This window comes from Carboxydothermus pertinax (assembly GCF_001950255.1).
GTDB classification, from domain to species: domain Bacteria; phylum Bacillota; class Z-2901; order Carboxydothermales; family Carboxydothermaceae; genus Carboxydothermus; species Carboxydothermus pertinax.
Map to the genome: position 1 here is coordinate 1 of NZ_BDJK01000008.1, position 40,892 is coordinate 40,892.

Here is a 40,892-nt window from a genome sequence, read left to right on the forward strand (position 1 = left end):
TAATTTCCAGTTTTCAAAGAACAATTTTTATAAAATCGAAACGGTTTTTATTACCGTTTAAAGATTATTTCTAAAATCATTATACGAGGGGGAGAAAAAATGGCGAAAAAAAGCTGGATGGTGTTTTTAGCTATTGCCCTTATTATGCTGGTGGCGGTAACACCTTTATGGGCGGGGCAAAGTAAGGGTATTACGGTAAAAGACTCAAAAGGAAACGTTTTTACCTTTAAGAGCTATCCTAAGAGAATCGTGTCGCTTGCTCCAAGCAATACCGAGATTTTATTTGCCCTTGGATTGGATAAAAATATAGTTGGAGTTACTAACTTCTGTGATTATCCGGCGGCAGCAAAAAAGAAAGCTAAAGTTGGCGATGCATTTAATGTTAATGTAGAAAAGATCGTTAGTTTAAAACCTGATTTAGTGGTGGCTCAAGATACTATTTCCCCAGACGCGATTAAAAAGCTGCAGAATTTAAAGGTTAAAGTTTTTGTTTTAAAAGAGCCAAAGAACTTTAATGATATTTTAAATAACATTAAGCTGGTTGGCAAAGCTACTGGTAAATATTCAAAAGCTGTAAGTATTACTAATAACATGCAGTCGAGATTAAATAAACTCACTGCGAAGTTAAAGAAATACAATAAACCATCAGTCTTGGTAGAAATTGATTATACCTATGGCTTATATGTTGCCGGACCGAATACTTTTGTCAATGACATCCTTGTAAAAGCCGGAGGCAAAAACGTTATCACCAGTGGTAGTTGGGTTTCCCTTTCCGACGAAAAGCTTTTAACTTTAAATCCTGATTATATCTTGCTTGCGGATACTGCTTATTTAAAACCGGATCAACATCCATATAAACGGGAGCTCTGGCAGGGCTTGCGGGCTGTTCGGGAAAAGAGGGTGATTGACAGTATTGACCCCAATTTAATTGTCCGCCCAGGCCCGCGGAGTATTGATGGGGTTGAAAAGTTAGCCAAAGCCCTTCATCCCGGTCTAAAATAATTTTTATTGCTAATAAAAGGTGAGATAATGAAATCTTGGTGGGCAAAATTACTTTTAGGAGGAGTGCTATTACTCCTCCTCCTTATTTTTAGTGTTTTACTTGCGGCTAATTTAGGAGCTGTAAAAATTCCTCCGGCTAAAATTTTAATGGAACCTTATAAAACCATCTTTTTTAAAATTAGGCTTCCACGAATTGCCTTAGGTCTTGGAGTGGGATCAGCTCTTGGCTTGGCGGGGACGGTTTACCAGGGTGTATTAAAAACTCCTTTAGCCGATCCATACATTTTGGGAGTATCTTCCGGGGCTGCGGCGGCAGTAGCTTTACTAACTCTGCTAAAATCTTTTCCCTATTATGTTTTGCCCTTTGGGGCGTTTTTAGGAAGTATAATAGCATTGCTTTTAGTTTTTTTAATTGCCCGAAAGCCAGAACCTAATCGGTTAATCCTTGCGGGGATTATTGTGAATAGTTTTTTAGGAGCGGTGGTAACTTTTGTTTTAGCAGTAAGCCGGGAAAATATGCCCCGGATTATTTACTGGTTAATGGGGGGACTCAATAATAAAGGATTTAAAGAAGCTGGAGTGCTCGGCTTATATGTTTTTGCCGGGTTTATTTTACTCTTTGTCCTGGCTCGGGACTTAAATGCTATGAGTTTTGGAGATGACACTGCGGCTCAGCTGGGGGTTGAGGTTACAAAAAAGAGAGTTCTTTTTTTAATGCTGGCGAGTTTTTTAACTGCAGGAGCGGTTAGCTTTGCTGGAACTATAGGTTTTGTGGGCCTTATAGTACCGCAGGTGGTGGAACTTATTTTTGGCAAAGATTTTCGGGTTTTAATACCTCTGTCTACCTTAGCAGGAGGAGTCCTCTTGGTGATAGCCGACGCTTTAGCCCGGAGCATTTTGGCCCCTTCGGAGCTTCCGGTAGGAGTTATTACTGCCTTTATCGGCGCTCCTTTTTTTGCCTATCTTTTTATAAGGCGGGATCACCATGCTTAAAGGTATTAACCTGGTCTTTGGCTACGGCAGCGCAAAATTATTTGCTGGTATAAACATCGAAGTTTTACCGGGTACGTTTTCGGTAATCCTCGGGCCTAATGGAGCAGGTAAAACTACCTTACTTAAAATTTTGGCCGGTTTTTTAAAACCGAAGAATGGTACGGTGGAAATAAAAGGAAAAGAAATTTTAAAGCTACCAGCCAAAGCACGAGCTAAGCTACTGGCCTATGTGCCCCAGGAACCCGAAACCTTACGGGATTATACCGTCTGGGATACGGTAATGATGGGGAGGTATCCTTACCAGGGAGTTCTGGGGTTGGAGACTAAAGCGGATTTTAAAGCAGTAAAAAAAGCTATAGAAACTGTAGGTTTATCAGGTTATGAAGAGCGTACCCTTTTAACCCTTTCAGGAGGGGAGAGGCAGAGGGTTTATATAGCCCGGGCTTTGGCCCAGGAGGCCGATTACATCCTTTTAGATGAACCTACCAATCACCTGGATTTATTTTATCAGGTAAAAATATTATCTCTTTTAAAAAATTTAGCAGCTCAAGGAATCGCCGTTTTAGCTGTCCTGCATGACTTAAACTTAGCTTCCTTTTTTGCCGATAAACTTTACTTGTTTTCGGAAGGAAAACTTATTACCGGTGAGGCTAAAGAAGTTTTAACCTTTGAAAACATATATAAGGCCTATAGTGAGCCTGCTTTAGTGGTAAATCACCCGGTTTTAGGTATACCTCAAATACTGCCTTTAATTATTAATAAAGTTAATGGCGGTGAAAAGAAGGTACATATCATAGGCGGTGGTGGCATGGCGGGCAGGATTATGCTTTTAGAAAGAAAGCTTGGAGCCCAAATATCGACAGGCGTTTTAAACAAAAGCGACAGTGACTGGCAGACAGCAAAAGCTTTGGGTGCGGAAATTGTAGAAGAAGAACCCTTTTCGCCCATCTCCCTGGAAAGCTATCAGCGGCTTTTAGAGGTGTTACAAAAAGCGGATAAGGTAGTGGTGGCTCCGGTACCAATAGGTCCGGGAAATCTAAAAAATATTGAGGCTCTTTTAGAAGTTTGCCCGGAGAAAATTTATATTGTAAAGCCGAAAGAAATGGATAAAAGGGATTATACCGGTGGGAGAGCTACTTTTATAGTTAATAGCCTTTTAAAGGCCGGCGCGAAAGAGTATCCTTTGGCTTAAAACTGTGACTAAAGTCATAGCTTTAAAAGAAAGCTAAAGCTAAAATAAAGAAAAAACGGTAAGGGGAAGAGAGCATGCGCTGGACCAAAGAAGCCCTGGAATATATGAACAATGTTCCCTTTTTTGTTCGGGAAAAGGCCAAAAAGAAGGTAGAGGAGTGGGCGCGGCAAAAAGGAGTAGAAGAAATTACGATGAATGAAGTGATGGAAGCCCGGGGGAAAATGACCGCCCGGGATGTGAGGGATTCTAAGCCGCAAAAGCCGAAAATTGCGGTAGTACGCTGCGATATTGTCTCCGAGGTCTGCCCGGGAATTGGTTGTTTTAATAGCTTTAATAAGCGGGAGCAGCAGTTTGCCCGCTATGGACCGGAGGCGGAAATGATTGGCTTTTTCACTTGCGGAGGCTGTTCCGGTCGCAGAGTTTCACGGCTTATTGAAAAGTTGCTTCCTTACGAGTTAACCCATGTCCATTTAAGTTCCTGCATGTTGCTGGAAGGAGATTACCCTAAATGTCCTTTTAAAGAGCAAATTAAAAAGACAATTTTAGCCAAAGGGGTGGAAGTAATTGAGGGCACCCACCATTAACCCTGCTGCAATGCAGGGTTTTTGATTTATTTTTTCTATATAAATATTAAATAGTATAATTAGAAGATTAATTATTAAAAAAACAAACAAAAATAATAGATAAAATAACTCCTAAATACCTTAAATTAAAGAAAATATGACAATCTTCGACAAAATATATTTATATTGAAAAAATATAAAATATATTGTAAAATACCCTAGAAAGCTTGTTTTCTCAGGGGGAGAATTCATGCAGTTAACCAAACAAGGGGAGTATGCTTTAATTGCTATGATGGATCTGGCAAAACTGCCCAAGGGTCAGGTAGTACCAGTTAAAACCCTGGCGGAAAGGCTTATGTTGCCAGAAGCTTTTTTAGCAAAAATAGTTCAGTCACTGGTTAAAGCTGGACTTGTATATACGGTAAAAGGGCCTCAGGGGGGTGTTGCTCTTCTAAAAGATCCTGAAAAAATTACCGTGCTGGAAGTGGTAGAAGCGGTGGAGGGGCCGGTAGTTTTAAGCCAATGTATAAACCATCCGGATATTTGTGAGAAAGTAGAAATTTGTCCTTTACATGATATTTGGTCAAAAATTCAGCAAAAGTTAATCGAGGAATTTTCCTCGCATAATCTTTTAGTTCTTTCCAAAAAAGGCCAGAAAAGTGGCTTTTTAGCGGAGTAACTATGAAGCCCTTAGAAGACCGTTCCAAGATTCCGCTTTATGGAATAATAATTCTTCTTTTAGGAGTAATCTTTTATTTTTGGGGGACAAAGCCTGAAGAGGCGCCAGTTAAAGAAGCTTCAGGGGAAGAGGTTGTGGTTCTTAATACCGAAAAAAGCAGTAGCAAGGTAGTAGTCCAGGTAGCCGGGGCGGTTTATAAGCCGGGGGTATATTCTTTAGAGGAGGGCTCTAGGGTAAAAGATGCCCTAGAAAAAGCTCAAGGAATGCTGCCTTCTGCCGATGATAGCAGTATTAACCTTGCGGCCAAAGTGACCGATGGGCAAAAAATTTACATCCCTTTTAGAGGCGAAAATCAAGCTCCCAGTGCTCCGGTAAACAATGCTTTTGGTAAACCAAGTCCGATGCCAAACCAAAGCAATAAAGTAAATATTAATACGGCAACCCTTGAAGAATTGGATAAGCTTCCCGGGGTTGGACCGGCAACGGCAGCAAAAATTATTGAATACCGGGAACAAAACGGACCCTTTACTACTATTGAGGACATCAAAAAAGTTAAGGGTATTGGAGATAAAAAATTTGAAAGTTTAAAAGATTATATAACTATTAATTAGAGGTTGCTATGGAATTTTATCTTGCTTTAATTTTTTACCTTTTGGGAATTGTACTAGCCGATCAGGGAGTTATCCCTTTTCGGCTATTTCTGTATTTGACGGTTTTTTTGCTGTTTTTGGGTTATATCTTTTTACCCCGGGACCGCAAAAGTTGGGCGGTTCTTTTGGTGGCTTTTTTGTTACTTGGAGGGATAAACCTAAAGTTTCATGTAAGTTCAGATTTTTCTCAAGGAGAGTATCAAGGTCTTTGCCAAGTAGTGGAAGGGTCTACGGTAAAAAATGAACAAAATACTTTTAAAGTGATTGATGTAAAAACAAAAAAGACTTATTTAGTTCGGGAAAAAGAAACAGTTTTAAGACTTCCGGGAGATATTTTAAAAATTTCCGGTACTTTTAAAAAACCAATTCCCCCGCAAAATCCCGGCGAGTTTAACTATCCAAATTATTTAAAACGGCAAGGGATTTATGGGGTATTATACGCCCAAAAAACGGAAAAAGTTGGGGTTAAAATTACTTTTCTTCGCCCCTTGGCAGCAATTAAAAATTATCTTAAAGATAAGTTAAATACTTATTCGCCCCAAACAGCGGCTTTGTTAAAAGGTTTATATCTGGGGGATGATGAAGAAATTTCTCCGGAAGTTTACGATAGTTTTGCCAAAACCGGGGTAGTCCATATCTTAAGCGTAAGTGGTCTGCATTTAGGGTTAGTGGCGGGGGCAGTTTATTTTTTGGGAAGACAAGTAAAGCTTTCCCGGAGAAAGCAAAATTTTACCACTTTAATCCTTTGCTTTTTATATACCGCTTTAACCGGCTTTAATCCTGCAACGGTGCGGGCTTTTTTAATGCTGCTGTTTTTAGTTGGCGCTTTTTTCCTGGGCCGAGATTATCAGCCGGTTTATCATCTTCTTTTAAGTGCCTTTTTTTATCTTTTACTAAAACCCCAGGACCTTTTTTCTACGGGTTTTCTCTTATCGTATTTAGCCACCCTGGGGATATTTTTGCTGGGCTTACCTTTAGCGGAAAAATTAAAAAGCTATTTACCTTCTTTTCTATCCGATACCATCGGGGTTACTGTTGGGGCGCAGATTTTAACCGAGCCTCTAGTGTATTATAATTATTCCCTTTTTGCGTCTGCCTCAATTTTAGCAAACCTAATAATTGTCCCGCTCACCAGTATTATCATGGCTACAGGAGTTTTGGGTTTATTTTTACCACTATTAAAACAAATTACCGAAATATTAACAGCTTTAACTTTAAAAATAAACAGTCAAATGGCTTTAATTCCAGGGGCGGCAATAGCAGTAAAAAAGCCTTTAATTTTAGTAATTTTTCTTTTTTATGGTGGATTATTTCTGGGATACCTTTTGCTTGTAAAAAAAGAAAGATTGGATATAGTAAAATACTGCCTAATTGCCTTTTTAATTTTAGGATTATTTTTAATTCCCAAAGAACACGGCAAAACTGTCTTTCTTGCCGTCGGCCAAGGGGATGCAGCGGTGATCCATACTTGGCGAGGACGTACAGTTGTGGTAGATACTGGGCCCAAAAACGAAAATTATGATGCTGGTAAAAAGATTTTAGCATATCTTCGGCAAAGCGGAACGGGGGTCATCGACCTTTTAGTGTTGACCCATCCCCATAATGACCATTACGGTGGCGCCCAAACGCTTATCAAAAGCGCTAGAGTAAAGGCGCTCCTAATTTCTCCTTATTTAGGAGAGGAGCCGGAATACCGGGAACTTTTAAATTTTCTCCAACTACGAAAAATAAAGATTTATTATGCTAAAACCACCGAAATAGTAAAAATCGATGATGTTACTTTACAGATATTAGGGCCAGAAAAGATCTATTCCGGTACCCGTTCTGATCCCAACAATAACAGTATTGTGCTGGCGGGTAAAATTGGGAGGAAAACTTACTTTTTTGGAGCGGATATCGAGAAGGAAGCGGAGGAAGACTTAGAAAGTAAGCTTTTGGCCCATTATGACGTGGTAAAAATACCCCATCACGGTAGTAACTTTTTTTCGCCGGGTTTTATGAAAAAATTAAAGTTTAACTATGGAGTCATTTCTGTTGGTCGAAATAATATTTATGGCTTTCCCGGGAACAGACTGATGGCAGTTTTAAAGGGTAAAGGAAAACTTTGGCGCACAGACCTTGAGGGGGCCCTGGTTGTCGAAAATTACTAATTTATATTAAAATTAAAGAAAAAAGTTACGGGGTGGAAGGATGATCGATTTAACACCTCTTTTGACTTACTACTATTTTACGTTGCTTTCCCAAATATTAGAAAATATTGCATCCCTGCAGTCGGTAAGTCCTGTATCGGCTTCTAAAAGCTTAAATTTTGCCGACTTAATTTCTGTAAAAGAAGCACCAGCGTTCTCATCTTCGGAAAAGATGATATCAGATATTGTAAAGGAGCTTTCGCAAAAATATGATATACCTTACTCCCTGGTCATGGCGGTAGTAAAACAGGAGTCAAACTTTAACCCTAAGGCTACTTCGCCCCGGGGGGCTATGGGGCTAATGCAGTTAATGCCGGGAACGGCTCGGATGCTGGGAGTTCAAAATCCCTACGATCCAAGAGAGAACTTAGAGGGCGGTATTAAATATTTAAAATCCCTTTTAGATCGCTTTGGTGAGGTGGAGCTGGCCCTGGCGGCTTATAATGCCGGCCCGGGTAATGTAAGAAAGTATAACGGAATTCCACCTTTTGCCGAAACCAGGGAATATGTCCAGAAGGTGCTAAATTGGCAAAGGATTTATCAAGGAGACGATAATGGCGATGCTAGCTTACGAACGGTTTAAAAACGCTTTAAGCCGCGGGGTGTTAAAACCCCTTTACCTTTTTTCCGGGGAAGAACGGTATTTTAAAGAGCGGCTTTTTGGGGAAATTAAAGAATACTTAGGAAATAATCGGGATTTTAATTATGAAGAGCTAGACGGTCAAGAAATTTTAACCGAAGATATAGTGGCCAAGGCGGAAACGGTATCTTTTTTTGGCCAAAAGTTTCTTATTGTGAAAAATTGCCGCTTTTTTTCCGGTAAAAGTGAGGACGAACTTTTGATAAATTATTTTCAAAATCCTTCCCTGCAAGCGATAATAATATTTTCTACCGAGCATCCTGTAGATAAAAAGAAAAAAGTATACCAGGAATTACTAAAAGTGGGGGAAGAGTTAGAGTTTGCACCGTTAAAAGAAGAAGAGGTGCAGGAAATTATCACGAACTGGGCTTTAACAGAGGGCTTTACGATAGAAAAGGAAGCGGTATTGGTATTGGCTCAAAGCTTTGGCCGGAGCTTGATAGAATTAAAAGGAGAGTTTAATAAATTAATACTTTATAAACTTTTAGAAAAAAAAATCACCTTGCAAGACGTTTTAGAGGTTTGCGGCCAGGACAAAGAGATTTCAGTTTTTTATCTAGTTGAAGAGCTTTTATCCGGGAAAATAAACCGGCGAAAATTAAAAGAACAGCTTTTAAATCAAGAGGAAGCAATTAAATTTACCGGTCTTATTGCTAAAAATCTGCGGCAGATTTATTCCGTAAAATATCTGCAGCAAAAAGGGAAGCCTTTTACAGAAATTGCTAAAACTTTAGGGATTCCAGAATGGCTTGTAAAAAAAAGTCTGCGGACAATGTCCCCCTTAACCCTGGATCAGTTAAAAACAAGGCTTCTAGGATTAGTTGAGCTGGATGAAAAAATTAAAACCGGTGAAAAAGATTTCCCCGGTTTATTTGAAAAGTATTTTTTAGTTTGGAAAAAATAAAAACCCGGAATTCCCACCGGGTATTTTTTATGAGGCTTTATAGACAGAGTTAAATTTCCGGGTGAGCCGGGATTTTTTCCTGGAGGCGGTATTTTTATGAAGTACGCCTTTGGTCACCGCTTTATCTAAAGCCCGAACAGCTTGGCGCAAAAGCTCTTGAGCTTCTTCTGCTGGTTTTACTTTAAGGGCTAGCTCAAACTTTTTAATTGCGGTTTTTACAGCTGAACGGATGGCTTTATTCCGCATGGTTCTTTTCCGGATGAGTAAAATCCGTTTCTTCGCAGACTTGATGTTTGCCACCGATCTCACCTCCTAACAGCAAGTATTCTACCAGAGATATCAAAAAAATGCAAGAACACCTTTTTGTTTTTTAATCAAACAAAACACAAATTGTATAATATTTAAAATTTTGGGCAAAGCTTTAGAAGGAGGTGAGAATGAGTGGCAACAGTTGTAAAAACCCTTATATCAGCAATAACATTGATTGGAGTGAGCATTTTAACCCCGGGGTTTACCGTGAAAGGAGGAATTGTTGGAGCATTAATTGCGGCTATTGTTATTTCCCTGCTGAATTACCTTGCAGGGCAAATCATAGGAGAAAAGGGAAGAGGCTTTACGGGTTTTATAGTGGCGGTTTTAGTGCTGCTTCTTGCTCGCTACCTCGTTCCTAAATATTTAGTTGTTACCGTTCCGGGAGCCATAATTGCTGCTTTAATTATTGGTCTGGTGGATAAATTTATTCCAACAACTTTGAGGTGACTCATAATTTGGTTTAAAAAAACATATATATTTTGTACCAAAAAAAGCGGGAGAATAGAAATAATGGAGTATCGGGCTAAGGTTTTACGTCCAAGCTCATTAGGGTTATATTTGTTAATTTATACAATAGCACTGGGTATCATTGCTACCTTGATTCCCAATAATGCACCGATGCTGGTGGTCAAAGGCATAAAAAATAGCGCTCTGGTGGAAGTATTAAAAGTTAGTCTTTGGGGGGAAAGCCGGGGGGCATATTTACAAAAGACCCTGGGGTTTAGAATTGCAAACGACGAAGAAGAGAGTTCTGGAAGTCAATATATTCTCTGGTTATTAACTGGCGCGAAAATAAATGACCCCTATTCGCTTCTGTTAGCTGGTTATCCAGTTTTGAACGGCGAAGGGGAAAAAATGGTTGCCTTTGAAGAAGGAGAAGACCCAGTCATAGCTGCTGGAGAGCCTCTAGTTGGGATTTATTGCACTCATACTGGAGAAAGCTATGAAGGAGACGGTGGAGGAGAGCGGGCTTTAAAGGGGCAACCGGGGGAAGTGCTCGATGTTGCCCGGGAACTGGCAAGAAGGCTTGAGGAAAAAGGAATAAAAACGATTTTAATTGATAAAGTTCATGATAATGATTACAATAGTTCTTATGGAGAATCCAAAAAAACAGTATTAGAACTTTTAAAAATAAAAAGTTTAAAGCTCATCATTGATGTTCACCGGGATTCCCAGGCGGCGAAAAACTACCGCACGGTTTTGGTAATGGGTGAGGAAATAGCACCGGTAATGTTTGTGGTGGGCAAGGGGGAGAGACTTCCCCAGCCTCACTGGCAGGAAAATGAATTTATAGCTAAGAAAATAATTTCCAAAACTGAAGAGCTGTATCCTGGATTAATCCGGGGAATACGCTACAAAGGAGGGAGGTTTAATCAGCACCTCTCGAGCAGTATGGTTTTAGTGGAGATTGGCAATGTCAATAATACTTTAACTCAGGCTAAAAAGTCAGCAAGTCTTTTAGCTGATGGCATAGCTAATTACCTCCAACATTAAAGCCAGTAGTGCTGGCTTTATTTTTTTTTTCTTTCCCAAATTAAGAAAAAGTGATATATTTTTTAAAGGATTTAAAATTAAGGGAAGGGACAGATAATGAGCACAAGAAAAAACGTTGCCAAGGCTGCAGGGATTATCTTAGTTATGGGTATTCTTTCCCGGATCTTGGGTTTTGTGCGGGAACAACTTTTGGCGGTCAAATTTGGGGCAACAGGTATCAGTGATGCTTATGTTGCGGCTTTTACGATACCGGATTTTCTTTATAACCTCTTGGTAGGTGGGGCTTTAAGTGCGGCTTTTATTCCGGTTTTTTCTTCTTACTTAGCAAAAAATGAGGAAGATGAAGCCTGGAAAATGGCCAGTACGGTTATAAATCTTGTAATTATAATCATGCTTGTTTGTATTGGCCTCGGGTTTTTATTTACTCCTGAACTGGTAAAATTAGTTGCCCATAAGTTTACCGGTGAGCGACTTAATACGACTATTAAACTTACCCGGATTATGTTGCCAGCAGTTTTATTTACCGGGTTAAACGGGTTTTTAATGGGGATGTTAAATTCTTATAAGCATTTTTTAACTCCAGCTTTAGGTAGTGTTATTTATAATATTGTAATTATTCTTTCAGGGTATTTTTTAGCAGGAAAGCTGGGGATTACCTCCTTTGCCCTTGGGGTAGTTGCCGGGATGATCTTAAATTTTACAGTGCAGGTACCTAGTCTTGCCCGGTATGGACTTAAATACCGGCCAGTAATTGATATTTCCCACCCTGGGGTGGTAAAAATGGCCAAACTAATGGTACCGACCCTTTTAGGCTTGGCTGTAAGCCAGATTAATCTCATCGTCAACCAGAACTTGGCTTCCGGCTTATCTGAAGGAAGCATCATGGCCTTACGGCTTGCTAACCGTTTAATGTATCTACCTTTAGGCCTTTTTGCAGCGGCTATCAGTATGGCCATTTTTCCAACGATGACCAGTTTCGCTGCCCGGGGAGAAATGGAGAATTTTAAAAAAAGTGTTGCTATGGGTATTAAATCTATTTGGTTTATAATTTTGCCTGCAGAAGTAGGATTAATAGTTTTAAGCGTACCAATTGTCCGGCTTTTATTTGAAATGGGAGCTTTTACTCCAGAAATGACCAGAGCTACTGCAGGGGCTTTGGTATTTTACAGCCTTGGTTTATTTGCTCACTCTGCTTTGCAGATAATTCTACGGGGCTTTTATTCGTTGCACGATACTTTAACTCCAGTTACTACTAGCCTAATAACAATCTTTTTAAATTATATTTTAAATGTGACTTTTATCAGCTACCTGGGACACCGGGGACTTGCTTTGGGATTTTCTATTACAGGTTTATTTGACTTTTCTATTCTTTTATGGCTATTTAGGAGAAAAGTTGGCAAAATTTACGGTAAAGATATTCTTGTTTCGGGTTTAAAGTCACTTATGGCTTCCCTTTTAATGGGAGTAGTTGCTTATTCGATAGCCCATTATTTATCCGGTATTGCGGTAACCAAACACGGCCAATTAATTCAGGTAGGAGCAGCAATAGCAGGGGGAGCTTTAGTTTATGCTGCAACTACTCTTTTCTTAAAGATGGAGGAAGCAATGTTTTTCTTAAATCTTATTCGAAGAAAAGTTTAACGGAGGTTTACTATGGCCAAAAGGCAGGAGTATATAAGGAATTTTTGCATAATTGCTCATATTGACCACGGGAAATCAACTTTGGCGGACCGGCTTTTAGAGTACACCGGTGCTTTATCGGAACGGGAGTTAAAAGACCAGGTTTTAGACCAGATGGAGCTGGAACGGGAACGGGGTATTACTATTAAAGCCCAGGCAGTTAAGCTTACTTATAAAGCTAAAGATGGAAATACTTATTATTTAAACTTAATTGATACTCCGGGCCACGTCGATTTTACTTACGAAGTTTCCAGAAGTTTAGCAGCTTGTGAAGGGGCACTTTTAGTGGTTGATGCCTCCCAGGGGATTGAAGCGCAAACTTTAGCTAATGTTTACCTGGCAATGGAACATGATTTAGAGCTTATACCGGTGGTAAATAAAATAGACCTTCCGAACGCTGAGCCGGAAAGGGTTTTAAAGGAAATAGAAGAGGTAATTGGCCTTGATACCAGTGAGGCAATTTTAGCTTCGGCAAAAACCGGCCAGGGGATAGAAGAAGTTTTAGAAGCAATTGTTAAAAGAATACCGCCTCCTAAAGGGGATGAAGAGCAGCCGTTAAAAGCTCTTATCTTTGATTCTCATTATGACCCCTATAAAGGAGTAATAGCTTATATCCGCCTGGTTGAGGGCTATATTAAACCGGGGATGAAAATAAAAATGATGAGTAATGATAAAGAGTTTGAAGTTACTGAAGTAGGTATCTTTAAGCCTTATCTTACCCCGGTGGAAGGGCTATGGGCAGGAGAAGTCGGATTTATTGCGGCAGGGATAAAAAATGTTCGTGACTGCCGGGTAGGGGATACCATTACCAGTGCTGTAAATCCTGCTAAAGAGCCACTTCCGGGCTATAAACAGGCCAAGCCTATGGTTTTTTGCGGTCTTTACCCGGTGGAGTCGAATCAGTATGAAGATTTAAGGGATGCCTTAGAAAAACTAAAATTAAACGATGCCTCCCTTTCCTTTGAACCGGAAACGTCCGTGGCTCTTGGTTTTGGTTTTCGCTGCGGTTTTTTAGGCCTATTGCACATGGAGATTATTCAGGAACGTTTAGAACGGGAATATGGCTTAAATTTAATTACCACCGCCCCTAACGTTATTTATCGGGTAGTACAAACCAACGGTGAAGTTTTGGAAATTGATAATCCTGCTAAATTACCGCCGGCTGGAAAAATCGACCATATCGAAGAACCATATGTTAAGGCAACCATTATGGTACCTAAAGAATTTGTGGGTAATATCATGGATTTATGTATTGAACGCCGGGGTATCTTCTTAAATATGGAGTATCTTTCGGAAAGTCGGGTAATGCTTACTTACGATTTGCCGTTGGCGGAGATTATTTATGATTTTTTTGATCAGTTAAAATCCCGCTCTAAAGGTTATGCCTCTTTAGATTACGAATTTATCGGTTATCGGCCGGGAGATTTAGTAAAAATGGATATTTTAATTGCGGGAGAACCGGTAGACGCCCTTTCGGTAATTGTTCACGAAGATAAAGCTTATTACCGGGGACGGCAACTGGTAGAAAAACTTAAGGAGTTAATCCCGCGGCATCTTTTTGAGATTCCCATTCAAGCGGCGATTGGGTCTAGAATTATTGCCCGCGAGACGGTAAAAGCTTTAAGAAAAGATGTTTTAGCTAAGTGTTATGGTGGCGATATTACCCGGAAGAAAAAACTTTTAGAAAAGCAAAAAGAGGGTAAAAAACGGATGAAACAAGTAGGGCGGGTAGAAATACCCCAGGAAGCTTTTATGGCGGTGTTGAAAATTGATACGGACAAATAAAGCTAGAGCTTTGTATATTCATCTACCCTTTTGTCTTAAAAAATGTAACTACTGTGCTTTTACCTCTTTTCCCGGAGCTACGGGTGAAGAGGTATTTTCGTATTTAAACCTGCTGGCAGAAGAGTTAAAACAAAGAGAACATTTGTTAAAAAAGCCTAAAACAATTTATGTAGGGGGGGGAACTCCTACTTATCTTTTACCCCAGGCTTTAGAAAAACTGGGAGAAATTTTAGCTTCTTTTATTACTGAAGAACTTTTGGAATTTACTTTTGAAGCAAATCCTGGAATAATAAATAAAGAAAAAATCCGTGTCTTAAAAGAAATGGGAGTAAACCGGATAAGTCTGGGAGCCCAATCTTTTAACGATGCTGTTTTAAGAAAAATGGGAAGAGCTCATACGGCCATCCAGCTAATTGAGGCATATAATTTATTAAGGGAAGAGGGGTTTAATAATATAAATTTAGACTTAATTACAGGTTACCCCGGTGATAGTAGGAAAAGCTTTTTAGCATCCCTGATGACGGCAATCAATCTAAAACCAGAACATCTATCCCTTTATGACTTAAAAGTGGAGGAAAATACCCGGCTTTATGAGGAGGTTTTAGCCGGTAAGGTAATTTTGCCGGTTGAAGATGAAGTGGCCCAAAGCTGGGAAGAGGCTATTATTCTTTTAGAACAAAATGGTTATGAGCGGTACGAAATTGCTAATTTTGCTAAAAACCAGAACTATTCTCGCCACAACCTTACTTACTGGGAAAACCAACCTTATCTTGGGCTTGGACTTTCGGCTCATAGCAAAGTGGGATTTCTAAGATTTTGGAATCCGGATAATCTAAAGGATTATCAGTATATGCTTAAAACGGGAAAATTTTTTGATTTTGAGAAGTTAACTTTAGAGGAAGATGCCAAGGAGGAGATTATCTTAAAGTTACGGCTTAAAGCTGGATTAAACCTTAAGGAATTTCGGGAAAAATATCACTGGGACTTTTTAGAACAGTATGGGGAAAAAGTGCAAAATTTTGTTAACCTTGGGTTAATGGCTCTTGAAGGCGAAAGACTTTTTTTAACCCGCAAGGGAAGTTTTGTGGCCAATACCCTTTTAATTGAGTTTATCTAAGCTTGACAAAAAATGCTGGGCAGTGCTATTTTTAAGTTGAAAGTTAGCACTCAATTAATGCGAGTGCTAACAAAAGGGGTGAGGCGGTATGATTGATGAGCGCAAAAGAAAAATTTTAATGGCAATAGTTCAGGATTACATCTCTACCGCTGAACCGGTAGGGTCACGAACTATTGCTAAAAAGTATGACCTTGGCATAAGCCCGGCAACTATTCGGAATGAAATGGCCGATTTAGAAGAAATGGGCTATTTAGAGCAGCCCCATACCAGTGCCGGAAGAATCCCTTCAGTTTTGGGATACCGGTATTATGTTGATTACTTAATGGAAAAACCTACTCTAAGCAAAGAAGAGGAAAACTTTATCCGGAAAGTTTATGAAGATAAAATAAACAGCATAGGAGAATTATTGGAGAAAACCGGGAAAGTTTTATCAAGTCTTACCCGCTACACTGCGGTAGTTATTTCGCCCGAAGCTGGAAAAGTACCATTAAAGCATCTTCAACTACTCCTTTTGCAACCGGGCAAAGTGTTATTAATAGTAGTATTGGAAGATAGTTCCTTACACCACCGGGTTTTTGAAGTTCCCGGGAACATTACTACCCAGGATTTGGAAAAGGTTTCTGCAATTTTAAATGCCAAGCTTTTAGGTGTAAATCCGGAAAAGATACGTACTTCCCTCCTCCGGGAAATATATTATGAATTGGCTCAGCACCAAAATTTAATCAATATTACTTTAGAGCTTATAAGTAGTTTAAACCAGGACGATCAGGAAAATAGAGTTATTTTAGGGGGGTTAATAAACCTTTTTAACCAACCGGAATTTAGAAATGTAGAAAAGGTAAAGACCCTTTTAAGTCTTCTGGAACAGGAAGAAAAAATAAAGGAAATCTTTTCCCAGGTAAATTTAGGGGTAAATGTAAAAATTGGAAGGGAATTAAATATTAAGGAAATTGAGGATTGCAGCATGATTGCCGCAGGTTATTTCTCCTATGGAAATAGCCGGGGGTTTATTGGGGTTTTAGGCCCCACTCGGATGGAGTACGCTAAAACTGTGGCTACAGTGGAGTTTTTAAGCAAATATTTATCGGAAATCTTTGGCAATAAAAACTATTAGCAGGAGGATTGGGTTTTTGAAAAAAGAAAGCCACACCCAGGAAATAGAAGAACGGTATCAAGCGCTTTTTTCCAATGCAGCGGCGGTAAAGGCTTTGACCCAGGCAGTAGCCAGTAGCCTGGGGCCAAAAGGCTTGGATACTATGCTGGTAGATAGATTCGGGGAAGTGGTAGTTACCAATGATGGGGTAACTATTTTAACCCTGATGGAAGCCCAGCATCCGGCAGCCCGGATGGTGGTCAACATGGCCCGGGCCCAGGAACGGGAAGTAGGTGATGGCACTACCACCGCTGCGGTTTTAGCGGGGGCTTTAGTTTCCGAAGGAGTTAACCAAATTTTAAAGGGTGTTCCTGTTTCTAAAGTTTTAGGGGGTATGACTAAAGCTTTAAATCATGCCCTTTCTCTTATTAAGAAACGTTCCCTTAAAGTTAAAAGTATTAGGGACGAAAAACTTTTGGCTGCTGCAAAGATTGCCGGCAGGGGTGATGAAAGGGTAGCGGTGATAATAAGAGAGGCTGCTGCTCTTTTAGAAGAAAAACTTCTTGACCCAGGGTTTAAACTTGCGGATTTAGTACTTGCCAAAGTAGGAGCTACCACATCCTTAATTCCCGGAGTAGTTATAAATAAAGCTCCCCTGTGGGAGGATGGTTCTAGGAAAATTGCTGGAGTTCACCTTTTGGTTTTAGATGATGGTTTATATCCGGAAGAAGTGGAAGGGGAAGCTTTGTCTTCCGAAGCTGGGTTTGCCCAGTATCTAAATAACCAAAAGATTTTTCAGGAAAATCTTTATAAACTGAAAGAATTAGGGGTAAACCTGGTGGTTTTAACCCGAGGTATTAGCGATACCGCCGAAGAGTTTTGTTACGAAAACGATATAATGGTGATAACCAGGATTACCCAAAAAGAGTTAAAACGACTTTTGGAGTTTACCGGAGCTCGGGCAGCTAAAAGGAGTTCTTTAAATAAACCGGCTGCGGAGCTCAAAAAAGTCTTGGGTTATGCCCAAACCGCTCTTTACGATGCCAAGCTTTCATTAACAGTTATCGAAGGGGGTGCTGGAAAACCTACCGCTACCATTTTAGTCGGGGCTGCTACCGATGAAGTGGTGGATGAGCAAGAGAGGATTGCTAAAGATGCGGCGGGAAGTTTTGAGGCAGCGTATCGGTTTGGCGTTTTACCAGGAGGGGGTTCTTTTCTGCTTTACTTAAGCCGGGAAGTTGAAAGCCTAAAAAATCAGCTAGCGGGTATGGAAAGTTACGGCGTCATGGCTTTTGCCGAAGCGCTCAAAGTGCCTTTTAGGGTGATGGCTGAAAATGCTGGTTTTAACGGGCTGGAAAAATTGGGTGATTTAATGACCCTTCAGGTCCAAAAAAATAATTATGCTTTAGGTTTGGATTTTGAAACCGGTGAATTTATTGATATGCTGGCCAAAGACGTGGTTGACCCTGCTGAAGTGGTTTATCAGGCGGTAAAAAATGCCAGCGAGGTGGCTATTTCGTTATTGAAAATTAATACCATTATAAAAATGAAAGATTATGAAGTTTTAAAGGAAGGTGAGCAGGAAGATGGAGGAAAAAGATAAAGAGGAAAAAATAACTGAAGAGAAGTTGGAACAGGAAGATAAAGAAGAGATTGCTGTGTCTCAAGAAGAGGATGGGAAAAAGTTGGAAGAAGAATACAAAAAATTAGAAGAAGAATACAATAAGCTTTTAGATGAACATAATCGCTTAAAGAATCAGTATTTAAGGTTGTATGCGGATTTTGATAATTACCGCAAAAGAGCCCAAAAAGAAAAAGAAGAGCTTTTAAAGTATGAGGGCTTTGAGTTGTTACGTAAGCTTCTCTCAGTGCTTGACAATTTTGAAAGAGCTTTAAAAGAAAAAGATAGCGAACCCAATAAGGTAATTGAAGGGGTTTTACTCACTCACCGGCAGTTATTAGAAATTTTGAATCAACAAGAGGTAAAGGTTATTGAGGCCCAAGGCCAACCCTTTAATCCTGAACTCCACGAGGCCTTAATGGTGGAGGTGCGAGAAGATTTGGAAGAAAATACAGTTATTGAAGAACTAGTGAAAGGGTATTTTTATAAAGATAAAATTTTACGTCCAGCTTTAGTGAAAGTTTCGAAAAAACAATAACATTTAAGGGGGTAGAGAAAAATGGGTAGAATTGTTGGGATTGACCTTGGAACTACCAACTCTTGCATTGCCGTAATGGAAGGTGGGGAAGTGACCGTTATTCCTAATGCCGAGGGTGGTCGCACTACCCCATCGGTAGTATCCTTTGGTAAAAATGGCGAACGGGTAGTAGGACAGGTGGCCAAACGTCAGGCTATTACCAATCCTGAGCGCACTGTCATTTCTATTAAAAGGCATATGGGAACCAACTATCGGGTGAAAATTGACGATAAAGAGTATACCCCGCAGGAAATTTCGGCGATGATCCTGCAAAAATTAAAGCAAGATGCGGAAGCGTACTTAGGGGAAAAAATTGATAAAGCGGTTATTACTGTACCGGCCTACTTTACCGATGCCCAGCGGCAAGCCACTAAAGATGCCGGGAGAATTGCTGGCCTAGAGGTACTAAGAATTATTAACGAGCCCACCGCTGCAGCTTTAGCTTACGGCCTTGATAAAGAAGGAGAACAAACCATTTTGGTTTATGACTTAGGCGGTGGAACTTTTGACGTTTCCATCTTGGAAATTGGTGATGGGGTATTTGAAGTTAAAGCAACCTCTGGTAACAACCGGCTGGGTGGGGATGATTTTGACCAGAGAATTATTGATTGGCTTGTGGAAAACTTTAAAAGAGAGCACGGTATTGATTTAAGGAATGATAAAATGGCTATGCAGCGGTTAAAAGAAGCTGCCGAAAAAGCCAAAATTGAACTTTCCGGAGTCTTAGAAACCCAAATCAATCTTCCCTTTATTTCCGCTAACCAAAATGGTCCATTGCATATAGATGTTACGCTTACCCGGGCCAAATTTAACGAATTAACCGCCGATTTAGTGGAAGCCACTATGGGACCAACCCGGCGGGCCTTAGAAGATGCCGGACTTAAGCCCGAGGATATTGATAAAATCCTTTTAGTGGGTGGTTCAACCCGGATACCGGCGGTTCAAGAGGCAATCCGCAAATTCTTTAACAAAGAGCCTCATAAAGGGATTAACCCCGACGAGTGTGTGGCCATTGGGGCGGCAATTCAAGCGGCGGTACTAGCCGGAGAAGTAAAAGACGTGGTACTTTTGGACGTAACACCCCTGTCCCTGGGGATTGAAACTTTAGGTGGGGTTTTTACCAAGTTAATAGAACGAAATACTACAATCCCTACCTCTAAGAGTCAAATCTTTACCACTGCGGCCGATAACCAAACCTCGGTGGAAATTCATGTTTTACAGGGCGAGCGGCCAATGGCTATTGATAACGTAACCCTAGGTCGATTTACCTTAACCGGTATTCCACCTGCCCCTCGGGGGGTGCCGCAAATTGAGGTCCGCTTTGATATAGACGTCAACGGCATTGTTCATGTTTCGGCCAAAGATTTAGGAACCGGGCGGGAGCAAAGCATTACTATTTCCAACACCAGCAATTTAACCGAAGCGGAAATAAAACGGATGGTGGAAGAGGCCGAACGGTATGCCGAAGAAGACAAAAAGCGTAAAGAAGAAGTCGAAGTTCGAAATCAAGCGGATAGTTTAATTTATCAAGCAGAGAAAACTATCAGGGAATTGAAAGATAAAGCAAATCCGGATTCAGTAGCAAAGGTTGAAAAAGCTGTTTCGGAATTAAAAGATGCCCTGAATGGAAAAGATGTCAATCAAATAAAAGCCAAAATTGAGGAACTAACTAAACCACTGTATGAATTAACCTCGAGCATTTACCAGCAGGCATCCAACCAGGGTCAGGCTGGAACTAACTCCCAAGGCAATGTTTATGATGCCGATTACAAGGTAAATGATGAGAAATAACTACCCGCAAAAGGCGGTGAGGTAATTGAAGCGGGATTATTACGAAGTATTAGGGGTAGCAAAAAACGCTACCCCTGAAGAAATAAAAAAGGCTTACCGAAAATTGGCGCGCAAGTATCACCCGGATGTTAATAAAGACGATCCCAATGCTGCAGAAAAATTTAAGGAAATTAACGAAGCTTATGAAGTTTTATCCGATCCGGAAAAAAGGGCCCGCTATGACCAATTTGGCCATGCGGGAGTAGATGGGAATTTTGCCGGCCAAGGAGGTTTTAGTGGCGGGGCCGGCATTAATTTTGAAGATATTTTTGGCAGTTTTGGCGGTTTTGGTGACCTTTTTGATATGGTTTTTGGTGGTGGGAGAAAATCCCGCCCGGGCCCTGTTCCCGGCGATGACTTAGAGGCGGTTTTAGAGCTTACTTTAGAGGAAGCGGTTTTTGGCGGGGAAAAAGAAATTAAAGTGACCCGGACCGAAACCTGCAGCCATTGCCACGGCAATGGAGCAGAACCGGGGACTCCCATCATCACCTGTCCAACCTGTCAGGGACGGGGACAGATTCACCAGGAAGTTAAAACTCTGTTTGGCCGGATGGTGAGAAGCCAGGTTTGTTCCACGTGCCGGGGGGAAGGTAAAATTCCGAAAACCCCTTGCCGGGAGTGTGGGGGAAGCGGTCTTGTGCGGAAGAGCCGTTCTCTTACTGTGAAAATTCCCCCGGGGATTGACCACGGGCATAGACTTAGAATTGCTGGAGGTGGGGAAGCGGGACGTTACGGTGGCCCTCCAGGAGATTTGTTTGTATATATAAAAATTAAGCCCCACAAGCTCTTTAAACGGGAAGACATTCACCTAAAACTGGAAAAAGAAATTACTTTTGTTCAGGCAGCTTTAGGAGCAAAGGTAGAAATACCGACTATCGACGGCGGAACAGAAATTTTAGAAATTCCCGAAGGAACCCAAACCGGTACGGTTTTTACGCTAAAAGGTAAGGGAGTTCCCGTGGTAAATGGCTCAGGCCGGGGAAATCTTTATGTAGCGGTAAAAGTAGTGACCCCGACCAAACTTACCGAACGACAAAAACAGCTTTTGCGCGAGTTTGAGGAAATATCGAAGCAAAAAAAAGAGGAAACCCTAAAAGAAAAATTTAATAAATTTAAAAATAAATTTGCGTTATAATTTATAAAAAAAGACAGGTGAGGCCGGTGAAATATCTTGAAGTTGCGGTGGAAGTGGAAAGCGGTTTTACGGAAACGGTAGCGGATCTTTTTTGGGAATTCAACACCGGGGGGGTAAGCATAGAAGACCCCCTTTTACTTTGGCAGTACATTAATGCCCAAATGTGGGATGCTTATGAATTCCCGGAAAAGGTTTTACAGGCCGAAAGAGCAACGGTCCGGGCTTATTTTCCTTTAACGGCAGATATTCATACCTTATTAGGGCAGATTAATGAAAAGTTAAAAGCTCTAGCTATCCCTTTTAACCTTTATTTCCAGGAAATAGATGACGAAGCCTGGGCTAATAGCTGGAAAAAATATTTTAAACCAATTGCAGTGGGGGAATTTTTAATAAAACCCACCTGGGAAAAGTTACCTTCCGGAGAAGAAAATAAAAAAGTTATTGAAATCGATCCGGGAATGGCTTTTGGTACTGGAACCCACGATACCACCGCCTTGGTTTTAGAAGCCTTGCCTAAGTATATCGCTCCGGGTAAAGTAGTGGCCGATGTGGGTACCGGTTCAGGGATTTTAGCCATAGCTTCTGCCCTTTTAGGAGCAGAGCATGTTTATGCTGTAGATATTGACCCGGTGGCGGTAAAAGTTGCCCGGGAAAATGTTATTTTAAATCGGCTTTCTGGTAAAGTTTCTGTAATTGAAAATGATCTTTTACACGGTTTTGCTACCCAGGTAAATGTAATTATTGCCAATATTATTGCAGCTGTAATTAAAGAGTTGGCCCCGGACGCTTTTAAAAAGCTTACTCCTGGAGGGATTTTCATTGGTTCCGGGATAATTTTGGAACGAGAACAAGAGGTTTTAGATAAACTTTTGGAATCGGGCTTTACTTTTGTGGAAAGGCAAAACCGTGGTGGTTGGTCCCTTTTGGTTGTACGAAAGGAGTAGGTTTGACGTGCCTTATTTTTTTCTACCCCCTGGTCAAATCCAGGGGGATTATGCTTATCTTACCGGTGAAGATGCCCGGCATGTGACAAAAGTTTTAAGAATAAAGCCCGGGGAAAAACTAACTTTGCAGGATGAACAAGATTTTCGCTATTACTGCCAGGTCGTAGCGGTACGCAAAGATCTGGTTCAATTGAAGATTCTTGCTAAAAAATATGTAAAAACAGTCCCACCGGTAGAAGTTACTTTAGTTCAGGGAGTAGCTAAAGGTGAAAAAATGGATTTTATTATCCAAAAGGCTACGGAAATAGGAGTATTTCGCGTTATTCCCGTGGAAACCCAGCGAACGGTTGTAATTTTTGATGAGCGAAAGAAAAAAGAACGTCGGGAAAGGTGGCAAAAAATAGCTTATGAAGCAGCAAAACAAGCGGGAGTTAGCCGGGTTCCAAAAATTTTGCCGGTTATTGATTTAAAAGCCCTTCCAGAATTTCTGGGAAATACTCTTCTTTTAGTTCCTTATGAAGGGGAAGAACAAATTTCGTTAAAAAAAGTTTTAAAAGAAACGCCGGTTAAGAAAGTAACGGTGGTCATTGGACCGGAAGGGGGATTTGCCCCTGGGGAAATTGAATACTTAAAAACTCTTGGATCAAAGACAGTAAGCTTAGGACCGAGAATATTGCGAACCGAAACAGCGGCCATAGCAACTCTATCCCTGGTTTTATATCAATGGGGTGACCTTGGAGGAGATTTTACGTGAAAAAGGTAGCTTTTTACACCTTAGGATGTAAAGTAAACCAGTACGAAACCGAAGCGTTAAAAGGGGCTTTTCAGGAAAAAGGATATGAGGTCGTGGATTTTAATGATTACGCCGATGCTTATATAATTAATACCTGTACTGTTACCCATTTAAGTGACCGGAAATCCCGACAGATGATTAGAAAAGCAGCCCAAAAAAATCCCGAGGCGGTGATTGCAGCGGTGGGCTGTTATGCCCAGGTAGCTCCGGAAGAAGTTTTAAAGATACCCGAAGTAAATCTGGTCTTGGGAACCGTTCATAAAAATCGTCTGGTAGAACTGGTGGAAAAAGTTTTTGCTGACCGAAAAAAAATTAATGCCGTGGCTAGTTTTGAAGAACTTGCCGAATTTGAGGAAATGCCTTTAAAACTTACCCCGGGGAAAGCCCGGGCGTTTGTTAAGATTCAAGAAGGGTGTAATAGTTACTGTGCTTACTGCATTATACCGTATGCCCGGGGGCCCCTTAGAAGCCGTAAGCTTACGGAAGTAGTGGCGGAGGTGAAAAGCCTTACCCAAAAGGGCTTTTCGGAAATAGTGCTTACGGGCATTCATACGGGAGCTTACGGCCAGGAGAAAAAAGAGCTTCCCAAGCTTGCTGATTTAGTAGAAGAATTATTTAAAATTCCAGAACTTAAAAGACTGCGCTTAAGTTCCATTGAACCCCAGGACTTTACCCTAGATTTACTAGAAGTACTGGCAAATAGCCCAAAATTTTGCCGCCATCTCCATCTTCCCTTACAAAGCGGTGATGACGAGATCTTAAAAGCTATGCGGCGAAAATATACCGCTTCTGAGTATTTAAGATTAATTGAAACTATAAAAGAACGTATTCCTGATATTGCTTTAACATCCGATGTTATTGTTGGTTTTCCCCGGGAAACCGAACAGCAGTTTTTAAACAGCTATAATTTAATTAAAAAAGCTGGTTTTATGGATGTTCACGTTTTTAAATTTTCTCCTAGGTACGGTACTCTGGCAGCTAAAATGCCTGGACAGGTACCAGAGCGGGAAAAAGAGCGGCGAAGTTTGTTGTTAATTAATTTAAAAGGTGAACTTTTTACCAACTATGCGTCGAAATTTATTGGTAAAACCTTAGAGGTTGTGCCGGAAGAATTGGGAAATGAAGGCCTTTGGGAAGGGCATAGCGATAATTATTTAAAAGTTAAATTTTCCGGCAATAATATTAAAAGAGGGAAAATTTATCCGGTAAAAATTACGGAAGTAAAAGAGGGATACGTTTTAGGGGAAATGCTAAATAACTAAAATTTTTCTTGCCAGCAGGAATTTAATAGTGTATTGTAGAATTATCTCCTCTTGTAAGGATTGGATTATACCTTTCTCCCGGGGGGAGGTGAAGGTATTATGGACTGTCTCTTCTGCAAAATTGCCCGGAAAGAAATTCCCTCGGCGCTAGTTTATGAAGACGACTTAATGGTAGCTTTTCGTGACATCAATCCGGTAGCACCGGTGCATATACTAATTGTACCTAAAGAGCACGTGGAAAGCCTTGCGGATTTAGGAGAACAACACCGGGAGCTTGCTGGACACTTGCTACTAAAAGCCCGGGAAATTGCCGAAAGGGAAGGAATCAGTGAGTCGGGATATCGCCTGGTGTCCAATTGCAGAAAAGATGGCGGTCAAGAGATTTACCACCTCCATTTCCACTTAATTGGCGGTAAACGGCTGGGAAAGTTTGCCTGATTAAGGCGGTAAAAGGGGTGGTATGGAGGGAGGGATAGAAAGTGGCAGAAGTTAGAGTTGGCAAAAATGAAACTTTAGATAGCGCGCTCAAACGCTTTAAAAGATCGTGCCAGAAAGCCGGCTTAATGGCTGAAATGCGCAAAAGGGAACATTACGAAAAACCGAGCGTGAGAAGGAAAAAGAAGGCTCAAGCCAAAAATAAGAAAAAGCGTTATGCCTAAGGTGATTGTATGTTAAACCGTATTGAACACGATTTAAAAGAAAGCATGAAACAAAGGGCAGCAGGAAAAGTAAGGCTTAATGTTTTAAGGATGGTAAAAGCAGCTATAAAAAATGCTGAAATAGAACGGGGAAGAAGTTTAACCGACGAAGAAATCCTTGGAATAATCCAAAAAGAAATCAAATCCCGCAAAGAAGTCCTACCCAACTATGAAAAGGCCGGACGAACCGAGGAAATTGCCAAAATAAATGAGGAAGTAAAAATCCTTAAAAGTTACCTTCCAGCTCAGTTAAAGGAGGCAGAGCTAGAAGAAATTATAAGGCAAACCATGGTGGAAGTTGGAGCTACAAAACTTTCGGACATTGGAAAAGTAATGCCAGCGGTAATGGCTAAAGTAAAAGGTCGGGCTGATGGGCGGGTAGTATCGGAGTTAGTAAAAAAGCTTTTAACAAATTAACATGAAAACCCTTCCGGCTGCATATTGATGTAGCAGGGAGGGTTTTTTTATGCCTAAAAAGTGGACAATTTCTCCGGGAGAAATTTTTGCCGATTTACCACGGGTAGTTTTTTTAGGCAGTGAAATGGTGATAGTAGAAGGCCACAAAGGGATTTTAGCATATTCACCGGAAGTAATAAAAATAAGCCGGCTTAAAGAAAAAATAATCCTTAAAGGAAAAAACTTAGAAATATTTTTAATTACTCCTGATGAACTGCAAATTACCGGACAGATTGAACGGGTATGCTTTGAAAGGGGGTAATTTTTTTGTTCAGGTGGTTCTTTGGGGAAATACGCTTTAAACTTCAGGGAACTGATATCGAGCGCTTTTTAAACCTAGCCTTTAGCCGACAAATTGACTTAAGGGAAGTAAAATATAACAAAAATGGACTTACTTTTAAAACAACTCTGAAAAATTTTCGAAAAGTAAAAGCGTTAGGGAAACAGGTAGGGGCCAAAACTCAAGTAATTTCTAAAGAGGGATTGCCTTTTTGGGGGAAAAAGATTTTAAAAAGGCCAGGGATAATAGCCGGGCTTTTTTTACTTTTAGGTATAATTTATACCTTAACTGGATTTATCTGGTTTATTGATGTAAAGGGGTTTGGTCAGGAAAAGGAAAAAGTCTATAAAATTTTAAGGGATAAGGGAATTAAACCCTGGACCGAGAAAAGAAAGATCGACGAAAAATATTTACAGCGGGAAATTATGGCCCAAATGCTCAATGTTTCCTGGGTGAGCATTGAAAAAAAGGGAGTCTGGCTTATTGTTAGCGGTAAAAGGCAAAAAGGAAATATTGGGCAAAAATATAAAAAGGCCGATATTGTCGCTAAGCGAGATGGCATAATAAAAGAGATCCTGGTGTTTCGCGGAAGCTTAAGAGTACGGATGGGACAAAAGGTTACTGCTGGCGAGGTGCTTATTTCCGGAGTAGATGAGTGGGGCAATGCCATTGTTGCCGATGGGACGATCAAAGCAGTTACCTGGTATAAAAAACAGGTATCGGTTCCTTTAAAAGAAGAACGGCTTGTTCCTACCGGACGTGAAAGTGAATTAATTAAACTTTATTTTGGCAGACACGAGATAACGATAAAAAAACCTAAAGAAAAATTTTCAATGGCGATTTTGGTAGAAAAACGTTATAGATTGCCAGGGTGGAGGAATATAATCATTCCTATCGAACTATATAGAGTAACTTATAAACAAGTAAAAAAGAATGTGAATTACCTAACCCTTGAGGAAGGAGCTCAAAAGGCGTATAATTTAGCATTAGAAGAGCTTAAAAAAGAAGTGGATGCGAGGCTTATTACCTATTTAGAAAAAAGCGTTTCTGGTATGGGGGATTCGGTAACGGTAACGGTAAAAGCTCAGGCCTTTGAAAATATTGGGCGACTTTCGGGAATACAGGAGGAGTGAATTTGGCTAAAAAAGAACAGCATGTGGTCGTAGCCGATCAAGAGTTTTTTCGGGCTTTATTTGGTAAATACGATGAAAATTTAAAGCTCATTGAAGAACTTTTGCCGGTAACTATAAATTTAAGAGAAGGAGAAATCCTGGTATCCGGGGAAGAAGAGGCGGTTAATAAAGCGGTTGGGCTTCTAGAAGACCTTTATAATTATTACCTTGCCGGAAATCCTATAACTACCCGGGAAATTCGCTACGCTTTTGCCGCAGAAAAAAGTGGAGTTTTAGGTCTTTTAGGGGATGAAACGGTTTACATTACTCCACGGGGTAAAAAAATAAAGCCGAAAAGCCTTGGACAAAAAAAGTATTTAGAAGCTATTAAAAAACATGATATTGTGTTTGCGATTGGCCCTGCAGGAACCGGGAAAACTTATTTGGCTGTAGTTATGGCGGTTTTAGCTTTAAAGCAAAAGGAAGTGGCCCGGATCATTTTAACTCGGCCGGCAGTGGAAGCAGGGGAGAAGTTAGGCTTTTTACCCGGAGATTTACAGGAAAAAGTGAATCCTTATTTAAGGCCGTTGTACGATAGTTTATATGATATTTTGGGGCTGGAGACAACTCAAAGATATTTAGAAAAACAAATCATTGAAGTTGCTCCTCTTGCGTATATGCGGGGCCGCACCTTGGATGATGCTTTTATTATTTTAGATGAAGCGCAAAATACCACTCCCGAGCAAATGAAAATGTTTTTAACCCGTTTGGGTTTTGGTTCTAAAGCGGTAATTACTGGGGATACAACGCAGGTAGACTTACCCCGGGGTCAGGAATCGGGACTGGTTGAAGCAGAACAAATCTTAAAGCCGATTAAAGGCATTAGTTTTTCTTATTTTTCCCGGGAAGATGTGGTTAGACATCCCTTAGTCCAGGAAATAATTGAGCAGTACGAAAAAGCCCGGAAAATCAAGGACAGGGAGGGAACGGGTCATTCTTAATTTTAAAATAAAGGTATGGTTGGAGCGGCTAAAAAATAATCAAAGGCTAATCCGGGGATTAGTGTTTACTGGTTTTTTCGTTTCCTATCTTTTTTTAATGTTTTTGGAGTTTTTTCCGCACCAAATAAGCCTTCAGGTAGGACAAGTTTCTCCAGAAACTATCAAAGCTCCTCGGAGTATAGTTTTTGAAGATAAGGCCAAAACCGAAGAAGCCCGGGAAAAAGCCCGCAGTCAAGTACCAAAAGTTTACTTAATTAACCCAGAAACCAATGGGGCTATTTTGGGGGAAGTAAACAACTTTTTCTTAAATATTGAAAAAATTCTCAAGCAAAGTCTTCCTCAAAAACAAAAAGAAAAACTAATTACCGCAGAAGTGCCTTTTACCTTGCCCGCGGGGATGGCTTATGACTTAGCTGGCATTACAGTAGAACGCTGGAAAGCTTGCGGGCGAGCTGCAACGGAAATTTTGGGGGAACTTTTAAAAAAAGAAATAACTCCAGAAAATTTTACCGAAATTAAGGCAACCCTTCCGGACAAGGTTAGCCGGTATAATTTAAGTTACCCGGAAAAAGAGGTTTTACTTTTAAGCTTAAATTATTATTTACGGCCCAATGCAGTATATGATCCGGAAGCTACCGAAAAGCTTCGGGATCGAGCGGCGCAAGCGGTGCCCAAAGTCTGGGTATCGGTAAAGCAAAATCAAAAAATAATAGGAGAAGGGGAAATAGTAACTCCGGAACATTTAGCAAAATTAGAGGCTTTGGGGCTTTTAAAGCCAAAGCCTTCCTTTAGAAATTTTATTGGAGCAGTTTTTATTATTTTATTTACAATGTTAACGCCGCTTTTTTATCTCTACCAGCAGCGGCGAGAGGTGTTTAATAATTTAAATTTATTAGTGTTATTGGGGATAATTTCCTTTTTTATTCTGGCTCTTGCAAAAAGCATTTTAGCCATAAATGTAGGGGCTTTTCCCGAGATGACACCCCTTGTTGGCTATGCGGTACCTTTAGGTGCTGCCACTATGTTAATAGCGATCTTAATTGACTTTAATCTTTCCCTTTTAATGACAGCAATTCTAGCTCTTTTAATTGGAATTGGGACGGAGTTAAATCTTAAAATGTCGGTAGTGGCCTTTTTTTCAGGCCTTGCCGGTGGTTTTGGTGTTTCCCACCTAAGCCAGCGTAAAGATTTAGCTCGAGCTGGGTTAAATATAGGAATTGTAGCAACAATAGCGATTCTTGCTTTAGAGCTAATTGATAAAACTTCATTGAGTACAGCTTTTTTAGCAGCTTTAGTTTTAGGTCCGATAAATGGAATTTTAGCTGCAGTTTTTACCAACGGCTTTTTACCCTATTTAGAAACGACCTTTAAAGTTACCTCGGCGGTTACTTTATTAGAACTAGCTACTCCTTCCCATCCCCTTTTAAAGAAGCTTTTAATGGAAGCTCCAGGAACTTACCATCATAGCTTACTGGTAGGGAATTTAGCGGAAGCAGCAGCGGAAAAAGTAAATGCTGATAGCCTTTTAGCCCGGGTGGGGGCATTTTACCACGACATTGGTAAATTAAAACGGCCTTACTTTTTTGTGGAAAATCAGTTTGGCAGCACCAATCCTCATGAAAAGCTAACTCCTAATTTAAGTACTTTAATTGTAACCTCCCATATCAAAGACGGGGTAGAGCTGGCCCGGGAGTATAAGCTCCCGGCGGTGGTGGTGGATATTATTGAACAGCACCATGGTACCAGCATCTTAAAATTCTTTTTCCAAAAGGCAATAGAAATAAACGGGTCGGAGGTAAAGGATGAAGATTTTCGCTATCCAGGACCTAAGCCCAAAACTAAAGAAGCAGCTTTAGTAATGCTGGCTGACTCGGTGGAAGCGGCGGTACGTTCGTTAAAATCCCCAACCCCCGGGCGGATAGAAGGCTTGGTACGAAAAGTAATAAAGGACAAGCTTTTAGATGGGCAGTTGGATGAATCTAATTTAACCTTTCAGGATTTACACAATATTGCTCAAGCTTTTGATAAGGTATTATCGGGAATTTTCCATAACCGGGTGGAGTATCCGGACATAAATCCGGAAGCTCTAAGAAAGGAGAAAAAATCTTGACGGAAATTAATAATCTTCAAGATAAAGTGCTGGTAGATGATATTTTACTTCAGGCAATAGAGAAAGCTGTAAGTTTTACTTTAAACGAGGAAGGATGCGAAGGGGTAGTAAGTGTTGCGCTGGTAGATAATAATTACATTCAGTCTTTAAACCGGGATTACCGCCAAAAAGATACTCCAACCGATGTTTTATCTTTTCCCTTAGCCGATGATGAAGACGATGTATTAGGAGATGTAGTGATTTCTTTAGAAAAAGCATTAGAACAGGCCAAAGAGTATGGTCATAGTTTTTTAAGGGAAGTTTCCTTTTTAACAGTGCATGGAGTTTTACATTTGCTTGGGCACGATCATTATACAGAGGAAGAAACCCGTATTATGCGGGAAAAGGAAGAAAAAATCTTAAAAGCTCTGGGATTGGAGCGTTAATATGCGCCGAAGCTTAAAAGAAAGCTTTAGCTATGCCTTTTGGGGATTAATTTATAGTTTACGTACCCAGAGAAATATGAAAATTCACTTTTTAGCGGGTATTGGAGTTTTAACCCTTTCTTTATTTTTGCCTTTTAACGGATATGACTACTTATTTGTTTTTTTTGCCGTAGCTCTGGTAATTATAACGGAAATGATAAATACGGCTATTGAAGCCACGGTAGATTTGTTTACAAAAGATTATCACCGCCTTGCCAAAATTGCCAAGGATGTTGCAGCAGGAGCAGTGCTCCTGGCGGCAATAAACAGTATTGGAGTATTTTTTCTTGTGATTATACCAAAAATAAAGGGCTTATCTTATTTAAATCTCTACCGAATCAGGCTTTATCCTTTTCATATTTTACTTTTGTTAATAGGGCTTTTGTTTCTTCTATATACTTTCCTAAGTTATGGCAGGTCGCGAGGGGGGAGAGGGCATTTTTAAGAAACTTGGCAACTATTTTTTAACCGGTCTCGTAGTAATAACACCTGCGGCTATAACTATCTACATCTTATATACCTTATTTTCCTTTTTTGACCGGCCCCTGAGAGGTTTTTTTGCAAAGATTTTTGGTCTTGACATTCCTGGGCTTGGGTTTTTAACAGTAGCCCTCTTGATACCTACCGTTGGCATGCTGGCTACCAATTTTATCGGCGGAAAAATCCTTAAAAAATTTGAGCAACTTTTTATAAAGCTTCCGGTGACTCGTACCCTTTATAAGACATCTAAGCAATTAATTGAAACTTTTTTGCATCCCGAAAGGGATGCTTTTAAAAGTGTGGTATTGGTAAGGTATCCCAATGAAAATAGTTATGCGTTAGGCTTTATAACCGGTTCTGGACTTAATGAAATAAATGAAAAAACCGAGGAAAAGCTTTTACCGGTCTTTCTACCTACTACTCCCAACCCAACTTCGGGCTGGCTTTTATACTTGCCCGAAAGGGATGTAATACCATTAAATCTTTCGGTAGAAGATGCTTTAAAAATTATTGTTTCCGGTGGTATTGTCCAGCCGGAAAGGGAGGTATGGGATGAGTTATAAATCGGGTTTTGTTTCTATTATTGGGCGGCCCAATGTGGGAAAATCCACTCTTTTAAACCAGATGGTCGGGACTAAAATTGCTATTATGTCGGATAAACCCCAGACTACCCGAAATAAAATCCGGGCAGTTTTAACCAGCGCTATGGGGCAAATTATTTTTATTGATACTCCGGGGGTCCAAAAGCCCCGCAATAAACTTGGCGAATTTATGTTAAAACAAGCGCTTACTAGTTTAAACGAGGTAGATGTTTTATTATACGTGGTAGAAGCTAATTCCCCCATTGGGCCCCAGGAAAACTATCTCCTAAAGACTTTAGCGGAAGTAAAAACTCCAATTATCCTTGCGGTTAATAAAATTGATATGGTTAAGATGAGTGAGGCACAAAATATTGCCAGTCAAATTAAAAGCAAAATACAAGTTGCTAAAACTTATTTTTTATCTGCTTTAAACGGAGTAGGTGTTGCCGAATTGTTGACGGGAATTTTTGAATTATTACCCGAAGGGCCTCCTTATTACCCGGAAGGTCAGGTAACCGATTATCCGGAACGATTTATCATAGCGGAATACATTCGGGAGCAAATATTACACTTAACCCGGGAAGAAATTCCCCATTCGGTAGCGGTAGTGGTGGAAGAGGTAAAACCCCGGGAAAATAGCAATACTGTATATGTGTCAGCGATAATTTATGTAGAAAGAGATAGTCAAAAGGGAATAATAATTGGTAAAAACGGCCAGATGTTGAAAGAGATTGGTCAAAGGGCAAGGTTAGAAATTGAGCGGCTATTAGGAAGCAATATTTACCTTGATTTATGGGTAAAAGTAAAAGAAGACTGGCGAAATAAAGACGTCTGGATTCGTAATTTTGGCTTTACCGAGTTTGAATAACCTTTAGTAAAAGAGCGGGCTTAGGCCCGCTTTAGTTTCAGGGTGTAGTAATATAAAAATTTTTTATAGGAGGGCTATTATAAAACAAAAACGTGAAATATAGAACAAATTTAGGTCTTTGATAATACTGCATTTTTGTCATAAGCAATTAAGCAATAACGCCTTTAATACCTCTTTTTCCGGGCGAAATGTGAAAATTATAACATTGAGAATATATTGAAAATTTAAATTTGTATGGTAAACTAATAATCGAATGGTCAGACCATCATACGGCCGTATGGTATGGTAAGTGACAAAATTTTTCAGGAGGGGTATGAGGTGAGCTGGACGCAAAATTATGATCCCCTTGGCAACATTGCGTTGTCGGCATTGTTGGCGGCGCTTCCGATTTTTTTCCTGTTCTGGGCGTTGGCCATCAAAAAAATGAAAGGATATATGGCGGGTCTTTTGACGTTGCTTTTGGCCATTATTGTTGTGGTTTTTGAGTACAAAATGCCCGTAAATCTTGCTTTGATGTCAGCGGTAAACGGCGCTTTATACGGACTTTTCCCTATTGGCTGGATTGTGTTTACGGCGATTTATCTTTATAATCTCACCGTTAAAGCTGGGCAATTTGAGATTATCAAAGATTCCATTGCATCCATTACCGAAGACCGCCGGCTGCAGGCCTTATTAATTGCTTTTGCCTTTGGGGCGTTTTTAGAAGGTGCTGCTGGTTTTGGGACTCCGGTAGCAATTACAGCAGCGATGTTAATGGGGCTTGGTTTTGAACCACTGTATGCAGCTGGGATTTGTTTAATTGCCAACACCGCTCCGGTAGCCTTCGGGGGCATTGGCATTCCGGTTATTGTGGCGGGACAGGTAACGGGAATTGACGCCATGGCGATTAGTAAGATGATAGGTCGCCAGGTACCGCTTTTATCGGCAGTTATACCGGCCTGGATGGTCTTTATTATGTCCGGCTGGAAGGGACTTGTCGAAGTACTGCCGGCGGCGCTGGTAACTGGTGTTGTCTTTGCGGGAGCTCAATGGTTTTCGGCAAACTATCTTTCACCGATGCTTCCGGATATTATAGCTTCCCTGGTTACGATTATAGCTTTAGTCTTATTCTTGAAGGTCTGGAAGCCGAAAAATATCTGGCGGTTTGCCAATGAGCCTCCGGCAACATTACAGGTGAAGAAACACTCTGCCGGAGTTATTTTAAAAGCCTGGTCGCCGTTTATTGTATTAACGATTTTAGTTGGCGACTGGGGGTTAAATCAGGTAAAAAATGTTCTGGAGCTTGTTACCCTTAAGTTACCTATTCCTGGGTTAGATGGTTTAATTTACAAACCGGGGGCTGATAAAGCAATGGAAGCGGTCTTTAAATTTAACTGGCTGTCAGCTGCCGGTACAGCAATCCTTATTGCTGCAATAATTACAATTTTAATTTTACGAATTAGCTTTAAAGATGCGGTTAATGTGTTTGTTGAGACTCTTAAGAGTTTAAAATATCCGCTTATTAACATCGCGGCAGTATTAGGCTTTGCATATGTTGCTAATTTCTCCGGGATGAGCCAAACGTTGGGCTTATCGCTAACCGTTACAGGAAAAGCTTTTGCCTTTCTTTCACCAATGCTTGGCTGGCTCGGGGTGTTTATAACCGGTTCGGATACTTCGGCTAATGCTCTCTTTGCTAAACTCCAGGCAGCTTCTGCAGAAAAGCTGGGAATACCTTTGGTTTTAACAGTGGCAGCCAATACCTCGGGTGGATTTACCGGAAAAATGATATCACCTCAAAGTATAGCGGTAGCAACTGCTTCGGTGGGGTTGGTAGGCAAAGAAGCAGAGCTTTTCCGGCTCACTGTTCTGCAGAGCTTTTTGTTTGCCATCGTAGTAGGGATAATCACATATCTTCAGGCGTACTACCTTAAAAGCTGGATTCCGGCTTATAAAATGATTGAAAACGCAGTAGCCGCTGCTCAAGCTCCGGTACATACCGGCCCGGGACTTACCATTCTTGGGATTACCGCAGTGGTAATTTTAGCCCTCTGGGGTTTAGTTGCAGCCTTTAATAAAAAATAAACTAAAATAAAACTAATCGGGGGGAACCATTCCCCCCGGATAGTTTTGGGGAGGTTTTTTTAAGTGGAAGCACTGGCCAAGTTAGAAAAAATTCTTGGTTCCGCGAAGATTAAAACGCAAACGGAGGAGCTTTTTGTTTACGGTTATGACGCCACGGCAGGGTTAAAAAACCAAATGCCTTTAGCGGTGGTATTTCCTGAGAGCACCGAGGAGGTAGTCGAGATTGTTAAATGGGCCAACGAATATAAAATTCCCCTTTATCCGCGGGGTTCAGGGACTAATTTAAGCGGTGGAACTATTCCGGCGGCAAAAGGGGTAGTGGTAGAGTTGAATCGCCTCAATAAAATCTTAGAGATTGATCTTGATAACCTTACGGCTACCGTGGAGCCGGGGGTAATTATCAACGATTTAAACGAAGCGGTGAAACCCTACGGCTTGATTTATCCGCCGGACCCGGGAACGGTTACTACTGCTACTATGGGCGGTTCAGTGGCCGAGTGTTCCGGTGGGCTTCGGGGTTTAAAATACGGGGTAACCAAGCATTACATTATGGGAATTGAGGCGGTAATTGGTACCGGGGAACTTTTAAAATTTGGCGGCAAGACCGTTAAAAATGTTACCGGCTACGATTTGCCTGCGTTAATGGTGGGTAGTGAAGGTACCCTGGGAATTATTACGAAAATTATTGTAAAGCTTATTCCCGCACCGGTAGCCAAAAAAAGCTTCTTAGCTGTATTTAACAGTATTGACGATGCTGGGAACGCTATTGCCGAAATTATTAAAAATCGGGTTATTCCGGCAACTTTAGAAATTATGGACCAAACAACTATCCGGACGGTGGAAAAATTTAAAAACATTGGTTTACCGGTAAATGCCCAGGCCATTTTACTGGTGGAATCCGATGGCTATCCGGAACAGGTGGAAATGGAAGCTAAGATTATTCGGCAGGTCCTGGAAAAGAATCGGGGAGAAGTATCTGAAGCCAAAAATGATGAAGAGCGAGAAAAACTCTGGGAAGCTCGGAGGGCGGCATTACCGGCTTTAGCCCAGGTAAGTCCTACAACTGTTTTGGAAGATGCCACAGTTCCCCGGAGTCAAGTTCCTGCTATGTTAAAGAAGTTAAAAGAAATTAGTGAAAAATATAATTTAATTATTGGTACTTTTGGCCATGCTGGCGATGGGAATCTTCATCCTACAATCCTAACCGACGAAACTAACCGGGAAGAATGGCAGCGCGTGGAAAAAGCTGTGGAAGAAATCTTTAAAGCAGCTTTAGAACTTGGAGGAACGCTTTCCGGGGAACACGGCATTGGCATGGCGAAAAACCGTTTTCTCCTCTGGGAAATGGGGGAAGCGGGGGTTAATCTTTTAAAACGCTTAAAACTTGCTTTTGATCCCAATAATATCTTAAACCCCGGGAAAATGGCGTAGGGGGGGAAGGTTTGTGATTGAGATTCAACAAGAGTTTTTAAAGTGTATGCGCTGCGGTAACTGCCAGGCGGTTTGCCCCATATATAAGGAAACTAAAATGGAAGCGGAAGTAGCCCGGGGAAAGATTCAGCTTATCAAAGGGGTTACCGAAGGGGTATTAAAGCCTACCGAATACCTGGCGGAAAAAATTGCTACCTGTCTTACCTGCCTTGCCTGCCAGGAAAACTGCCCCAGCGGGGTTAATTATGAGAAAATTCTCTTATATGGCAGGGATTATTTGGCCAAAGAAAATGGCTTACCGCCAGTGAAAAAAGCAATCTTTAAAGTTTTACGCAAACCCAGACTTTTTAATTTTGGCCTGAAAATGGCTTCCCGTTTTCAGGGTCTTGCCATGAAAAAGGTTAAAGGTCGATCGGGAAGAAAACTTCGGTTTGGCCTCCTCGAAGACCATGAAAACCGGCTGTTACCCGAGTTTTCTAAGGAAACTCTGGTGGAAAAGGCCAGGTCTAAACAAACTTCTGGGAAAGAAAAGCTTTTGTATTTCCCCGGCTGTATGATCAATAACGTTTATGTTAACGTTGGGGAAGCGGTAATTGATGTTTTAAAACACAACGGAGCACAGGTGGTAGTACCGGAAAAGCAAAGCTGCTGTGGGACTCCCGCCCGGGTGCATGGGGATATAGAGTCGGCCAAGAGCTTAGGACGTTATGTGATAGACACTTATCTTGCGACGGATGCCGATTACGTTATAACCAGCTGTTCTACCTGCGGGGTAACTTTACGACAGGGGTATGTTGAACTTTTTACCGATGAGCCGGAATACCTTGAAAAAGCCAAAAAGCTTGCCGAAAAGACCCGGGACATCAATGAATATCTAGTGGAAAAAGGCTTTATAAGACCCAAAAAACTAAATTTAAAAGTAACTTACCATGATCCCTGCCATTTAAACCGGAAGCTTAAAGTAAATAAGCAACCCCGTGAAATATTAAAAGCAGTTTTAGGGGGAAACTTTAGGGAAATGAAAAAGCCTGCTACCTGCTGCGGCGGGGCCGGTTCTTTTTCCCTGACCCATTATCCCCTCTCGAAAGCTATTGGTAGGAAAAAAGCTTTAGATATCATTGAAACCGGCGCGGAAGTAGTGGCTACTTCCTGCCCGGGATGCATGCTCCAGTTAAATGATGCCTTAGCCAAACAAGGTTCGAATATTAGGGTTTTCCATGTGGCAGAACTTCTAGCAGAGGGGTATAAGGAAAAATAATATTAATCATTGCAGGAATTAGCGGGAAAATAGAGAAAATAAATATAAAACAAAGAAGTTTTGCCGGAGGTTTTCTATGAATTTTCAGCAGATAAGAACCAAGAAAATTTACGAAGAAATAATCGAGCAGATTAGGTCGTTAATTGCCCGGCGGGAATTAAAGCCAGGAGATAAACTTCCGTCCGAAAGAGAACTGGCCGAAAGCCTTGGGGTCAGTAGAGCATCGGTTAGAGAGGCATTAAGTGCTTTAGAAGTATTGGGAGTATTAGAAGTAAGACCTGGGGAGGGCACTTTTGTCCGGGAAGTGGCAGCGGATAAATCCTTTCAGTCCCTAACTCTGTTGTTGCTGTTAGATACAACTTTGGAAGTTTTAGAAGTGAGAAAAATTTTAGAATCCGGGGCGATAGTACTGGCTACCGAACGGGCTACCGATGAAGATATAGAACGCTTAGAAGAGGCCGTTTTAATAATGGAAAAAGACTTAAAGCAGGGTGATTTAGGGGATGAAGCAGATTTTATGTTTCATTATGGCTTGGCACTAGCCACCCATAATTCCCTCTTGGTGCGCCTTATGAATTCCATTGCCGACACTATGCGCCAGTCTCTAAAAATAAACCGTGAGCGGCTTTTTAGAACTCCGGGGATGCCTGAAATTTTTTATAAATACCACAAAGAAATTTTAGAAGCAATAAAAGATCGAGATAAAATTAGAGCTCAAAAGGTTTTAGAGGAACATTTAACGGTGGCTGAAGAAAAATTGTTAGAAGAGTAAGGGAATGAAAATATTTTAGTTTTGAAAAGAGGAAATTATGAAATCTGAGGTCAGACCATCAGGACATAATACCAAAGGTGGTGATTGGGTGTTAAAGGAAAAGTTTATTACGGAACTTACTGCTGTGGGTGGCGAAGTTATTTGCTGTACAACCAATGAACAGTTAATTGATAGTTTGGCTGGGGTGTTAACCGGTCTTGGTGTCCGGAAAGTGATGTACTATCCCCATCCGCAAATTGAGGGGCTTTTAGAAAAGTTAAGGGAAAAAGTGGCGGTAGAACTTCCTAAGGAAGATTACCGACCGAGCGAAGAAGTTGAAGTAGGACTTACCGGTGCGGATTTAGCTGTAGCCGAGTCGGGTTCCCTGGTGCTGGTGGCGGAGGACCTGAAGCTTAGAAAAATAACCACTCTACCTTCGGTGCACATTGTAGTTCTGGAAGAAAGCCAGATTGTGGAAAAATATGAAGATGTATTTAAACATTATGCTGGAAAGTTACCGGGATACTTAAACTTTATCACCGGTCCCTCACGAACTGCTGATATTGAAAGGGTTTTAACCATCGGAGTTCACGGACCGGGGCGACTCATTGTATTTTTAAAAGAGGGTGAGGCGTAATGGCTAATAAAGAAAAAATAAAAAAAGCCCTTGGGAATCCCACCTTACGTCGGGCATTAACCAACTTTGGCAACAATTATGTTTTAGCCCGGGAAAAAGCTTTTGGCGATGTTGATTTTGAAGAGCTGCGCCGGGAGATAAAGGCGGCTAGGACCGAGGTCAGGCAAAAGCTCGATCTTTACGTGGAAGAATTTCGGACCAATGCCGAGAAAAATGGTGCCCGGGTTATAATTGCCCACTCGGCTAATGATGCAAGACAAGCAATAGTAGAAATATTAAAGGCGAAAAACGCCAAAATTGTGGTAAAATCAAAATCCATGGCTTCCGAAGAAATTCACCTGAATGAAGAGCTTATTAAACACGGCATTGAGGTAGTGGAAACCGACCTTGGGGAGTGGATTCTACAGCTTGACGGGCAAAAGCCCTCCCACATGGTAATGCCGGCAATTCACCTTACCCGTGAAGAAGTGGCTGCTATTTTTTCCAAGGCACTGGACCGGGAAGTAGCTCCGGATATTGCCCAAATGGTTAAGCTTGCCCGACAGGAATTAAGGGATAAGTTTTTAAAAGCCGATGCCGGGATTACCGGTGGCAACATTGCGGTAGCTGAAACCGGCTCAATTTTTCTCTTTACCAATGAGGGAAATGCCCGGCTAACCACTACGTTGCCCAAGGTACGGATAAGTTTAGTGGGGGTTGAAAAATTAGTTCCTAAGTTAAAGGATGCCATCCCAATCATGCGGGCCCTTCCCCGAAACGCTACTGCCCAGAAAATTACCAGCTATATGACCGTGATGACTGCGGGGGCCGGCCAGGAGCATTATATAATTTTACTGGATAGCGGACGGATTGAGCTAAAAGATGACCCGGTGTTTGCAGAACTTTTCCAGTGTATCCGCTGTGCCGGTTGCTTGAACGTTTGCCCTGTTTACCAGCAGGTTGGGGGCCATGTCTTTGGGCATGTTTATACCGGACCTATCGGTACCCTTTTAACCGCTTTCTTTCATGGCTTGGAAGCGGCTAAAGATCCACAAGCCATCTGCGGCAGTTGCCTTAAATGTGCTACCGTTTGCCCTGCGGGCATAAATTTACCGGAATTGTTGTTAAAATTACGTCAAAGGGTTGTTGAAACTTATGGACAACCGTTTGTGCAAAAATTTATCTTTGAAAGAATCTTGGCCAATCCCAAGCTTTTCAACTCTCTTTTAGGTCTTGGTCGAAAATTTCAGGGGATTGTGGCGGAAAACGGCGAGATTAAATCTTTACCCTTTGGTTTTGATAATCTTACTTCTTTTAGAGTGTTTCCAACCTTGGCTAGGGAGCGGCTTTACAAAAAATATCGGGTTCGGCCAAGGGAAAAAGGAAATAAAGGCAAAGTGCTGTTTTACAGCGGTTGCTTAATTGAACACATGTATCCCGATATTGGTGAAGATGTTTTCTTGGTTTTAGAGAAAAACGGTTATGAAGTGGTTTTACCGGAAAACCAGGGATGTTGCGGGGCTCCCGCATATTACTCCGGAGATTTACAGGCTGCCGTGAGGATGGCTAAAAACAACATTGAGGCATTTTTAAAGCACGATTATGATTATATAGTCACTGCCTGCCCTACGTGCAGCGAAACCCTAATGCATTATGAAAAATATTTAGAGGATGACGAAGAGTACCGGGAAAAAGCCAGGGAAGTATCAAGGAAGGTAATTGATTTTACCGATTTTGCCTTTAAGTATTTGGCGGTTGGTGAAGGGAAAGTATCCGGGACCTTTACCCTGCACGATTCCTGTCACGCCCGTCGGGGCCTGGGGCAGGTAAAAGAGCCCCGGGAGCTAATTGTTAAAACCGGGGCAAACTTAGTGGAGATGGCTAACTCTGACCAGTGCTGCGGCTTTGGGGGATCTTTCTCCATCAAATATCCGGAAATTTCCGAGAAAGTGTTCCAAAACAAATACCAAAACATTATGGAAACCGGGGCCGAAAAAGTAGCGGTTACCTGTCCGGGATGTCTTATGCAAATTGATGGCGGTCTTAAAAAACAAGGAGCTCAAGTAAAAGTCGAGCACTTGGCATCAATTCTTGCTAAAACCTATAAATAGTACTAAAGGGACGGTTCTGGCAGCGAACTATTTCTAAACAGTATTGAAAAAATGCTCGCTCGTTGAACCGTCCGAGACCCCTGAAAAAAGTATTATAAAAAATAGAAAATGTAGAATAAAATAACAATAGCCCCTAAATTTATGATATAATTTATG

40 protein-coding genes are annotated in these 40,892 nt (G+C 41.0%); 39 read left to right on the forward strand and 1 reads right to left on the reverse strand.

Features of this window, described 5'->3' with window-relative positions; all coding sequences use genetic code 11:
- Positions 1 to 99 precede the first annotated feature (99 nt).
- The 9 genes from cpu_RS02735 (at position 100) to holA (ending at position 8,812) form a co-directional block, all read left to right on the forward strand.
- The gene (locus cpu_RS02735) at positions 100 to 1,002 is read left to right on the forward strand and encodes an ABC transporter substrate-binding protein (protein WP_075858467.1); all 903 of its coding nucleotides are present in this window, start codon (positions 100 to 102) and stop codon (positions 1,000 to 1,002) included.
- Positions 1,003 to 1,029: 27 nt separating this feature from the next.
- Positions 1,030 to 1,995, forward strand: a complete 966-nt coding sequence (locus cpu_RS02740; RefSeq protein WP_075858468.1) for a FecCD family ABC transporter permease — start codon at positions 1,030 to 1,032, stop codon at positions 1,993 to 1,995.
- On the forward strand, positions 1,988 to 3,187 hold the full coding sequence (locus tag cpu_RS02745; protein WP_075858469.1) for an ATP-binding cassette domain-containing protein: 1,200 nt from the start codon (positions 1,988 to 1,990) through the stop codon (positions 3,185 to 3,187). Before cpu_RS02740 ends, cpu_RS02745 begins: the two co-directional genes overlap by 8 nt.
- Before the next feature lie 74 nt (positions 3,188 to 3,261).
- Entirely contained in the window at positions 3,262 to 3,771 is a 510-nt protein-coding gene (locus cpu_RS02750; RefSeq protein ID WP_075858470.1) for a CGGC domain-containing protein, read from the forward strand.
- Between the two features lie 229 nt (positions 3,772 to 4,000).
- Positions 4,001 to 4,429 carry an RrF2 family transcriptional regulator gene (locus tag cpu_RS02755; protein WP_075858471.1) on the forward strand — a complete coding sequence of 143 codons (429 nt, stop codon included), beginning with the start codon at positions 4,001 to 4,003 and terminating at the stop codon, positions 4,427 to 4,429.
- 2 nt (positions 4,430 to 4,431) lie between these two features.
- The gene (locus cpu_RS02760; protein ID WP_075858472.1) at positions 4,432 to 5,040 is read left to right on the forward strand and encodes a helix-hairpin-helix domain-containing protein; all 609 of its coding nucleotides are present in this window, start codon (positions 4,432 to 4,434) and stop codon (positions 5,038 to 5,040) included.
- Between the two features lie 8 nt (positions 5,041 to 5,048).
- Positions 5,049 to 7,229 carry a DNA internalization-related competence protein ComEC/Rec2 gene (locus cpu_RS02765; protein ID WP_075858473.1) on the forward strand — a complete coding sequence of 727 codons (2,181 nt, stop codon included), beginning with the start codon at positions 5,049 to 5,051 and terminating at the stop codon, positions 7,227 to 7,229.
- A gap of 40 nt (positions 7,230 to 7,269) precedes the next feature.
- Positions 7,270 to 7,851, forward strand: coding sequence for a lytic transglycosylase domain-containing protein (locus cpu_RS14115; RefSeq protein WP_075858474.1), 582 nt, complete (start codon positions 7,270 to 7,272; stop codon positions 7,849 to 7,851).
- Positions 7,823 to 8,812, forward strand: a complete 990-nt coding sequence (holA, locus tag cpu_RS02775; RefSeq protein ID WP_075858475.1) for a DNA polymerase III subunit delta — start codon at positions 7,823 to 7,825, stop codon at positions 8,810 to 8,812. The genes cpu_RS14115 and holA overlap by 29 nt, the downstream gene beginning before the upstream one ends.
- Before the next feature lie 27 nt (positions 8,813 to 8,839).
- On the opposite strand, the gene rpsT is transcribed toward holA, so the two are convergent.
- Positions 8,840 to 9,112: a 30S ribosomal protein S20 gene (rpsT, locus tag cpu_RS02780; protein WP_075858476.1), complete on the reverse strand. Its 273-nt coding sequence runs from the start codon at positions 9,110 to 9,112 to the stop codon at positions 8,840 to 8,842.
- Positions 9,113 to 9,253: 141 nt separating this feature from the next.
- On the opposite strand from rpsT, the gene cpu_RS02785 reads away from it, so the two are divergent.
- The 30 genes from cpu_RS02785 to ldhH all read left to right on the forward strand — a co-directional run bounded on the left by cpu_RS02785 (position 9,254) and on the right by ldhH (position 40,736).
- Positions 9,254 to 9,571, forward strand: a complete 318-nt coding sequence (locus cpu_RS02785; protein ID WP_075858477.1) for a phage holin family protein — start codon at positions 9,254 to 9,256, stop codon at positions 9,569 to 9,571.
- Between the two features lie 63 nt (positions 9,572 to 9,634).
- Positions 9,635 to 10,618, forward strand: a complete 984-nt coding sequence (gene spoIIP, locus cpu_RS02790; protein ID WP_075858478.1) for a stage II sporulation protein P — start codon at positions 9,635 to 9,637, stop codon at positions 10,616 to 10,618.
- Positions 10,619 to 10,714: 96 nt separating this feature from the next.
- Entirely contained in the window at positions 10,715 to 12,259 is a 1,545-nt protein-coding gene (gene murJ / locus cpu_RS02795; RefSeq protein ID WP_075858479.1) for a murein biosynthesis integral membrane protein MurJ, read from the forward strand.
- Between the two features lie 12 nt (positions 12,260 to 12,271).
- Positions 12,272 to 14,083 (forward strand): translation elongation factor 4, encoded by a 1,812-nt coding sequence (gene lepA, locus cpu_RS02800; RefSeq protein ID WP_075858480.1) that lies wholly within the window; start codon positions 12,272 to 12,274, stop codon positions 14,081 to 14,083.
- Positions 14,067 to 15,200: a radical SAM family heme chaperone HemW gene (gene hemW / locus cpu_RS02805; RefSeq protein WP_075858481.1), complete on the forward strand. Its 1,134-nt coding sequence runs from the start codon at positions 14,067 to 14,069 to the stop codon at positions 15,198 to 15,200. Before lepA ends, hemW begins: the two co-directional genes overlap by 17 nt.
- Before the next feature lie 88 nt (positions 15,201 to 15,288).
- Entirely contained in the window at positions 15,289 to 16,314 is a 1,026-nt protein-coding gene (gene hrcA / locus cpu_RS02810; RefSeq protein ID WP_075858482.1) for a heat-inducible transcriptional repressor HrcA, read from the forward strand.
- A 16-nt stretch (positions 16,315 to 16,330) separates the two neighbouring features.
- A complete protein-coding gene (locus tag cpu_RS02815) occupies positions 16,331 to 17,896 on the forward strand; it encodes a TCP-1/cpn60 chaperonin family protein (protein ID WP_075858483.1) in 1,566 nt (521 codons plus the stop codon).
- Positions 17,880 to 18,452, forward strand: a complete 573-nt coding sequence (gene grpE / locus cpu_RS02820; RefSeq protein ID WP_075858484.1) for a nucleotide exchange factor GrpE — start codon at positions 17,880 to 17,882, stop codon at positions 18,450 to 18,452. Before cpu_RS02815 ends, grpE begins: the two co-directional genes overlap by 17 nt.
- Before the next feature lie 21 nt (positions 18,453 to 18,473).
- Complete coding sequence (dnaK, locus tag cpu_RS02825) at positions 18,474 to 20,282, forward strand: molecular chaperone DnaK (RefSeq protein ID WP_075858485.1); 1,809 nt, start codon at positions 18,474 to 18,476, stop codon at positions 20,280 to 20,282.
- A gap of 25 nt (positions 20,283 to 20,307) precedes the next feature.
- Positions 20,308 to 21,456: a molecular chaperone DnaJ gene (dnaJ, locus tag cpu_RS02830; protein ID WP_075858486.1), complete on the forward strand. Its 1,149-nt coding sequence runs from the start codon at positions 20,308 to 20,310 to the stop codon at positions 21,454 to 21,456.
- Between the two features lie 26 nt (positions 21,457 to 21,482).
- Positions 21,483 to 22,400: a 50S ribosomal protein L11 methyltransferase gene (gene prmA / locus cpu_RS02835; protein WP_075858487.1), complete on the forward strand. Its 918-nt coding sequence runs from the start codon at positions 21,483 to 21,485 to the stop codon at positions 22,398 to 22,400.
- Between the two features lie 7 nt (positions 22,401 to 22,407).
- Entirely contained in the window at positions 22,408 to 23,154 is a 747-nt protein-coding gene (locus cpu_RS02840; protein ID WP_075858488.1) for a 16S rRNA (uracil(1498)-N(3))-methyltransferase, read from the forward strand.
- Positions 23,151 to 24,455 (forward strand): tRNA (N(6)-L-threonylcarbamoyladenosine(37)-C(2))-methylthiotransferase MtaB, encoded by a 1,305-nt coding sequence (gene mtaB, locus cpu_RS02845; RefSeq protein WP_075858489.1) that lies wholly within the window; start codon positions 23,151 to 23,153, stop codon positions 24,453 to 24,455. The genes cpu_RS02840 and mtaB overlap by 4 nt, the downstream gene beginning before the upstream one ends.
- A gap of 96 nt (positions 24,456 to 24,551) precedes the next feature.
- Positions 24,552 to 24,893, forward strand: coding sequence for a histidine triad nucleotide-binding protein (locus cpu_RS02850; RefSeq protein ID WP_075858504.1), 342 nt, complete (start codon positions 24,552 to 24,554; stop codon positions 24,891 to 24,893).
- A gap of 41 nt (positions 24,894 to 24,934) precedes the next feature.
- A complete protein-coding gene (rpsU, locus tag cpu_RS02855; protein ID WP_075858490.1) occupies positions 24,935 to 25,114 on the forward strand; it encodes a 30S ribosomal protein S21 in 180 nt (59 codons plus the stop codon).
- Positions 25,115 to 25,123: 9 nt separating this feature from the next.
- On the forward strand, positions 25,124 to 25,570 hold the full coding sequence (locus tag cpu_RS02860) for a GatB/YqeY domain-containing protein (protein ID WP_075858491.1): 447 nt from the start codon (positions 25,124 to 25,126) through the stop codon (positions 25,568 to 25,570).
- A gap of 49 nt (positions 25,571 to 25,619) precedes the next feature.
- Complete coding sequence (gene yqfC, locus cpu_RS02865) at positions 25,620 to 25,871, forward strand: sporulation protein YqfC (protein WP_075858492.1); 252 nt, start codon at positions 25,620 to 25,622, stop codon at positions 25,869 to 25,871.
- Positions 25,872 to 25,876: 5 nt separating this feature from the next.
- Positions 25,877 to 27,022, forward strand: a complete 1,146-nt coding sequence (yqfD, locus tag cpu_RS02870; RefSeq protein WP_075858493.1) for a sporulation protein YqfD — start codon at positions 25,877 to 25,879, stop codon at positions 27,020 to 27,022.
- A 2-nt stretch (positions 27,023 to 27,024) separates the two neighbouring features.
- On the forward strand, positions 27,025 to 28,002 hold the full coding sequence (locus cpu_RS02875) for a PhoH family protein (protein WP_075858494.1): 978 nt from the start codon (positions 27,025 to 27,027) through the stop codon (positions 28,000 to 28,002).
- Between the two features lie 19 nt (positions 28,003 to 28,021).
- On the forward strand, positions 28,022 to 30,112 hold the full coding sequence (locus cpu_RS02880; protein WP_077177140.1) for an HD family phosphohydrolase: 2,091 nt from the start codon (positions 28,022 to 28,024) through the stop codon (positions 30,110 to 30,112).
- On the forward strand, positions 30,109 to 30,537 hold the full coding sequence (ybeY, locus tag cpu_RS02885; protein WP_075858495.1) for an rRNA maturation RNase YbeY: 429 nt from the start codon (positions 30,109 to 30,111) through the stop codon (positions 30,535 to 30,537). The genes cpu_RS02880 and ybeY overlap by 4 nt, the downstream gene beginning before the upstream one ends.
- Position 30,538: 1 nt before the next feature.
- Positions 30,539 to 31,021, forward strand: a complete 483-nt coding sequence (locus cpu_RS02890) for a diacylglycerol kinase family protein (RefSeq protein ID WP_075858496.1) — start codon at positions 30,539 to 30,541, stop codon at positions 31,019 to 31,021.
- Entirely contained in the window at positions 30,987 to 31,619 is a 633-nt protein-coding gene (locus cpu_RS02895) for a DUF502 domain-containing protein (protein ID WP_075858497.1), read from the forward strand. The genes cpu_RS02890 and cpu_RS02895 overlap by 35 nt, the downstream gene beginning before the upstream one ends.
- Complete coding sequence (gene era / locus cpu_RS02900; protein WP_075858498.1) at positions 31,609 to 32,505, forward strand: GTPase Era; 897 nt, start codon at positions 31,609 to 31,611, stop codon at positions 32,503 to 32,505. The genes cpu_RS02895 and era overlap by 11 nt, the downstream gene beginning before the upstream one ends.
- 318 nt (positions 32,506 to 32,823) lie before the next feature.
- On the forward strand, positions 32,824 to 34,569 hold the full coding sequence (locus tag cpu_RS02905) for an L-lactate permease (protein WP_075858499.1): 1,746 nt from the start codon (positions 32,824 to 32,826) through the stop codon (positions 34,567 to 34,569).
- Positions 34,570 to 34,632: 63 nt separating this feature from the next.
- Positions 34,633 to 36,000 carry an FAD-binding oxidoreductase gene (locus cpu_RS02910; protein WP_075858500.1) on the forward strand — a complete coding sequence of 456 codons (1,368 nt, stop codon included), beginning with the start codon at positions 34,633 to 34,635 and terminating at the stop codon, positions 35,998 to 36,000.
- 13 nt (positions 36,001 to 36,013) lie between these two features.
- A complete protein-coding gene (locus cpu_RS02915; protein WP_077177142.1) occupies positions 36,014 to 37,258 on the forward strand; it encodes a (Fe-S)-binding protein in 1,245 nt (414 codons plus the stop codon).
- Positions 37,259 to 37,334: 76 nt separating this feature from the next.
- The gene (locus tag cpu_RS14175; protein ID WP_075858501.1) at positions 37,335 to 38,030 is read left to right on the forward strand and encodes a FadR/GntR family transcriptional regulator; all 696 of its coding nucleotides are present in this window, start codon (positions 37,335 to 37,337) and stop codon (positions 38,028 to 38,030) included.
- A 37-nt stretch (positions 38,031 to 38,067) separates the two neighbouring features.
- Complete coding sequence (locus cpu_RS02925) at positions 38,068 to 38,646, forward strand: LutC/YkgG family protein (RefSeq protein WP_077177143.1); 579 nt, start codon at positions 38,068 to 38,070, stop codon at positions 38,644 to 38,646.
- Entirely contained in the window at positions 38,646 to 40,736 is a 2,091-nt protein-coding gene (gene ldhH / locus cpu_RS02930; RefSeq protein ID WP_075858503.1) for an L-lactate dehydrogenase (quinone) large subunit LdhH, read from the forward strand. The genes cpu_RS02925 and ldhH overlap by 1 nt, the downstream gene beginning before the upstream one ends.
- The last annotated feature ends 156 nt before the right edge of the window (positions 40,737 to 40,892 follow it).

Coding starts and splice junctions, on each gene's coding strand:
- cpu_RS02735 (WP_075858467.1), top strand. CDS start 100: ATGGCGAAAAAAAGCTGGATGGTGTTTTTAGCTATTGCCCTTATTATG.
- cpu_RS02740 (WP_075858468.1), top strand. CDS start 1,030: ATGAAATCTTGGTGGGCAAAATTACTTTTAGGAGGAGTGCTATTACTC.
- cpu_RS02745 (WP_075858469.1), top strand. CDS start 1,988: ATGCTTAAAGGTATTAACCTGGTCTTTGGCTACGGCAGCGCAAAATTA.
- cpu_RS02750 (WP_075858470.1), top strand. CDS start 3,262: ATGCGCTGGACCAAAGAAGCCCTGGAATATATGAACAATGTTCCCTTT.
- cpu_RS02755 (WP_075858471.1), top strand. CDS start 4,001: ATGCAGTTAACCAAACAAGGGGAGTATGCTTTAATTGCTATGATGGAT.
- cpu_RS02760 (WP_075858472.1), top strand. CDS start 4,432: ATGAAGCCCTTAGAAGACCGTTCCAAGATTCCGCTTTATGGAATAATA.
- cpu_RS02765 (WP_075858473.1), top strand. CDS start 5,049: ATGGAATTTTATCTTGCTTTAATTTTTTACCTTTTGGGAATTGTACTA.
- cpu_RS14115 (WP_075858474.1), top strand. CDS start 7,270: ATGATCGATTTAACACCTCTTTTGACTTACTACTATTTTACGTTGCTT.
- holA (WP_075858475.1), top strand. CDS start 7,823: ATGGCGATGCTAGCTTACGAACGGTTTAAAAACGCTTTAAGCCGCGGG.
- spoIIP (WP_075858478.1), top strand. CDS start 9,635: ATGGAGTATCGGGCTAAGGTTTTACGTCCAAGCTCATTAGGGTTATAT.
- murJ (WP_075858479.1), top strand. CDS start 10,715: ATGAGCACAAGAAAAAACGTTGCCAAGGCTGCAGGGATTATCTTAGTT.
- lepA (WP_075858480.1), top strand. CDS start 12,272: ATGGCCAAAAGGCAGGAGTATATAAGGAATTTTTGCATAATTGCTCAT.
- hrcA (WP_075858482.1), top strand. CDS start 15,289: ATGATTGATGAGCGCAAAAGAAAAATTTTAATGGCAATAGTTCAGGAT.
- grpE (WP_075858484.1), top strand. CDS start 17,880: ATGGAGGAAAAAGATAAAGAGGAAAAAATAACTGAAGAGAAGTTGGAA.
- dnaK (WP_075858485.1), top strand. CDS start 18,474: ATGGGTAGAATTGTTGGGATTGACCTTGGAACTACCAACTCTTGCATT.
- cpu_RS02860 (WP_075858491.1), top strand. CDS start 25,124: ATGTTAAACCGTATTGAACACGATTTAAAAGAAAGCATGAAACAAAGG.
- yqfC (WP_075858492.1), top strand. CDS start 25,620: ATGCCTAAAAAGTGGACAATTTCTCCGGGAGAAATTTTTGCCGATTTA.
- cpu_RS02890 (WP_075858496.1), top strand. CDS start 30,539: ATGCGCCGAAGCTTAAAAGAAAGCTTTAGCTATGCCTTTTGGGGATTA.
- cpu_RS02895 (WP_075858497.1), top strand. CDS start 30,987: ATGGCAGGTCGCGAGGGGGGAGAGGGCATTTTTAAGAAACTTGGCAAC.
- era (WP_075858498.1), top strand. CDS start 31,609: ATGAGTTATAAATCGGGTTTTGTTTCTATTATTGGGCGGCCCAATGTG.
- cpu_RS14175 (WP_075858501.1), top strand. CDS start 37,335: ATGAATTTTCAGCAGATAAGAACCAAGAAAATTTACGAAGAAATAATC.
- cpu_RS02925 (WP_077177143.1), top strand. CDS start 38,068: ATGAAATCTGAGGTCAGACCATCAGGACATAATACCAAAGGTGGTGAT.
- ldhH (WP_075858503.1), top strand. CDS start 38,646: ATGGCTAATAAAGAAAAAATAAAAAAAGCCCTTGGGAATCCCACCTTA.